Raw genomic sequence first — 56,149 nt, 5'->3', positions numbered from 1 at the left:
TGGCCGATCAACCTCTCAGTCCGGCTACCAATCGTCGCCTTGGTGGGCCGTTACCTCACCAACTAGCTAATTGGACGCGAGTCCATCCTCAAGCGAATAAATCCTTTTACCTCTGAGCCATGCGGCTCCGTGGTCTTATGCGGTATTAGCAGTCGTTTCCAACTGTTGTCCCCCACTCGAGGGCAGGTTACTCACGCGTTACTCACCCGTTCGCCACTAAGCATTAAAAAGCAAGCTTCTCAATGCTCCGTTCGACTTGCATGTGTTAGGCGCGCCGCCAGCGTTCGTCCTGAGCCAGGATCAAACTCTTTATAAATGGTATTTAATCACTTACAAAGTGTTAAATCTCTGTAATTTCTCAGACACAATCGCTTGCGTCCTGTCGAATTACTTGTTTTTGGAATTGTTTATCGTGTTCTTTCCAAACACGTTCAAGGTTCCACAAGTTTCAGTATTGTTCAATTTTCAAGGTCCTGTGCCGACCGTTTCTCGCGGGCAGCTTGTTTATTATATCTCATTCAGTTCCGTTTGTCAAGAACTTTTTTGAAGATTTTTTGAAGCCGCCCGGCCGTTCGGCCGGCGCTGCTTGAAGCGGCATTGCCTCATCAAAACAGCTTATTTATTTTACCTCATCCAAAGTCTTTTGTCAAGAACTTTTTTCGAGGTTTTTCGCTGTGCTTTCGGCGGCCTTCCGAAAGGGGTTTGCCGGGTAACTGAGCCTCCCGCAATCAGGAGCAAGTCTCGTTATCTCCGGTTTGTCGCCTTTTTTCAGGGCCTGTCGTTCGCGACAGCTTGACTATAATACATCTTCCCAGCTCAAATGTCAACACCTTTTTTGAGGTTTTTCGATAATTTTTTTGCTTCAGTTTTGGGCAGTCTGTATATGGTGGTCTGACAGGTTTTTCCACACAATTTGTACAGCCTTTGGATGCTTGTCCGGCGGGTACTGCATTCCGGTTTCTTTCCGCCGCCCCCTCTATATATACTTATCATATATAGAGAAGTCCCTCCACATAAAGAAAACCCCGGCGAAGGCCGAAGCCCTCGCCGGGGAATCCCGGATCATATTAGAATCCTGTAAAAGATGAAAGAGAAGACTCTGGATGTCGGTTCAGCGCCATTATGCCTTCTTGCGCTTGCGGGTAGCGGTGACCACGATCCAAGCGGCGCACAGCACCAGCAGCACACCGCTGCCGATGACAACGCCGTAGAGCAGCTGCTGCCACCAGGGCATGCTGGGCACGATCTCGGTGCCCACAGCAATGCCGTTCATGGCGTTGGAGTTAACGGTGGCGTAGCAGACGCGCTTGGCAGACTCACGCATCTGCCAGGCCATGGTGGCGTAGTCGCCGGTGCCGTCGCTGTCGGGACGGTAGGCGTCGAACTGGCCCTCATGGCCGCTGCCGTCGGGAATGTCGCAGCCGCCGGTGTAGATGCCGTAGGCCAGCTCAAAGTAGGGGGAGTTGTCCTGTGCGCCGTTCATGTCGGTGTACATGTCGGTGACGATAGCGCCCTTCATGCCGCACTCGCCGCGCAGGAAATCCTGGCCCAGGGTGCCGTCGGAGGGGCCGGCCATGGTGCCCAGACGGGCGAAGGAAGCCATGGTGCCGTAGGCGCCGCCCTCGGTGATGGGCAGCTCAAAGGCGCGCAGGTAGATCTCGCGCAGGGCCTGCTCGCTGATCCAGACGGCCACGCCGTGACGGGCGGTCTCCTGGTCGTTGACCACGCAGTGCTTGTTGTAAACGTGCACGCCCTTCTCCTCAATGCCCTGGCATTCGGCGGCGGCCATCATGCCGGTGAGGGTGCCGCATTCGCTGTAGTACTCAGCGGTACGGCCCAGGTAGGGGCTGCGGTGGATGTTGGCGCCGATGCCGTACAGACCTGCCATGCCGGACCAGATGCCGTCCTCGCCGATGATCTTGCCCACACGGTAGGCCAGGTCACGGTTGTAGGTGGCGGCAATGATGCCGTTGGCCGGGAAAGCGGTGGTCTTTTTGGAACCGTTGGGATCGGCGTTCTCAGTCAGGCTGCCGTCCGCGTTGACATTGCCCGCGGCGACTTCAGTGCGGTAGGCCAGGCCTTCCTTCTGGGTGTTGTAGGTCTGGTTGAAGCCGTTGGGGCCGTTTTCGTCACTGGTCTCGGGCTTGCCCACAGAGTCCACCATGGCGGTCATGTGGTAGCCGTTGGAGACCAGCTTGGCGGTCTCGTTCCAGGACAGCTGATCCATGAAGGCGTCCCACTGGGGATCGTCATAGTCCACGCCCATCATGTCGATGAGGGTCAGGCCGGAATCCATCTCGTAGGCGGGATAAGCGGTCTCAGCGGTATCCGCCGGGATGGCGATGCCGTACTCCACGGGGCACTGCTTGAGGATATCCTGAGCCATCTGCTCGGTGGCGGTGATGGTGGGACGGCCGTTCTCCCGGTCGAGGGAGACGGTGCCCGCCCAGTCGGCGCGGTCATAGTATTTGACGCTGTTGTCGCCGCGGCCTTCGTAGCGGTTGATGTCGGCGTAGTCGAAGAGGTTGGTGATCTCGTTGCCGGTGGCGTCGGAGACCGAGTAGGTCTCGGTATCCAGGGCCAGGGTGGTCTTCCAGGTCATGGCAGCATCGCCGGTGCCTACCATGCGGGCGGGATCGGCGCCCTTGGCGGCCAGGATGTTGTTGACGGCCTGGTGAGAGTTGGCGGCCACGGTCAGGTAGTAGTCGCCGGGCATGAGCACGTAGGTGCCTGCGCCGTAGACATCGTAGGAGGTGAAGTACTTTTCATCCACCTGGATGGTCAGGGTCTCGGTCTGGCCGGGGGCCAGGATCTGGGTCTTGCCGAAGTTGACCAGCTCCACGGAGGGAACCTGGATCTGGTTTTCCTTGGCGTAGTCGCCGTAGGGCTTGGAGACGTAGACCTGCACGCTCTCCTTGCCGGAGTACTGGCTGCCGGTGTTGGTAACATCGATGGATACGGTGTAGGTGCGGTCATCGGTCTTGGAGACGCTCAGGTTGGAGTAGGCGAAGGTGGTGTAGGACAGGCCGTAGCCAAAGGGGAATGCCACCACCTGGGAGTAGTTGTAATCGCCCACATTGGCAGCGCCCAGAACGGCGTCCTCATAGCGGGTCTCGGTGTAGCGGTAGCCCAGATACATGCCTTCCTGGTAGACGGTGTAGGCGTTGAGGGTGGGCTCGGGCACGAACATGTTGCCCGCCTTGCTGGTGATGCCGTAGGTGTCGGACTCCAGATACTCCTGGTAGCCGTAGTTGACGTTGACGGGGTTCATGTCATGGCTCATCCAGAAGGTATCGGTGGTCTTGCCGGAGGGCACATACTCGCCGGTGAGCAGCTTGCCCACAGCGGTGGCGCCGTTCTGGCCCAGAGTGCCCACCCACAGGCAGGCGTCGATGCCGTACTGCTCATCGGAGATGAAGTCGGCGGACAGCATGCTGGCGGAGTTGATGATCATGACGACCTTCTTGAAGACGCCCTGATCCTTGAGGGCTTTCAGGCCCTTGAGGGTATCCATTTCCTTCTGGGTCAGGTGGAGGAAGTCACCCTCGTAGCCGTCCACAGTGCTGTCCATATCCAGGTCGGAGCCTTCGCCGCCCACACGGCCGATGATGTAGATGGCGGCGTCGCCGTAACTGGCAAAGGTGTCACCCGCAGCGGAGGTGACCATATCCCATGGCACACCGCCGATGTAGATGCCGCCGCTGCCGGCCCAGCCGGCGGAGTAACGGCGGAAGTGGATGGTGGGATCGTAGGGCTCGGCGCCGTTGCCCATCCAGTCGCCGCCGGAGGGGGCCACGTACCAGGTCTCGCTGTAGTTCTGTTTCAGGGTGGGGTTCAGGGTCAGGCCGGCGGCCTCAAAGGCGGTGTAGTAGTCCACAGCCTTGGAGGTATCCACCGAGCCGGAACCGGTGCCGCCGTAGATGGGGTCGGCGCTGGTGATGCCGAACACGCTCACGTTGCTGCCCGAGGCGATGGGCAGGGCGTTGTTGTCGTTTTTGAGCAGGACGGCGCCTTCCGCCATGGCCTCCTCGGTCATCTTGGCGCCGGCGTCGATGAGGGACGCCAGGTCCTCATACTCGGACTTGAAGTATTCGCTGTCCTGGCTGGCCGCTTCCTCGCTGACGACGGTCTTGAAAGAAGAGGTGCCCAGGGCGCTGTTGATGGCGTCCACGTTCTGCATGGCGATGACGCTGCCGGTGTAGGAGAAGCCGAACACCAGCGTCAGGGCCACGGTGCAGATTTTCTGCACCAGATGAAGGGTCTTTGTCTTCATGGGCTCATTCCTCCTTTTCCTTGACCTGCTTCAGAAAGACGTTGACCACATTGACCACCAGCAGCGCCGCAAACAGCACCGTGCAGAGCTGGAACTGCCAGTTGAAGGTAGACGCCTGGATGCCGACCATAACGACCGACACATAGAAGTAGATGCCGTAGATGTAAAACAGCAGGCCGATGAAATCTGCCAGCGCCAGGACCGCGCAGGCCCACTTGGCCGCCTTGGTGAAGCACATGGCCAGCGCAACCACCGCGCCGCCCAGCAAAAAGCCGGTGGCCGGGGCCGAGAAATACCGCGAGCCGTTGTACAGCACCGTGTAGACAATGGCTGCGACCACCGTCACCGCAATCAGGGCCAGGGTGACGAAAAAGCCGTAGCTCTTGTCCTTGAAGAGACTGTTCTTCATTTCTGTTCCTCCTTGATTCTTTCCGCGCACTGCCCCGCCCGCAGGACCGCCCCAACAGGCGGACTTCCCTCCTTTCCGCCCCGGGCAGGGCCGTGCCGCTTTTTCGGTTAAACTGTACAAAAAAAATGCGGTTCCCTCAACAGAAACCGCATAGTTGGTATCTTTTCTATCACAGTTGACACATTTTTTACACAGAATGCTCACAGACAGGCCGTCATTGTTTCTTGCCGGGGTCAAACAGCAGAACATCCAGATAGAACATACCGTCCTTCTGCTTGACAGCCAGGGAGCCGCCGTACTTGGCTGCCGTGCGCTGCATGCTGCGCATGCCGAACCCCGCATACGCCCTGTCACGGGGATCCCGGGGCAGACCGTTTTCCAGCTCCACCACGTCGGGGGCAGGGTTTTCGATGTGAATGGCCGCCATATCCCCTTCCCGCCGGGCAGTAAAGGTGATAAAACGCTGTCCCTCCGGCATGCGGGCCGCTGCCCGGAGGGCGTTGTCCAGGGCGTCCCCCAGCAGGCTGTACAGGTCCAGACCGTCTACAAAGGCAAGGCCCGCGCCGTCGGCATAGCAGGTCAGCTGGATGTCTCGCAGACGGCAGCGTTCCCGCTTTTCTCCCAGCACCACGTCCAGCACCTCGCTGCCGGTATGGACCACATCCTCGTAGGTGCTGATGCTTTTTTCCAGGGCGTCCACCTGGTTTTCCGGCACCTTGCCCCGGAACTGGGCCAGCAGCTGCTTGAGGTCGTGGTATTTCTCATTGATCTGCCGCACCCGGTCCTTGCTGGCCTGATACTGGCTGTGCTGGCGGTGCACGATCTCCTGCATGGCCTCCACCCGTCCGGCCATCAGTGCCCGCTCCATGACACTGTACTGCACAATGAGGATAAGGGAGTCGGACAGCAGACGGTAGAGATAGAGGCTCAGATTCAGAGAAATGCTGTGCTGCTGTCCGTCCCGGGTGAGACGGGTCAGTCCCGCACAAAGGAAGAGCACTGCCACCGAGAACAGCGCCTTGTACTTGCTGTCCAGATCCCCCGGTCCCTGCCGGGTAAAGGGGCGGAAGAGAAAGTATCCCGCCAGATACAGCCCGCCGTAACAGACAAGGTCGAACAGCAGCACGCCGGGGGTGGTGGAGGCAAGGTCCCGGAAGAAGGAGAAGGGCATGGTGTATCGCAGCGCCGCCTTGATGTCGCTGGCCATGTCCTGCAGCACATAGCCCGACGCGGTGACAAACAGCACTGTCCAGACCGACTCGTTGTAGCAGAACCAGACCAGCAGGTTGAGCAGAAGATACAATATGGTGATGACCGTGAATTCGGCCATCATACCCCGGGCAAAAAGCAGCCGGGTGACGATTTCCACAAGGATCATGCCGGCAGCCAGTCCCAGCGTCAGCCGCAGAACAAAATGCCGGCGCCGTTCCAGAGAATAGCTGAAGACAAACACACCGCACATGGCCTGAAAAAGCAGCAGAGCCTGCCAGTGGGCATCATACCAGAGCGGCATCAGGGGGTCCCTCCTTTGTATTGAGCCAGAGCCTGCAGAAATTCCTTGCGGCGGGTGCGGGTGACGGTCAGGCTGTCCTGCCCCACCAGAACCCGGTCTTTTTGCACCGTCCGCACGTATTTCAGGTTGACCAGGCAGCTGGTACTGCACCGGGCAAAGTGAGCCCCCTGCAGCAGTTCCTCGTAACGGGAAAGGGTGCCCCACTGGCGGATGACCTCGGTGCCGGTGTGGAGAAAGACATCGTGGGCCTGCACCTCGATATAGAGGATGCTGCCCGCCGGGATGCGCCGCAAAAGGCCTTCCCGAGTTTTGATGTCCAGCACCGGGCCGTCCGCCCGGGCGGACAGCGCCCGCAGCGCCCGTTCCAGCTTGACCGAAAAGGCAAAGTAGTCCACCGGCTTGAGAATGTAGTCAAAGGCCTGGACCGAGTATCCCTCGATGGCATACTGTGCCAGGTTGGTCACAAAGACGATCATGACCCGGGCATCCTTTTCCCGGATGCGGCGGGCGGTCTCGATGCCCAGCTGGTCGGGCAGGCGAATGTCCAGAAACAGCAGGTCAGCATCTCCCCGGTAATCCTCCAGCAGGTCGAAAGCCCGGGCATAGCGTTCCAGCTCATAGCTGAAGTCGGCGTGCTCCCGATGGTATCGGTCCAGATACTGCGCCATCCGCTCCGCCTGTGCCTTGTCATCCTCCAGGATGCAGATTTTCATGATGCCGCCCTCCTATCTGCTGCCGCCGGATCGTTCCTGCCGCAGTCGCGGGTGTTTTTCATCCTATCACATTTGTGCCGGGCTGTCACGGGATCAGCGGCAGCCGTGGTTTTCCTGCCAGATCACAATGGTCTCGATGTTGCTCTGTTCCACATCGCTGACCGGCACCTCGCCGGTGTTGGACGCGGTGTTGCTGCCGCAGATGGCCGTGTACCAGTCCAGAGCGTTGAAATAATCGTAGGCCAGCTGGGCGCTTTCGCTCTTGTCCGGATGGAAGTTGTAGCCGTAGCGGGCATAGATCTCATTGATGGCGTGCTGGCTCAGCAGGGCTGCGTCGGTAGTCGCCATATCCCCGAAGGCCCTATCCAGGTCATCGTAGGTGAGCAATTCCGTGCTGCTGTAGGGGAAGAGGAAGTCCTCCACCGGGGCGGTTCCGCCGCCGGGCAGGGCAATGGTTTCCCCGTCATACTGGGGAAGGGCAGGCTCCGGCGTGGGGGTGGGTTCCGGCATGGGGGTGGGGACCTCTTCCTCCTCATCCTCCTCCGGCGCCGGGGAGGGCGTTTCTTCCGGCGCGGGCGTGGGCGAAGCAGCCGCGGTCACCGAACTGCTGCCGGAGGGATCCTCCCGCCGGGGATTTTCCTTCCCGGCCTGCTGGTTGAGCAGAACCATGGCCACCGCTGCCCCCACGGCCAGCACCACCACAGCCACGGCCAGCACCACCCATTTCACCCAGGCGTAGGGGGATTCATACCGTTCCCAGTTTTCCCGGCGTTTTGCGGGCCGGGCGGCAGAGGTGCGGGGAGACGGGGCGGAATTGCCGGAGGACGAAGTCTGTTCCAGAGGGCTGCCGCAGACCGGGCAGAATTTTGCCCGGGGATTGGTGATATTCTGTCCGCATTTTTTGCATTGCATGGCTGTGTATCTCCTTTTCAGGTCCGGTTTGGCCGTATACAGCAATTCCCCGGCGGCAGAACATGCCGCCGGGGAATTCTGTTGGATGGTTTGGTTCCCGTCAGGGAAGCTGTGCGTAGTTGCGGGCGTTGAAGTCGTCCTCGCTCAGGAATGCGATGCGGTTGACCTTCCAGACGCCGTCCTCCCACACCAGCTCAATGGTGCGGTGGTTTTCCACCTGCTTGCTGTCCCCGGTGGAACGGCGGGTGCAGGTGCTGCGGAAGTAGGCATTGTAGATGACCTTGCCGTCCTGATACAGGATGGATTCGGGATCGCACACCGCGGTAAAGTCGTCCACATCGTAGATGTTTTTGGAGTTTGCGTCGCTGAAAACGTTCTCGCTCTGGTCGGAGGTGTTGGTGGCGGTGGAGAAGGCCATATAGCTCAGCGTCTGATCGTTGATGCAGCGCAGGAAACCGTCATAGTAGGCCCAGGTCAGCACATCCACCACTTTTTCGGAAGGCTCCGCCTTGCCGTCGGCGTCGCAGGAGACATACTGGCCGTAATCGCCGGAATCTCCCATGGTCATATCGTTGCCGTACTTGTAGTTGTACCAGACGGCCGCCGTCTGCCAGCCGCCGCCGTCCACCGGAGCAATGACCCGCACCTGTGCCACATCGGGGATGTAGGAGCGCTGGACCACTGCGTCGTGGCCCACCATTTCATAATCCACCTCGGCGCCGTTCACCGTGATGACCGCGTCGTCGGGCACATTGCGCAGCACTACCTGGCTGTCGCTGGCCTGGGCGGGCTCCACATAGGCGTCCTCTTCTTCCTCTTCCTCATCGGGCCGTGCTGTGGCCAGAGAGGAGGAGTAGGACGAGGAAGGTGCATCATCTATCACCTGGGACTGGGTATGGCTGCCGGTGTCCTTGTCCTCCATGAAAAGGCTGAGGATACTCTCGCCGTTCAGGAAAGTCATGCCCCATATGACCAGTGCCGCCACCAGAACGACAACGATCACCACCACCGCGATGACCCACTTCATCCAGCGGTTGGGGTCCTGATAGGTATCCCATTCCGGCCGGGAGTTGCTGGGCCGGCGGGCTCTGGTCTGCCGCTGGTTCTGCGGAGCATTCTGGGGCTGCGGGCTGCTGTCCAGCGGTTTGCCGCACCCGGGACAGAATCTTGCTTTGGGATTGGTGATTTCTCTGCCGCAGTATTTGCAGGTCATGGTAGTCACATTCCTCTCTTGTCAGGACTGAAAGTTGGCATTGGCAAAATACCAGTCGCCGTCGATGTTGACGTAGCTGATCTCGCCGGTGGCGGACTGGCTGGCCGAGTCGTTTTCCAGCGTCAGGGTCACCACACCGGAAGCCCGGGTGCCGTCGTCGCTCACTTCCAGGCTTTCCAGCTCCAGGTCCAGCTCAGGGATCTGCATGGCGTCCCGCTGCTCCTCCGGCATAATGTCGAAGCAGACCTCCGCCAGGGCGTACATGGTCTCGGCATCCAGATCCAGGTCGATGTCTGCCGCCGCGCCCAGCAATCCCATGCTCAGGTCCAGCACTGCGTTGACCGTATCGGCCAGGCTGGGTTCCAGGCAGTCAATGACTCCGTCCATATCCAGATTGTTGTAGCTCCGGCAGAACCGCCGGTTGAGCTCGTCGATCTCCCGTTCCGGGTTGGACCCGCACGCCGTCAGGGAAAAAGCCATCAGTACGCATGCCAGAGCCGCCGCAATTCGTCTCTTATTCATGATACTCTCCTTCTTCGTTTCCGTCAATTCAAGGTACTGCTTCCAAAGTAATCGATACCGGTATCAAAGTAATCCTGTGCCGCGGCGTTGGCCTCGTACCGGGCGCCGTGCAGGTAGGCACGCTGCAGATAGGTCTCGCACTTGCCCTGGTCTTTGTCATGGTAGTACCAGGCCATCCACACCTCGGCGGGAGCATAGTTCAGGTCCGCCGCCTGATTCATGTAGTCCAGCTTTTTGGTATCGTCGCTCATATTGCCGGCGATAACGCAGCCCGCCTCGCCGTAGCCGCGGTTGTAGCATTCCGTGGCCATGGCCACCGCATTTTCCGTATCGCCGCGCACCGACAGGCAGAGCGCCAGCTCATACCGGCCGCGGTAGTTGCCCGCATCCGATGCCGCCTGGAAGTAGCTCTGGGCGGTATCCACATCCCGGGACGTACCGGTCAGCAGACTGTTGTAGTAGATTTCGCCCCAGTAGTAGTTGGCCCAGGAGCTGCCGGCCTCGGCAGCCTGGTTCAGCAGCGTGGTGCCGCTGCTGGAATCGCTGAACAGCCGCACATAGCCTTCCGCCGCCATAATGTCGGGGTCGTCCGGATCGCCGTAATCGTACAGGAAATCCAGCGCCGTCTGGGCGCCCTGCTCATACATCAGCACCTGGGCCATGTCGCACAGAGCGTCCACGCTGCCGGCCTCGGCAGCCTCCCGCAGCAGGCTGTCCGCCTGCTCGGTATCCACCTTGACGCCGATGCCCGAACGGGTCAGCAGCGACAGCTGATACTTGGCGTCGGGGGCATCGCTCTCCTGCAGGCCCTCGATGCAGTCGTTGAGGGCGGTCTGATCCGCCGTCTCAATATAGGTGTCGAAGTTCTTCATGGCCTGGTCATACACTGCATAGCCGGAGCCCTTTTCCAGAGCTTTGGCGAACAGTTCGTCGGCCATGGCTTCATCGGCGGAAACACCGTTGCCGCTGCGGTAGCACTCGCTGAGCAGATACAGCGCATCTGCGCTGCCCCAGTCGGAGGCCTTGGTCAGCGCCTCCACGGCCTGCTCGTACTGCTGGCTGCGCAGGGCGGTGCTGCCTTCCCGGAAGTACTTTTCGCTCTGCACCTTGAACAGCGTAAAGCCGCCCACACCCAGGGCCACCGCCAGGATGATGACGAGCAGCACCAGGGTGCGCATCATCGACCCCCGGGCCTCCATGCTCTTTTTCACCGAGTTGCGGCTCATGGCAATGCGGGTGCCGCAGCCGGAGCAGTTGGCAATGATGGAAATATCGTCGGCGGGCAGATCGTCCACCCCCATCATGCCGCCGTTGGGCCACAGGGTCACGCCGTCGATCTTCTGATTTTTTCCGCAGTGCGGGCACTTGATGGTGACCTTCTGCGGGAAACTCAGGAACACAGGCTCAAAATACTCTCCCGTATCCTGTGCGGACGCACTTCGGCGGTATTCGTCGATGGTGTCCAGAATATATGCTTTGTCCCGATTCACGCCTTTGTCTCCTCCCCAAACGTATCACTGAAACACAGCGGCCGAAATGGATGCTTTTTCCTGTTCCAGCGGATAGTATCTCGACTTGCTGCTGGCGGCCGCCCGCAGCATCAGTCCCAGGGCCTCCTGCTCTGTGGAAGAAAGCCCCGCACAGCGCAGGCCGAACTCACTGCCGTGCAGCCAGGCGCCGCAGTCCCGGGGCAGATCCAGCTGGCCGTCGTGCAGCAGAAGCGGGTAGATCCGCTTGAGATACCCTCTGCCGGCATCCCTGCCTTCCCGCGGGAAATGGGTCACGCCGCGGTCGGGGCAGATGTAGGAGATCTCCTCCCCCATCTGTTCCATGGCCGAAAGGTTGCCCATCACATCGGGGGACTCGGTCACGCCGATCAGATCAAATCCCTCCATCTGGTACAGCGTGCTCCAGTTCACCGCATAGCTCAAAAACGAGAAGTTCCGCCGCCGCTCCACCGGCAGGAGGGAATACATGGCCATGGCATAGACCAGGGTATCCCGCTCGGGGTGGGAGCTGACCAGCAGCAGCTTTTTGCTGCTCCAGCCCAGCTCGGCGGCCAGGTTCACATAGTTCCGGGGCGCCGAGGTGCTGATCTTGCACCGGGGCATGGTGTCGCCGCGGTATTCCCGGGTGGAACCGGGCTGATGACGGGTCCGCAGTTCCTGAATAAGCGGGCTGGGATTGAGTTCCAGCTGTTTTTCCTGCTCGTTCTGGGGCAGTACCACCGCAAAATCCACGCTGGTGCCGTAGCGTCCGCTGGCATCCTGCTTGACATCGGCAATGCCGTAGACCATGGTGCCGGGGCCGAAGCAGCCCCGCAGGCAGAAGATGCTTTCCGGCGCGCCGGGGTTATAGCCGTGGTCGCCGTAGATATTGGTGAACAGGTTCCACAAAAGACCGGCGCCCTTGCGGTTGTTGATGTCGGGGTCGATTTCCCGGGGCCACTTTGCGCCGAAAAAGCAGAAGCCGGACCGTGCATCGCGGCCGTAATGGTCATAGTAGAGTAACACCCTGCCGCCTCCTTACGTTGTCTGAGGATACAGTCCCTGGCGGGCAAAGCTCCACAAAAGCGGCAGATCGCAGCCGCGGGGGGCAAAGTTGCCGAACTCGTCAAAGGACTGTGCCATGAACAGGCGCACATTTTCCCGTCCCAGCATATCGCTGATGGCATTGTAGGTACCTTCCAGGCGGTAGTCCCGGGACGCCACAAACTTGAGCAGCTGTTCGCTGCTGGCGTCGATGCGGCGCATGTCGATGGGCTGATGGGGCTGGAAGGTCAGGGGCGTCATCGCCTTGGCAATGCCTTCCACCGCCTGCTCCAGCTGGTCGGCCTTGTAGAGCACCAGTGCCAGGTTCACGTCGTTCTGCTTCATCTTGGTGCCGAAGTTGCTGCTCAGGGCGGTGATCACGTCGGAGACGGTGCCGATATCAGCCAGGTCCACCAGGCACAGGCAAGTCCTGGCAGTGGCGATGTAGGGCGCCTTCTGGGAGATCATCTGGATATTGGTACGGAAATGCTCGCCGGGCAGGTCATAGAAGGCCAGTGCCAGAGGCTGGGCCTCCGCCCCCGGCGTGAGGGAAAAGATGTAGGGGCCGTGATAGTTTTCGGTAGCGCTCCAGCCGGAGGAGGCGCGGACGCGCTCCACCGGGCGGCCGTCCATGGTGCCGTTGGCGATGCGGTCGGGGTCGCCGCGCATCAAAATTTCAATGTTGCGCTCCACCACGTCGTCGATCTGCCCCTGTTCGTTCAGGGTATTGTTGATGCAGCCGATGCCGTCCCGCCGCAGCTGATAGATCATGGCCGCCTCAAAGGTCGTCTTGCCCGAATGGCTGGCGCCCACAATGGCCATCTGCTGCATGGGCATGCGCCCTGCGCTGGTGTAGAGCTTGTTGTGGCAGTAAGGGCAGACCCGGTCCTCCATCTGGTAGCCGTTGCGGTTGCGCAGACCCACCAGCAGACCGTCGCTGTAGACCTTGTCCTGTTCCGGGAAGTAGGCCGGATCGACCACCTTCATGCGGATGGCGGAACCTTTGGCAATGCCGTGGGTGGTGTAATAGGCCTGCAGGTAGCGGTCCTCGCCCCGGTAGCGGGCCAGGTCATTGCCCGTGGCGTCCAGATTGACCGCATTGTGCCGGAACACCACACTGTTGGCAGGGTAGCGTTTCATGCACAGCGGACAAACAATATCAAACAACATTCTTCCATCACCCCAACTCAATTACGCCCTTGCGGGTCACAATACCCCGGGCATCCATGGCCGCGCCCTCGACCCTGCGGATCTGCAGTCCGTCCAGACCGTCCAGCGTCTGGGGCGTGATCTCCGCCCCGCGGGCCACCACCCGGAATGCCTCCAGGATGAACTGCATGCTCTGCAGCTTGGCAATGCCCAGGTACTGCACGGCGTAGGGATTGGGATACAGCGCCACCGGACTGCCGCCCTTGACGCAGGTCAGATAGGGCGCATTGGGGTCCTTCTCCACTTGGATCACATGGTAGGCGGCGCGCTGCCCTGCCTGATAGGCATTGAGGCTGTTGGCAATGTCGATGGACGCGCCCAGATATTCCGGGTTGCCCAGCATGGCCTGGGTGGCTTTCTGGGCGCCGCCGGCCAGCAGGCTGTTATAGTAGGCGTTGCTCTTTTCCACCGGGTCCACCGGCGCCGCCGGGCGGTTCTGCTGGATGGGCGGCTGCACATTGCGGTGAGCAGCCGTCTGCGCGGCGGCTTCCCGCATCATGGCATTGCTCTGGGCCTCGGTCAGAACCGGGATCTGCTGGAAGGCGTATCTCAGCTTTTCCTCGGTGGTGGGCTCGCGGGTGCGGGCCTTCATGTCGGCGATCTCACGCTCCAGGGACGCTGCGCGCTCCTGGCTCTCGGTGAGTTCCCGGCGCTGCAGCAGGTTGGACACGATGCCCAGCACCGCGCCGGCCAGCAGCATGAGCATACCCAGAAGGGTCACCACCAGCTTGACGATATTGATGCCGCCCTCTTCCTGACGGTCTGTCCGGTCCGGGGCGGGCGCCTCGGGCTGTTCTTCCGGGGCAGCGTCGCCCTCGGGGGCGGGCTCGGTGTCACCCTCCTGGGCAGGCTCTCCTTCGGAGGAAGGCTCGGCGGCGTCATTGCCCGGCTCTTCCTCAGAGGGCTCCGCGGCGGAGCTGTCCGGCTCGCCTTCGCCGGAAGGCTCGCTGGGGGTAGTGTCCACCAGGCCCTCGTCCTCTCCGTCAGCGGCGGTGGAATCCTCCGCCGGTCCAAACTGAACGCTGGTCAGCGGGCGCACCTTACCGTGGGCCTGAGGCTGATCCCCGTCTCCCTCGTCAGCGGGCTGTGCATCGGTGGAAGCGGTATCCTGGCTGTCGGCGGAGTCATCGGCAGGCTGGCCGTCCTCCCCGTCGGCAGGCTGACTGCCATCCCCTTCTGCGGGCTGGCTTTCCTCGCCGTCTGCAGGCTGGCTGTCGTCTCCTTCCGCAGGTTCCGCGGACTGGTTTTCCTCACCGGCAGGGGTGGTATCCTTGGGTTCCTCCCCGTCGGTATCCTGACGGGAAATGCTCTGGGACGGGGTATCCGTCACGACCCGGGGCTCCGGATCCTTGAGCAGGAAAACGCCCACCACCAGCAGCAGGGTTCCCACCACAGCCAGTGCCCCCGCAATGATGGGCAGCAAAAGCCCGTTGAGGGGGGCGCCGCTTTCCGGTTCCCGGGCAGGGGCCGGGGCGGCCGGGCGTGCCGGCTTGGGCTGCTTGGCCTGCCGGGGCTGCGCGGCCCCCTTGCCCTGCCGCTGCGGGGCGGCCGGGGCCTGCTGCCGGTTGGCGCGGTAGACACCGTTCTGGTCCATCTGACCGCCCGTCACTTCGGATACCCGGGGGACGGAATCCACACGGCGCGGCTGCGCTGTCCCCTGGTTATAATTATTCCGCATTGTCTCGCACACCTTTCTGCAAGTTACTCAATACACAGACGCCTGCCGCAAAACGCGGCAGGCGTCCAACCGCGGCCAGCCGTCAGCTCAGCAGCTCCTCCGCCATCAGAACGGCGAAGATCGCCTCCCGGACGACAAGGGATACATCGTCGTCCAGATGCGTGTTCAGATCTGTCCACAAATTGTTGGCCGTGTTCATATAATGCTGATACGTCTGGTTCTGCTGCGCATCCCGATTGGATGCATCGTTGACCACCTGAAGCATGGGCAGCAGATCCTGCAGGTTGGGGTCGTCCTCAACCGCAATGCGGATGTAATCCTGATAGGCCTCACGCAGCTCGGATGCAGGGGGATTGGCCTCCTCATGCCGGATGCGCGGCACCAGGCCCCGGTCGGTCTTGCCGGCAAAATCATTCTCATAGCTCAGCATGCCGTCCACAACTTCGATCTTGTTGCCGTCGGCGGGCGGGATGATCTCAAAGCGCTGGCGCAGGCTCTCCACATCGTCGTAGATCTCGTCAAACTGCATGCCGGGCAGCTGGGCCAGCATGTCGAAGGCGTTCTCCTTGAAGGTGGTCTTGTTGGTCATGTTGTAGGCCTGAGCGCCGCCGCCCACCAGATAGATCTTGAAGGTACCGGTCTCGTTGTCGGGGTTGATGCCGGCGCATTCGCCCACCAGCAGGCCCAGGACAAACAGAATGCCCTTGAGCTTGAAGCTGATCATGTTGCGCAGTTCACGGCAGGCAGCACCGCCCCAGTAGGTCATGTCCACGCCGGGCTCTTCCAGCAGAGTGTTGAGCAGGGCGGTGAGGGCCGGGAAGCCCGGCGACTTGAGGGACTGGATGCTGGACAGAGAGGTCATGTAGCTCTTGACCGCCTCGATGGCCCGCTTTTTGCTGCCCATGGCGGTGGTGCTGCTCAGGTCGTTCTCGCTGAAGCCGAAGATCCGGGGGAAGACCTGATTCATGATGTTGGAATGGGACTTGAAGTAGACAAAGAAGGTATGGCTGAACAGCTGGTTGCCCGCATAGCGGAAGGACAGGTTGGCGCCCTGCACGGCGGGGAAGGTCTTTTCCTTCTTGAACTGCTGTGCCGCGCGCTTGATCATGGCCTCGTCCCCGCGGAAGATGGGGTCGTCGCCGCCCAGAGGCGCACGCCAGACCGTCATATCGCTGGTGCCGCCGCCGATGTCCACCACCGCAAAGCCGGGGCCCTTGGAGGCCATCATGGCGGCCTTTTCCATGTTGGTCTGAACATGGTAGGAGGATGCCATGCGTTCGGTCAGGCTGCCCGGGGTGTCGATGGCGGGGAAGATGTTCATGCGGTTGATGTAGTTGATGGCGCTGTCCCAGAAGCTGGTCAGGGTATTGCGGTACTGATCGTTGGGATAAGAGAAATAGTACTCAATACCGGATGCGCCCACGCACTTGGCCTCCAGCGCGCAGAGCAGCGCCAGATGCTTGATGAAGATCTCCTCCGCCTGGTTGACGGCAGCCAGCGGGGCGCGGACATCGCTCTTCAGATAGGAGAAGATGCCCACCATATCCAGGTTGGTGTTCTGCTTGGCAAAGTAGTCGATGACGCCGCTTTCCGCCAGCAGGATCTTGCCGCTGCGCAGAGGATCGGCGGCGCTGCCCTTGTACAGCTGGGCCACCGAGGGGAACTTGTAGGGGCGGGAGCTCTTGGACAGGCCGTAGTAGCGATGGAACTCGTTGATAGCGCTGTCGTTCTCATCGGAATTCTTGTTGAACTGGACCAGAGCGCAGACGCGGTCGCCGTTCATGACCTGATGGATAACGCCGCCGGCCTCCACCGCGCAGACCGAGTTGCTGGTGCCGAAGTCGATGCAGGCCTTGGCGATGAGCGCCGTGGCGGGAATGACCTGGTTGCCCGCCGGCGCGGCCAGCAGGCTGCCGCACTCCAGCACGTTGCCCAGGGCATCGGTGTAATGCAGGGGCACAAAGGAGGGGAAGTTCTCGCTGAAGCGCATCTGGATCTGGCGGTTGACATCATCCCGCGGCTCCACAATGGTGATGTCGTCGGGATCGGCCACATAGGACAGGCGGCTGTCCATGGCGTCGATGACCTCGCAGTTGGAAGGCTCAAAGGCCACCTGGTTGTGTGCCACCATGCTGACGGTGTACATGTTCCACTCGCCGCGCTTGAGGTTGACGTAGGGCCACATGGAGAAGTAGGGGAAGTTCTTGGCAAACACGATCTGGCGGCCGTTGTACTCCTGGGTGCGGGAGACGATGAGGCTGCCGTTGCGGTAGACCAGCTCCACCCGGATGCGGCTGTTGGCGATAAATTCGTCCTCCACCTTGATCTGCAGCAGCTCCAGGGGCTTGTAACCCTTGCTGTCGGGCTCGTCGTACTGTTCCAGCAGGTTGGCAAAGTCGGCCGTGATGGGAGGCAGCACCGACAGCATCTGCTGGTTGGCGTCCTTGACCACGCAGTTCCAGGGGGTGGTGGTGGACAGCTTGGCCACGTTGGTCAGCATGAGCCGGGGGGTGAACAGCTGGATGCCGTCCATGGAGATCTGATAGTCCGGCACACGGCAGAAGTCCTTCTGAGAGAAGGCGCCGAAGTCGATGGCGTCCATGGTGGGGGGCAGTCCCTGGCAGGGAATGGTGCCCTGACGGCCCTCCACAGGCAGGGGCGTGCCGTGGCGCAGCTCATCGCGCCAGGCGCTCAGGTTGGTGGCCAGGCCGGTCTTCATCTTGCCGGAGGCCACCGTGGCCTGACGTTCCAGCCAGAGGGCCAGCTGCAAATGCTCGGCCAGCATCTTGCGCTGGGCGTCCAGCGGCTTTTCGTCATAGCCGTCGGTCACTTCCCGCCAGGTGCCGGTATGGGCGTCATACCACGGCACACCCACCAGGGCGGCGGGGTCGATGTTCTTCAGGGGCACGATGAGGATGTTGGGGTCCACCACCGCCAGAGCCCGCTGCTTGGGCTGGCCGTTCTCCCACACCGTGCGGTAAAGCACATAGTAGGTGTTGTGGTCCAGCATCTGCAGGCGTTCCAGTTCCCGCTTGTAGATGGGGCCCGGGCTGATGTGTCCGCCCACATGGACGGGCGGCTGGGTCATGTCCACCAGTTGCAGCGACAGCTCAAAGCCGTACAGCTTGCTCAGGCCCACCATGGCCAGAACGCCGTGCCAGCACCGCACATAGCTGCTGCCGGCGCGGTTGTGCAGGATATCGGCGCGCAGATACTCAATGTATGCGCCGATGTTGGGGATGGAGTGGTCGCTGCCCTTCAGCTCCGGAGGCAGCGACGCCTTGATCTGATTGGCCAGGCCCGCCAGCTGGTATCCGGCGGTCAGTGGCGACATTCCATTGGGCACCGGCGTGACCGGTGCCGCGTTATCCGCAAAATTCAAAGGCAAAAATGCCGGCATTGTTACTTCCCCCTTATCTCACCCTCATGATGTCGTACACGGCGCGGTAAAGCGGCTGCAGATCCCGGTATCCGGTCTTGTCCACCCGGTATTTGCCCAGGCGGCTCCACAGAGCAACGGCATCCGGGATGGCAGTTCTGCGCCCGCCGATCAGGATGTTGTCAGGCTTGAAGTGCTCTCTGCGCAGCAGGTTGTAGTTGACGCGGAACCACTGGCGCTCCTGGATGTTGTCGTTGTTGTCCATGAGGAAGTCATGCTCCCAGCCCAGGAAGTCGGTGAACAGTTCCACGCTGTTGGCCGCCACCGTATAGTTGCGGTTGTGCAGCTCGATGAAGAAGCGCAGGTATTTCTCGCAGAAAGGCACGATGCGTTCCACTTCCTCGCCGAAATCCAGATCCGGCGGCAGGTTGGCGGGGCCCATGCCCAGGGCGCCGGTGCGGCCGTAGATGTTCTTGAGGAACTCATAGTCGGCCAGTTCCCGCTTGTTCTGGGTGAAGGCGGGATACAAAACCATCAGGAAGGCATAGCAGAAGCGGACCATCTGCTCAATGAGAGGCTGAGCCTCGGCATTGGGGACCTGGGGCCAGCCCACGCAGGGAGTGGGCATGTCGGCGGTGTACATGTGCGGGGTACCCTCGGGAACCTTGACGGTAGCCTGATTGAAGAACTCCACCGCGGACAGGGCCGCATAGAAGTCGGTGACGGTGAAGGTGTGGGTCTGGTTGGCGCCGCCCTCCGAGTACATGCGGCAGGTGGATTCCAGCGGTTTCTGGCCAAAGACAAAGACATCGTCAAAGATGGCCAGGCCGTGCTGGGGATCGTTGCGTTTTTTGTAGTCGGTGCTGATCAGGTAGGAGCTGGTCAGGGGCAGCTTGGCATTGGGGTCTGCAGACTGCAGCCGCTTGCGCAGATCCGCCTGAGCATTCTGCATCATGGTGTTGTTGCGGTCGTAGAAGCTCAGCGCCGTGGCGGTCTTTTCATCAAAGGTGGAAAAGTCCACCTTTGCGGTATCCACGCCCTTGGGCGGCTGGAACTTGAAGTAGGGCAGCATGAGGCAGGCAGCCTGACGGTAAAGCGGGCTGCGGCCGATCTCCTCGCACTCCTGCAGGGTCTGGGCCACGTTGGGCAGCAGGGAAGCGCCGGTGCCGCCGAACATGGACCCCACAAAGAAGGTGTTGACATTGCTGCCGGCCAGCTCGTTCTTGATGCTGTTGACCAGGGTGTTGGCCGCACTGTGGAAGGTGTCGGTCTCGGTGATGAGGCCGTACAGCGCGGCGCCCAGGGACGGATGGCCGTAAAAGCCCTTTTTCAGGTCCAGGTTCTGCTCTTCCTTGGAGTGCATCAGGTTGACCAGCAGCTCGTCGCCGGTGCCGGGGGTGCAGGCCACCTGGCGGAAGGTGGCGCTGCCGCCCTTTTCCAGGCTGGGGTCCAGCTCCACCATGGCGGTCTCGATGAGCCAGCTGCAGTGCTCGATCTCAGGCAGGTCCAGGCCGGTGCATTCCCGCATGGCCCGGTATTCGTCGATGGTCTTCATCAGGCGGGTGGTATTGCCGCAATCGATATCCTTATCCACCACGTAGATCAGCGTTTTTTCGTTTCCGTGGAGCAGGCCGGAAGCCGCCGCATACACATATGCTTCTGCCACGCGGGCGCCGGTGCCGCCGATGGCCACCATAACATTGATTGCCATGTATCTTCCTCCTCAAATCTGAGTTAAAGCCGGGAAAAGGTTCACAGGCTCAGTGCGCGTACGGCGGGCAGAAAATGAAGGCCAGCAGAGCGCACAGCAGCTCCAGGACCAGGCTGACCACATAGGCAACGATGCTGGCGTCGATGTAGCTGAAGCCCACCAGCAGCAGGCCCACAACACCCAGGGCGGCATCCAGCAGGACGGCCAGGATCAGGGCGCCGGCAAACTTGAAGGCGCGGCTGTCAATGAGCTGGGTGCGCTCCACATAGCCCTTGCGCTGGAAGAACCAGATCACGAAGGCGATGAGGCCGGGAATGGTGCAGAACAGGGGGATGGTCTGGCTGATGGGAGTCAGGCGGCTGCTGATGTAGACCACTTCACTGCTGAGGAGCAGGTTCCAGATGACGTAGGCGGCGCCCATGCCCGCCAGAAGAATGGCCATGCCGAGGACGAGTTTTCCCATAGATGCTTTCATGATTGAATTACTCCTTTTACTCTTTATTCTTTGTTATCTTACCGGCAGGCCCGTGACGCAGGTCGTAATGTCGGCAATTTTCACTTCGCGGAGAGCCTGATTGTACGCCTCGTCACCGATGACGTTCAGGCCGAACAGGGTGCGGAAGAAGTTTTCCAGGCCGAAGGTGTGGTAGATGTAATCCTGGGTACCGGCGGAATCCCAGGCGGTGATCCAGTCGGGCAGGTTTTCCACCGACTCCGCCATGGCGTAGACGGGGATGTTGAGCAGGATGGTATCGCCCATGCGCTCCTCCGGCTCGGTGCTGAACTCGATGGTGATGTGCAGCAGATCGCTTTCTGCCGCCAGGCCCATGTCGGTGCCCTCGTAGTAATCGCCGGGGTCACGGCCGTCCGGTTCCATGACCATATCGTAGACGGGGGTCCCCGCCTCAATGGTCTCCACCGAGATGGTCATGTCCTTGTCCCGGGTGATCTGGCGGACATCCTGCCAGCCTGCCAGGCCTTTCGCCTCGCCGTCCTCGTTGAGGATCTCCCAGGCATCGGTGACATTGGGGTTCTCGCTCTGCCAGCTTTCCAGAGAGTCGGCCTCCTCGGTGGTCACCAGCTCACTGTAGTGGACCTTGTCCTTGGTGTCGTACAGTTCCTGCAGCTGGCTGGTGGGCGCCTGCTCGTCGGTATCGTAGATCTTGATCTGAACCGGCAGATCCAGGCCGTCGGTACGGCCGATGGGCAAAAAGTAGTTCAGCGTGAGGCGTCCGGCGTTGATGCCGTTGGCGTCGATATTCTTTTCATAGGCGAACATGTCCAGATAGTGATCGGTCTGGATCAGGGTATCCAGATGGGAGGCGTCGATCTGGGACAGACCCAGGTTCTCGTTGATCAGAGCCGTCTCCCAGTCCTTCTTCTTCATGTTCTCCTGTTCCTGGGCAGGGCCCACGGTGATGATGTCGTCGTGGGTCAGGGCCCGGGCGCTGTTGCCCGCGTGGTAGCGGGCCACAAAGAAGTCGGTGTTTTCCACCAGCTCATAGTTCTGGAAGGAGGCGACCAGGTTGTCCACATAGATGTTGAGGGAGGCGTCGGGTCCCGTGATGAGGATGTAGATGGGCACCTTGCCGTTGACCTCCACGCCGTTCATCTGGTTGACGGCGTCGATGTCGCTGACATACTTGGTCCCGACGAAATCGCCCTGAATGCCGATGAGCGCTGCGGAATAGCCGTCCTGAGAGAGGATGTTCTCGTTGATCTTGGCGGCCAGGTCGCTGGTATCCACGTTCTGCTCGGCCAGGTCGGTGATGACAACATTGATGGCCGTGGGGTCGAGAGTGTTCTCATCGTAGTAGAGCATCTGCAGCGGACCGGTACCGGTCATAAAGCTGCCCTTGCCCACGGTGTAAAATCCCTCGTAGTCCACCATGGAGGTGTAGATATCCCCCGTAAAAGGCATCCACTGCAGATACCCGCCCGACGATCCGCCCAGCGTATAGGTGGTGGTGTTCTTGTACTGGTTGACCACATCGCGCAGGGCTGCCACGGCGCGGACCATGGTGCCGCCGGTGGCAAAGCCGTACATCGACTGGGTATTGTCGTAGTAGACATCCACCTTGGCGGTAGCCTCGACGGTTTCCACGTCGGTCTGTTCCGGCTCAACGATAGCCGATGCCCACTGGGGAAGCTGATAGGGCGGCTCGACCAGCTCGCTGCAGCTGACCAGCATCATGGCTGCCAGCGCCGCAGCGCCGGCGCGAATCCATCCTTTCTTTTTCATCATTGTTGTCACGTCCTCCTAGGTTTTTGGGATACGGGATGCCGAAAAAACAATTACACGTCCATGTTGCTGGCGTTGTAGGCCGCGCAGATGGCGTTGGTGTTCTTGAAGATGATGTGCATGGCCACAAAAGGTCCGATGCCGCACAGGAATGCGCCGAACAGCATCCACATCAGTACGGTGGTACCGTTTTCCGGGAACATCATGCCGTAGCGGGGCGCGTTCTGCTGCAGGCGGTTGCCCAGGCTGTAGTACCAGATATAGGTGTAAATGCCGCAGGTCACGATGGACAGCAGAATCAGTTTGATCAGGCCGGCGGTTTTCTGGCCGTCCCCGGCGCAGGCGATGTTCACATCCCGGACCAGCTGATAGATGAAGAACCAGCTGTAAATGCCGCAGGTCACAATGGAAAGCAGAATGTACATCAGCAGGCTGCGGTCGGTGCGCAGTCGGATGGGAGGCACCTGGCCCTGCTGATACTGGCCGTTGCCCGCCGCGGGGTTGGGCTGAGGCGCAGTCCGGGGCGGTGTCTGACCGCCGGGCTGTGCGCCGTTGCCGGCGTAGCGGGGACCGGCGCTGCCGGCCTGCTGGCTGTACTGCTGCTGGCGCCGGGCCTGCATGTCGGCGTTGCGCTGCTTCATATCGCCGGTGAACCGTCCGATGATCTCGCTCATCGCCTGGGGCAGGTTCTGGAGCTCGGCCAGGATCTGGTTGGGATCATAGCCCGCAAAGGGCGCGTCGCCGGACATCCACAAAGTGCAGAAGATGAGGGCCAGCACCACGATCAGTCCCAGCACACCCACCAGCGGTGCGGTGTAGAAGTAGAAATAGCCGTTAATGATCTGGTAGAGGAAGGTCAGCAGCAGATTGACCACGATAAAGGCTGCTCCCAGAACGCTGGTGGCGCACAGTCCCGCAAAAAGGGGATTGGTGGCTTCTTTTGCCTTGCGCAGGATAAAGAACACCAGGATCACGGCCGTTGCCAGATAAGCCACGCCGGTCAGGGACCGCAGCAGCCCCTCCAGCACAATGATAAAGTCGAAATAGTAAGAGAAGATGTTGAATACCGTCTGAATGCCGCCGAACAGATTGGCAAAGCCGCGAATGATCAGCACCAGGGCGCAGATACCTGCCGCGACCTTCATGATGATCTCGCCGCTGCCGCCCAGATCGGGAGGCGTGGGGCCGGCCGGCGGGACATTGCCCCGGTAACCGCCGTTGTTAGCCTGATAGCCGTTGTTGGGCTGGTAACCGTTGTTCGGCTGATAGCCGTTATTGGGCTGATAGCCATTGTTGGGCTGATAGCCGTTATTGGGCTGGTAGCCATTGTTGGGCTGGTAGCCATTGTTGGGCTGATAGCCGTTGTTCGGCTGGTAGCCGTTGTTCGGCTGGTAGCCGTTGTTCGGCTGGTAGCCGTTGTTCGGCTGGTAGCCGTTGTTCGGCTGGTAGCCGTTGTTCGGCTGATAGCCGTTGCTGGACGGATAGTCGTTGTCGGGCTGGTAGCTGTTCACACTCTCCACCGGTTCCGGAGCCGCAGCAGGCTCAGGCGCAGCGGGCTGGGGAGCGGGTTCCGGCTCAGGCTGAGCCACCGGTTCCGGCTGAGGTGCAGGCGCCGCTTCCCATCCGCTGCGGGGCGGGTTGTCCTCAAACAGGATGGTGGGAGCCTCATCCTCCGGCTGCACCGGGTCGTTCATGGGAGCAGCCGGGGTCTCGTCCATGGGAGGTTCCGGCTGCACCGGGGCAGGCTCAGGGTCCTGGCCGGCGAAGGACATTTCCTCGGCAGGAGCGGGCATCGGTTCTGCCTCTACAGGTTCACCGCAAACCTGGCAGAATCTGTCGCCGTCCGCAATGGGGGAGCCGCAGATTGTACAATACCTCATGTCACACATTCCTTTCTCTTGCCTACTGTAATATTGAATGGATCCGGCTTGCAAGCCGGGCTATTCCCCTGGCCGCCAGTCCGGTTTCCGGTGCAAAGGTGACCACCGGATTGTTGGGATCGAGCAGCCGGAACAGATACACCGCCAGAAACAGTGCTGCCGTCGCATAGGCAAAGGCGGTGCAGAATTTTTTGGGAAGCCGTGTCCGCAGCAGCCACACTGCAGCGGCTGCCGGGACCAGCGGCCAAAGGGGATGATAATAAAAAGCGCTTTGAAAATCGAGGGACAGAACACTGAGCCAGGCTCTTGTCATTCCGCATCCCGCGCAGGAGATACCGGTCAGGAACCGGATGGGGCAGCCCACGCCCAGCAGATGCAGTACCCAGTAAAGCAGCAGGATGCCTGCCGCCGCGGGCAGATCTTTGGTCCAGAATTGCCGGTTCAAATGTCTTTTCCGCAGAACGGGCAGAATTTCATGCCGGGTTCCACCTTTCCGCCGCAGTTGGGGCAGACATTTTCCGCAGGCCGCAGTTCTGCGCGGCACATGCAGCAGAACTTGGCCCCCGCAGGGTTTTTGGTTCCGCAGGCCGGGCAGAGGATTCCCTCCTCCTCCCGCGGGCGGGAAGCCGCTGCCCCGAATCCGCTCCGGCGCCCGAAAACGCCTGCGGATGTTCTGGGGGCAGATTCCTCAGTGGTCTGGTGTTTGCCCCAGCCCTGCCAGCTGCTGCTGGCGGTATGGCTTTCTCCGGCGCTGTGCCTGCCGAAGGTGTGCGCCGCGTGCTGTTCCTGGGCTTTGCGTGCCGCAGCCGCAAAACTGTGGCCGCCGGCGCCGGTTTCAAAGGGATTGCCCGACTTTTCCTCCGACGCCATCTTGCGGAAGGCGCTCCAGCCGCCGCTGGCGGCTCTTGCACTGGCGGAGCCCGCTCTGCCAAAGACGCTGCGATGCTGCAGGGGATTTTCTTCCTCTTCAGCAGCCGTCTCCACAAGCGGCTGAGGTTCTTCCTCAGGCTCGGGGCGGATTTTCTCAGCGGGCTGCTCGTTGTCCATCTGTTGTTTCATGGGGGGTTCCTCTGCCGGCTGCGCGGATTTTTTCTCCTCGGCGGGGGGTGCGGGCGGCTCGGATGCAGGCTGGGCGGCCGATGCAGCCGGTTCGTCATGGCTGCTGTTCCGGGCCGTCTTGCGCTTCCAGCCGCCGGAGTTCTCTGCAAAGATTGCTGCCGTCTCCTCGGCGCTCATCTCATCGTCGGAAGTGTCCACCGTGGGCTGCGCCGGGGCCTTGACCTCGGGTTCCGCCGCGGGTGCGGGGGCCTCCTCCTGCACCGGAGCCGCCGGGGCTTCCTCCGCCAGAGTGGGGGCGCTGTGCTGGCCCCAGGCTTTTTTCCGCTTCCAGCCGCTGGAGTTCTCGGCAAAGATCGCCGCCGTCTCCTCGGCGCTCATCTCATCGTCGGAGATATCTGCCGCAGGCTGCTCCGGGACCTTGACCTCAGGTTCCGCCGCGGGGACCTCTTCCTGCACCGGAGCCGCCGGGGCTTCCTCCGCCGGGGCGGGGGCGCTGGGCTGGCCCCAGGCTTTTTTCCGCTTCCAGCCGCTGGAGTTCTCGGCAAAGATCGCTGCCGTCTCCTCGGCGCTCATTTCATCGTCGGAGGTATCTGCCGCAGGCTGGGCCGGGGCGTTGACCTCAGGTTCCGCCGCGGGTGCGGGGGCCTCCTCCTGCACCGGAGCCGCCGGAGCTTCCTCCGCCGGGGCGGGGGCGCTGGGCTTGCCCCAGGTCTTTTTGCGGCCCCAGCCGCTGGAATTTTCGGCAAAGATCGCCGCCGTCTCCTCGGCGCTCATTTCATCGTCGGTGGCTTCCTCCGCAGGCTGCTCCGGGGATTTGACCTCAAGTTCCGCCACGGGGGCGGGGGCTTCTTCCTGCACCGGAGCCGCCGGGGCTTCCTCCGCCGGAGCGGGAGCGCTGGGCTGGCCCCAGGCTTTTTTCCGCTTCCAGCCGCTGGAGTTTTCGGCAAAGATCGCTGCCGTCTCCTCGGCGCTCATCTCATCGTCGGAGGTATCTGCCGCAGGCTGCTCCGGGGCTTTGACCTCAGGTTCCGCCACGGGGGCGGGGGCCTCCTCCTGCACCGGAGCCGCCGGGGCTTCTTCCGCCGGGGCGGGGGTGCTGGGCTTGCCCCAGGCTTTTTTCCGCTTCCAGCCGCTGGAGTTCTCGGCAAAGATCGCCGCCGTCTCCTCGGCGCTCATCTCATCGTCGGTGGCTTCCTCCGCAGGCTGCTCCGGGGATTTGACCTCAGGTTCCGCCACGGGGGCGGGGGCTTCTTCCTGCACCGGAGCTTCCTCCGCCGGAGCGGGGGTGCTGGGCTTGCCCCAGGCTTTTTTCCGCTTCCAGCCGCTGGAGTTCTCGGCAAAGATTGCTGCCGTCTCCTCGGCGCTCATTTCATCGTCGGAGGCTTCCTCCGCAGGCTGCTCCGGGGCCTTGACCTCAGGTTCCGCAGGCGCGGGGGCGGGGGCTTCTTGCTGCACCGGAGCCGCCGGGGATTCCTCCACCGGGGCGGGGGCGCTGGGCTTGCCCCAGGTCTTTTTGCGGCCCCAGCCGCTGGAATTTTCGGCAAAGATCGCCGCCGTCTCCTCGGCGCTCATTTCATCGTCGGAGGTATCTGCCGCAGGCTGCTTCGGGGCTTTGACCTCAGGTTCCTCCACGGGCGCGGGGGCCTCTTCCTGCACCGGAGCCGCCGGGGTTTCTTCCAGAGTTTTCTCCGCCGGGGCGGGGGCGCCGGGCTTGCCCCAGGTCTTTTTGCGGCCCCAGCCGCTGGAATTCTCGGCAAAGATCGCCGCCGTCTCCTCGGCGCTCATCTCATCGTCGGAGGCAGGTTCTTCCATGGGCTGTACCGGGAACGCCTCCCCGGAGGAAACAGCCGGTTCCGCCGGTACGGCGGGCTGCTGACTGTCGTTCCATGTCTGGCTGCCGCCCCAGCTGCCGGCAGTTCCGCCAAAGGCTGGGCCATCCTCAAACAGTCGGGTCTCATCCGGCTCATCCAGGCGAACCTCAAAGTTTGTCCGGGGGTCCGGGGGCGCAAACGAATTTTCCCGGGCCGGATACGGTTGTGCACCAAAGCCATATCCCGTGTCCGTATGTACGGAGAAGTCCTGCTCCGCCGATGCGTCAGAACCGCTCCGGGGTGCGGGCTCCGCCCCCCAGGCATCCGCCTGCGGCCAGCTTCCCGCTCCGGTATCGGCGCCCCAGGCGCCGGCATCCTGTGTATCGCTTCCCGGCCATGCGTTCTGCGGGGCCGCTTCCCCGCCGAACGGCGAATCAAATGTCTGTGCAAACCCATCGTCCAAACCGCTTTGGGAGGTGGGTTCAGCCCCCCAGGCAGGAAAGTCTCCTTCCCCGTGGGTGGCAACCGGCACTCCCCAGGGGGCGGGTTCCTGCCCGGACGTTCCCTCTGCCGGAAAAGCACCGGCCTGGTCCTGCTGTGGGGTGTCCGGCCAGTCGGGCACGATCTCCGTGGGCGTCAAATCAACGGAAAACCCATTCCCATCGTCAAACCCCTGTCCGTTTCCGCCAAAAGACGGAAACGCATCTCCGTGTCCCGGCGCCGATGGAAAGAATCCGCCTCGCTCATCCATTACTTCTCAACTCCTCATCGTCAAAAAGAAGTTTCCGCCCCAACAAAATTCAAGCTGCACGTCTTTTCCAACTCTCCGCAAAGGTTCGGGGCATACCCGTCAGGTTCCGCTCTGTGATCAGACATACAGTGATACATTTATATATACGTTAGTATTAAATCACATTATCCGTCAAAAGACAAGTTTTTTCTGGCCCCATTCCTCCCCTTTGACATGAGAAAATTTTCCAGTTTTCCGGGTTTATGCATAGTCTTTCCTGTGAAAAAAGCGCATTTTTATGACAGAAGTGACAATTTTCCTGTGATAAAAAGCTTGATTTATCGTATTCATTCCTGAATGTCCGCCTTTGCCGGCGTTTCGTTCTTTTTGTGGCGAAAGCGGACCCGCGCTGCTGTGCTGTGCCGAATTTTTATAAAGTTACATTCTCCCGCTGTTTTTTCACTTTTCTTTTTTGCCGGTCCCGGTCAGCGCGCTGCCCCGGAAATGTATCGGAATACTTCATTCAAGAATATTTTGTTGTATGGCGCAGTCCTGCTTACAGACCGTATTCTTTCAGGCAGCGGCGAATGCCCCGGGCGGTATCGTCAAAGGCGATGCCCGCCTGCCGGGCCCTGGCACAGTCCATGGCCAGGCTGCGCACCCGGTCCCCCCGCACCAGCCGCGGCAAAATGTCCATGACCCGGCAGAATTCCGCCGCCGTGTCGTACATGGTGAGGGGGTTCTCGCTGCCGAAGTTATAGCTTCCTCCCGGCAGGTCCATGGCGGGGAGCAGATTTTCAATGGCCTGCCGCACATAGGTGACGCCCCGGTATTCCCGGTCCGAGAACACCGCCTCCCGCCCGTGGAGGGCTGCGTCCAGCAGGTTGAGGGGCAGATTGCCCCGGATGGGCAGTCCCCGGCCGGGCAGATCGTACATCCAGGTGGCCCGCAGCATGACGGCGTCGGGCAGGAGATCCAGCACCCGCTGTTCCGCCTCCAGCTTGTGGCGGCCGTAGACGTTTGCGGGGGTGCGGACCTCATCCTCGGCAAAGGGGCCCTTTCCCGGCAGACCTGCGTAGACCTGGTCGGAGCTGAAGCAGACCAGCCTGGCCCCCGTCTCCCGGGCGGCCTGGGCCATCCAGAGGGTCAGTTCCACATTGGCGCGGCGGGACTCCTGAGGGTGGGCCTCGCTGTAGCCGGTGTCCGAGATGGCCGCTGTGTGCACAATGACCTCGGGCTCTGCCGCCCGCACAAAAGCCAGCAGTTCCTCCCGGCTTGCCCGGGCCGTCATGCCCCGGGGGAAGGCCTCCAGCTGCACTCTTCCGGCCAGCTGCTGCAGGGTGCGCGCCCCCACAAAGCCGCCTGCCCCCGATACCAGAACTTTTTTCATTTTTTCCCGCCTTTCCGCCCTTGCCGGGCCCTGTGTGTTTTATTATACACAATCCGCCCTTCATCCGCCCGGCAGCGTGGAAGGCTTCGGGAGGTAAATTCTCAAAGAGGGGACTGTTCAAAAGCCTATTCACAGTGTTACAATAGGAAAAAGAGCATGGCGTCCGGTGGGTGTATGCGGACGCCTTTTTGCCGCCCGGCAGGCGGCCGTGATATGGAAAAAGGAGTTCTGCCCATGAAGAATTTTCGCACTGTTTTGATCGACCAGATGTACAATATCGTTGCCGGGCTTCTGTACGCCGTCAGTATCTGCTACTTTGCGCAGAATGCCAATTTTGCTCCGGGCGGCCTGTCCGGTCTGGCGCTGATCGGCAACTATCTGTGGGATCTGCCCATCGGCATCACCACGCTGGTACTCAACATTCCTCTCATTCTGCTGAGCCTGAAATTCCTGGGCAAAACCTTCCTGGCCAAAACTCTCATCACCATGCTGTGGTGCACCTTTTTTCAGGATGTGGTTTTCACCCGCATTCCGGGCTACTCCGGCGACCCGCTGCTGGCGGCTGTGTTTTCGGGCATCACCCTGGGCGTGTCGCTGGCGCTCATGTATATGCGGGGCACCTCCAGCGGCGGCACCGACTTTCTCACCATGTCCATCAAGATGCTGCGGCCGCATCTGTCAGTGGGCGCAGTAACGGGTCTTATTGACCTGGTCATCATCCTGCTGGGCTGGCCGGTGTTCGGCTCGGTGGATGCGGTACTCTACGGCCTCATCACCACGGCGGCCACCTCCCTGGTCATCGACAAAGTCATGTACGGCAGCAGCTCCAGCAAAATGCTGACCATCGTCACCACCAAAGGCCAGGAGATCGCCGACTGCATTGCCCGGGATGCCGACCGCGGTTCCACCATGCTGCGGGCCCTGGGTACCTACACCGGCACCGAGCGCCAGATGCTGCTGTGCGTCTGTGCCCGGCCCCAGGTCTACACCATCCGTACCGCCGCTTACCGCATTGACCCCAGCTGCATGGTCATGATCTCGGACACCAGCGAGGTCTACGGCGAAGGCTTCATCGATCCGGAAAAGCCCAGTGCCTTTCTGTGATCTCTGCCTTTCCAAAAAGATCCGCCGCCCTGTGCGCTCCGGCGCCCGGGGCGGTTTTTGCCTCTGCCGGGAGGGCGGGCTGTAAAATTTTCGTTACCGCATGCCCCGGGATGTGCTATGATAAAAAAGACAGATTGTCCTTTTACTTTGCAAATGTAAGGAGATGCCCCGCAACATGCAGTCAAACCATGCCCCGGCCAGTCATTCCGGCCAGGTGGATTTTTCCACCGGCAGCGTCCGGCAGAATATTCTGGCCGTGGCCGCCCCCATGCTGGTGGCCCAGGTGCTGAATCTTTTGTACAACATCGTCGACCGCATCTACATCGGCAAGCTGCCCGGGGAGGGCGCTCTGGCTCTGGCAGGGCTGGGGGTCTGCTTTCCCATTGTGACGCTGGTGACGGCCTTTGCCAACCTGTTCGGAGTGGGCGGCTCGCCGCTGTGCTCCATCGCCCGGGGACAGAAAGACTTTGCCAAAGCCCGCAGGATCATGGCAAACGCCTACTTTATGCTGCTGGTGTGCGGCGTGGGGCTGACGGTGCTGGGCATGGCCTTTCACCGGCCCATCCTCTACCTGCTGGGCGCCAGCGACGAGACCTATCCCTACGCCTCCGCCTACCTCATGATCTATCTGCTGGGCACCGTCTTTGTCATGACTTCCCTGGGCCTGAACCCCTACATCAACAGCCAGGGCTTTGCCAAAACCGGCATGCTCACCGTGCTGCTGGGGGCTGCCGTCAATATTGTGCTGGACCCGGTGTTCATCTTTTTGCTGGGCATGGGCGTGCGGGGGGCCGCTGTCGCCACGGTGTTCTCCCAGTTTCTCTCGGCAGTATGGGTGGTGCGCTTCCTCACCGGGCCAAAGGCGGAACTGAAGCTGGAGTGGAAGGGCTTTCGCCCCGACTTTGCCTGCATCGGCCGCATTGCGGCCCTGGGCACCTCCAGCTTTGTCATGTCCTTCACCGACAGCCTGGTCCAGGTGGCCTGCAACGCCACTTTGCAGTCCTTCGGCGGCGACATCTACGTCAGCGTCATGACGGTCATCAACTCGGTGCGGCAGATCGCTCAGACCCCCGTCATGGCCCTCACCGACGGTGCGTCCCCCGTCATCAGCTACAACTACGGCGCCCGCAGCATTTCCCGGGTGCGGCAGGCCATCCGCTTCATGACCCAGCTGGGCTTCGGCTACACCCTGCTCATCTGGGGGCTCATCTCCGCCTTTCCCACCCTGTTCATCCGCATCTTCAACCAGGACCCTGCGCTGGTAGCGGCGGCGGTGCCCTCGCTGCACATTTACTTTTTCGGTTTTGTCATGATGGCCTTCCAGTTTGCAGGGCAAAGCGTGTTCAAGTCCCTGGGCAAAGCCAAAATAGCCATCTTCTTTTCCCTGCTGCGCAAAGCCGTCATTGTGGTTCCCCTCACTCTGATCCTGCCCCATGTGGCGGGGCTGGGGGTCAACGGCGTCTTTCTGGCCGAACCCATCTCCAACGTCATCGGCGGCCTGGCCTGCTACATCACCATGCGGCTGACCGTCATGCCCGAGCTTTCGGCTCTGGAACGGGAGAAAACTGCCGTCTGAGCGTTCTTCCCGTCACCCTCCGCAAACATACAAAACACCCGCCCCTTCGGCTGCCATGCCGGAGAGGCGGGTGTTTTTGTTGTGTGTTACAGGGTCTTTGTGATGAGCTGCATCAGGTGGACGCCCTTGGCCCCGCCCATGAGGGTACCTTTCAGGCAGGCGGTGCAGTAGGTCACCACGCGGCGGTCGCCGTACTGCTTGGCCCACTCCACCATGCGGGCTTTCTGCTCCTCCGGGGGAAGGAGCTCCACGTCGTTGTCCCGGATGTGGGTGAAGTACTCGGGGGCGATGTCCAGATTTTTCTGGACCACCGGGTTGTACAGCCAGACACCGTCAAAGCGGGTCTTTTCAAAGTTTTCCTCCAGCTCCACCGGGACGATGTTCATCCGCTTCATGCACTCCCGCACGGCCTTTTGCATGGCGGGCTTGTTGCGGGCGCGCCAGCAGTCCTGAATGACCATCTCCTCCCCGTGGTAGTCCGGCCAGGGGAAGCTGTCGTCGGTGAGCAGGTACTCCCACAGGCTTTCCTCCCCGGCCTGGGGGGAGACTTCATGGGTGATGGCAGAGCAGGTCAGGCAGATGGACAGCACCGTGTCCTCGGCGGTGAGGGTCTTCTGGGTGGGGCGGCAGCAGCCCGCCACCTTCACGTCCGGCTTTTGGGCCAGATACTCCTTCATCCATTTGCTGGCCTGGGGACAGGTTGCGGTAAAATTGCAGCTGGGCAGATAAACAAACATGGTCAAGGTTCTCCTTTCCGGGTTCAGTCCAGGTCCTCGCCGTTGGTGGCAATGACCTTTTTGTACCAGTAATAGCTGTCCTTTTTGCGGCGTTTCAGGGTGCCGCGGCCGTCGTCGTCCATGTCCACATGGATGAAGCCGTAGCGCTTGCTCATCTGGCCGGTGCTCAGGGCAATGAGGTCGATGGGGCCCCAGGCGGTGTAGCCCATGACGGGGACGCCGTCCAGCTCCACCGCCTTTTTCATCTCGGCAATGTGGGCGCGGAGGTAGTCGATGCGGTAGGGGTCGTGGATGGAGCCGTCCGGCTCCACGGTGTCCTGGGCTCCCAGGCCGTTTTCCACCACCATGACGGGCAGCTGATACCGGTCGTAGAGATAATTGAGGGAATAGCGCAGTCCCTGAGGGTCGATGCCCCATCCCCAGTCGCTTTTTGGGATGTAGGGGTTTTTATAGCCGGTGTCCAGACCGTTGAGACCCTTGAGGATGCCCCTGGTCTTTTTGCCGGTGACGTGGGTCAGGTAATAGCTGTAGGACACAAAGTCCACCGTGCCGCTGCGCAGGACCTCGTCGTCACCGGGCTGGACGGGCAGGGTGACGCCCTGGCGCTCCAGTTCCCGCAATTTGTAGGCGGGGTAGTAGCCCCGGCACTGCACGTCGCAGTAGAACATCATTTTATGCATGAAGTCCATGGTGCCGATGATGTCGTCGGGGTCGCAGCTGTTGGGGTAGGCGAAATGCCCCGCGTACATCATGCCCACCCGGTTTTCGGGGTCGATGGCATGGGCCAGGCGGACGGCCCTGGCGCTGGCCAAAAACTGATGGTAGGCCGCCGTCATGCGGACCTGCTCGTCCTCCGAGTCGATGCCCGCACTGACCCAGGGCTGGGTGGACATGCAGTTGATCTCGTTGAAGGTCAGCCACAGCCGGACCCTGCCCTTGAAATGGCGGAAGAGAACCTCGGCGTAGCGGGTATAGAAGTCCACCAGCCTGCGGTTCTCCCAGAAGCCGTACTGCTGCAGGGCCAGGGGGGTCTCGAAATGGGAGATGGTGACCAGCGGCTGCATGCCGTGGGCGATGACATCGTCGATAAGGGCGTCGTAGAAGGCCAGGCCCTCCGGGTTGGGCTGCGCCTCGTCCCCATTGGGAAAGATGCGGGGCCAGCTGATGGACAGGCGGTAGCAGTTCCAGCCCATGCCCGCAAAGAGCTCAATGTCCTCGTGATAATGGTGGTAGTGGTCGATGGCTACATGGCTGGGATAGTAGGTATCCGGCTCCAGAGGGATGGTCTTGCGGCGCTTGACCCCCTTGCCTCCCGCCGTCATGACATCGGCGGTGCTCAGGCCTTTGCCGCCCTCGCGGCAGCCGCCCTCGATCTGGTTGGCAGCGGTGGCGCCGCCCCAGAGGAAATCTTTGGGAAAAGGCATAACGGCCTCCTTATTCAATCAAAGGTTCATTTGTTTTCATCCACGCCCAGAACATAGGACACGGCGAAGGAGATGACGAAGGAGATCAGGCATCCCACCGCCGCCAGGTACATGTTGCGCAGGCCGTCGGGGCCGATGTAGCTGGGCAGGGCAAAGATGCTGGGCGCCACCTGGGCAAAGCGCCAGACGTGGAAGATGCCCATGAAGAATCCGCCCACCGCACCGCCGGTCATGGCCGCGATCAAAGGCCGCTTGAAGCGCAGGCTGATGCCGTACATGGCAGGTTCAGTGATGCCGCAGATAGCGGAGATGCCGCAGGAGGTGGCCAGGGACTTGATGTTTTCCTTTTTGGCGCGGACGGCCACGGCCAGGGATGCACCACCCTGGGCGATATTGGAGACCAACATGCCGGGGCCGGCGACGATGTCGGTGCCGGTGGTAGCCAGCATATTGATGCCAACGGGGATCAGGCCGTAGTGCATGCCGCACATGACCATGAGCGGGGTGAACGCGCCCACCAGGGTGGGAACCAGCCAGCTGGCGTAGCTATTGAGCAGAGAGACAAAGGCGCCGATGAGGTCGCCCACCCAGGTGCCGATGGGACCCAGGACGATAAGACCGATGGGAGCAACAACAAGCAGGGTGAACATGGGGGCAAAGATGGTGCGCACCGCCTTGGGAATGACCCGGTTGAAGAAGGGCTCCACATAGCTCATGAGCCAGATGGTGAGCAGGATGGGCACCACCGAGTTGGAGTAGGTGGCCTGGGTGACCGGGATGCCGAAGAAATGCACCGTGGTACCGGCTTCGCTGGCCGCGGAGAAGAGGGACGCCAGGGAGGGGCTGACGAAGATGCAGCCCAGGGTGGCGGCCAGATATTCATTGACGCGGAATTTGCGGGCGGAGGACACCGCCAGCAGCACCGGCATAAAGTAGTAGCCCGCGTCGGCAATGAGGTTGATGATCTGGTAGGTCTCGGTGGAGGAATCCACCAGTTGGAAGGCTACCAGCAAAGACAGCAGCGCCTTGACCATACCGGCGCCAACCAGAGCGGGGATGATGGGGAAAAAGCTGCCCGCAATGATGTCCAGCACCTTGGCCACGGGGCCTTTCTTTTCCTCGGGTTCGTCACCGCAGTCGCCGCAGTCGGCTTCCTCGGGGGTGGGGGCCACCCCCAGCTGGGCGGTGACCTCGGCGTAAACTTCGTTGACCTCGTTGCCGATGATGACCTGATACTGTCCGCCCTTGTTCACCACGCCGATGACACCGGCCGTGGCTTTCAGTTCGTCGGTCCTGGCCAGGCCCGCATCCTTCAGGCAGAAGCGCAGCCGCGTTGCGCAGTGACCCACATCGGTGATGTTTTCTTTTCCGCCAACCAGTCGGATGACCTCGGCGGCCAGCTTGGCATAGTCCATGATTTTCTCCTTTTCTGTTTCACATCATTCAGAACATTCGTTCCGTACCCGTCCCCGCCGTCGCGGGATTTTTTCGCTGCAAATCGATTTGTTTTGGTGATTTCAGTCTAGTCCCGGGGCATTGAAAAGGCAAGATTTCCGGGATGTGTTTCAACAGTGTTGCAACAATTGCAGAAAAAATGGCGGAGTTTGTGAAACACGCTGCCAAAACCTATGGCAGGCTGTCAGAATCTCGCCGGGCGGGATGGTGCAATCTGCCAAAGGGCAAAAAAGGGCCGGGCGTGCCTCCCCGTTGCTGCGGGGGCATGCCCGGCCTTGCTGCATATGACTTGCCGCGGGGTCATTCCTCCCGCAGCAGAGGATTGTCGCTGTGACGGTAGATCTCAAAATCCCGGACGTTTTTCACCCGGTCGTCGGCCACCTGGTCGTAGTTCTGGCTGAGCACCCCTGCATACAGCACGTCCAGCACGAACAGGGCGGTAAGGTGGGCACTGAAACTGCCCATATTGCTGACCAGCCGTTCCCGGGTGGAGACACAGAGCACGCAGTCAAACAGCGACGCCAGGGTGTTGCTGCCGTAGGAGGTCACCGCGATGGTGTTGACCCGGCGCTGTTTCAGTTTGCGGGCCACCCGCAGGGTCTGGGGCGTCTCCCCTGAGTAGGACAGCACGATGAAGCAGTCCTTCAGGTCGCAGTTGCAGGCGTGGAAATACATGAGATCGTTGCGCTGGGACAGCACCACCGGCTTGCCGATCTTGGCCATTTTTTCGGCAAAGGACTCGGCCAGGGCGCTCTGGGCGCCGCCCGCACAGATATAAATGTTCCGGGCCCGCCGGCAGTACCCCACCGCCCTGACCAGAGCGTCGGGGTCCAGCAGGGCCAGGGTGTCGTCGATGGTCTCCCGGTACAGGGCGCCCAGTTTGCGGGCAATGACGGTGATAGGGTCGCCGGGGTCAAAGGGATGGTTGGCGTCCAGATCCTGGAACCGGCTGGACAGATATTCCTGTTCCGCCAGCCAGGCATCCTGAAAGGCATGGTAGCCGTCGTAGCCCAGTTTCTGGCACAGGCGCACCACCGACGAGGGGGAGACGTAGGCCTCCGCCGCGATCTGCCGGGCGCTGAGCTGTTTGAGCCCAGCCCCCCGGGCCAGAATGAAATCGGCGATGCTGCGCTCCACGTCGGAGAAACCCGCCTGCTGTTTGAGCTGTTCCCGGATCAGCATGGTGTTCCGCCTCCTGTGCTTACTGGGGCGCGGCCAGCTGCCAGAAGGCCACCGCCCCGGCCGCCGCCACGTTGAGGGAATCCACTCCGTGGGCCATGGGGATGCGCACGGTGTAGTCACACCCCGCCACGGTACGGGGGGCCAGGCCGTCACCCTCGGTGCCCAGAACGATGGCCAGCTTTTCCTCCGCCGCCAAAGCCGGGTCCCGCAGGCTCACCGAGTCATCGGTCAGGGCCATGGCCGCCGTGGCAAAGCCCATGGCCTTCAGCCGGTCCAGGCCGGGGCGGGGCCACTGGGAGGGTGCGTCCCCGATGTAGGTCCAGGGCATCTGAAAGACGGTGCCCATGCTCACCCGGATGGCCCGGCGGCAGAGAGGGTCGCAGCAGGTGGGGGTGAGCAGCACCCCGTCCATGCCCAGGGCCGCGGCAGACCGGAAGATGGCCCCCACATTGGTGGAGTCCACCACCCCCTCCAGCACGGCGATGCGCCTGGCCCCGGCGCAGACGGTCTCCACGCTGGGCAGGGCGGCGCGGCGCATGGCGCACAGCACACCGCGGGTCAGGGCAAAGCCGGTGAGCTGGCGCAGCAGGTCCCGGCTGCCGGTGTAGACCGTCACATCCGGGCAGCGGGCCAGCAGGGGTGCGGCGTCCCCCTCTATATGGCGGTGCTCCATGAGAAAGGAGATGGGCTCATACCCCGCATTCAGCGCCGTGGTGATGACCTTGGGGCTTTCGGCAATGAAAATGCCCTTCTCCGGTTCCGCCCGGCTGCGCAGCCGGGTGTCGGTGAGCCGGGCATAAACGTCCAGCTCAGGGGCGGAAAAATCGGTCAGTTCCATGATCTGCGGCATAGGGTATGTTCCCCCTCCCTCTCACAACAAGTTCAGCGCAGCAGCTGCCGCGCGGCAAGATATTCTCTGTATCGCAGTCCCCGCTCCGGCGGGACCTGTATCCAGTGCTCCCCCACCGCCGGGGCCGACCCAAAGCAGTCCCGGTCATCCAGCACGGCGTAGCCCCGGCAGGGATGGGCTTGCAGCCAGGCGGCGATCTCCGCCCCCTTGCCGCCCTGCTCCAAAAGGGGCGTAACATCGGTGATGGGGGTATGATTCCGGGCCAGGGCGCGGTACAGGTTGTCAATGACCGCCCGGCAGACCGGCTCGTCCCGGTACAGTTCCTCCCGCCAGGAGGAGGACAGCACCACCGCCGCCCCGGTCGTTTTCACCAGCCGCCGCAGCCAGAAAAGGGCCGCCGGGTCAAACAGCTGGCGGTCCATGGGCAGGCGCAGCAGATTGCTGAGGGCCACGCTCAGCGGCGTGCAGAGAACGCCGTCCACGTCCAGAAAGATCACCTTCACGGCGCCCCGCCTCCCCCGCCCGGTTCTGCCCTCTATTATAAGCGGGACGGACGCCGGGGTGCAAGCAGGCAAACCAAAAGCCCGCGGCCGTCTTTTGCAAAAGGCGGCACGCGGGCTGGCGGTCTGTGTGGAAAGGCATTCAGGGTTTCAGGCGGACCTGTTCCAGGCGGCGGGCATCGGCGTGGACAAAGGCCGCATTCCGGTCATAATCCTGCTGGAAAATATGGGCAAACAGTACATCCAGCACCGCCTTTTCCGCCACGGCGGAGGCAAAGGTGGAGATCTTGTCGTCGTTGGATTCCAGGGGCGGCAGGGCCAGCACACAGTCTGCCTGCATGCCTGCAAAGCTTTCGGGCCGGGCGCTCACCGCGATCACCGGCGCCCCATGCTCCTTGGCCGCCCGCAGAGAGATGCGCAGCTGCTCATTGGAGCCGGAGTAGGAGACGATGAGCAGGCAATGGCGGCGGTCCATCTGCAGGGCGGAATAGCTCAGTTCCATGCGGTCGGAGATGAGATTGACCCGGTGCCCGAACTTCATCATGCGGAAAGCGAAATCCGCGCTCATGTGGCCGCTGGTGCCCAGGGCACACAGATCCACGCAGTCCGCCCCCAGCAACAGCGCCACCGCCCGCTTCACCTCCTGCCCGTCCAGAGAGATGCGCAGCCGGCGCAGGCTTTCCTGCTCGATCATAAGCACCGCATCGGTCACCTGGTCAAAGGGGGTATCGGCGGCAAAGGGATAGTTGCAGTCGGGCAGTTCGCCCTCCGGCTGCGGCCCGGACGTGCGAAACAGGTCTGCCTTGAAATCCTTGAGTCCCCTGTAGCCGAACTTCTGACAAAAGCGGATCACCGCCGACGGGCTGGTAAAGCTGGCCTGCGCCAGCTCCCGCACGTTCATTTGCGCGACCTTGTCGGGATAGCTGAGAATGTAATCCCGCAAATGGCGCTCGGTCTGGGTCAGGCCGGTGTGACGCTGCATGCGGCAGTTCAGATCCATGGTTTGTTGTTTCCTTCCCCGTTGAAAATATAAAAAATCACAATCCGGCCGTCTTTTTCCCCGGCAATTTCCCGTGCGGTCCGGCCCGGACTGTATTTTCTGTATTATATCCCCCCTGCCGAGAGCTCGTCAAACCGGGGCATCTGCTTTGTGCAACCCGCACAAAAGGCCGTCTTTATTTTTGGACGACTGACTGTTATGTTTCAGACAAACCGGCCGTTTCGGCATTTTCTGAAATATCGGTTTCTGTTTGGGGCAAAGTCCTTTTCTTTTCCCTGCTTGTATTTTATTCTGTAACCACTGCATGTTGTGCAGGATTTGACGCAGCATGACCAACTACCGAAAGTGAGGGACCACCATGAGAATGCCGGATGGATTTTTGTGGGGCGGCGCCACCGCCGCCAACCAGTGCGAGGGTGCCTACAACGTGGACGGCCGGGGCCTGTCCAGTGTGGACGTGGTGCCTTTCGGGCCCGACCGCATGAAGGTCGCCCGGGGCGAGATGAAGATGCTGGCGTGCGACGACGCCCACACCTACCCCGCCCACCAGGCCATCGACATGTACCACCATTACAAGGAGGACATCGCACTGATGGCGGGCATGGGCTTCAAGTGCTATCGCCTGTCCATCGCCTGGACCCGCATCCTCCCCAATGGCGACGACGACACCCCCAACGCGGCGGGCGTCGCCTTCTACCGCAGCCTGTTTGAGGAGTGTCACAAGTACGGCATCGAGCCGCTGGTGACCATCTGCCACTTCGACACCCCCATCGCCCTCATCAAAAAGTACGGCGGCTGGAAGGACCGGCGCATGATCGACGCCTTCCTGAAATACTGCCGGGTGCTGTTTGAGAACTACGGCGATCTGGTCAAGTACTGGCTGACCTTCAACGAGATCAACATGCTCTTGCACATGCCCTTCATGGGGGCGGGCCTGGTCTTTGAGGAAGGAGAAAACGTCCGCCAGGTCCAGTATCAGGCCGCCCATCACGAGCTCATCGCCAGCGCAAAGGCGGTGCAGCTGGCCCATGAGCTCATGCCCGGCTGCATGGTTGGCTGCATGCTGGCCGCTGGTCAGTATTACCCCTATACCTGCGACCCCGCCGATGTCTACAAGGCCATGGAGTGCGACCGGGACAACTACTTCTTCATCGACGTGCAGGTCCGGGGCGCCTACCCCGTGTGGGCCAAAAAGCGGATGGAGCAGGCCGGCGTGGTGCTGGATACCCGGCCCGGGGACGAGGAAATTCTGGCCAGGGGCACGGTGGACTTTGTCAGCTTCAGCTACTATTCCAGCCGGTGCATCTCCGCTGACCCCGAGGTGCTGAAAAACAAGGCCCGGGGCAACGCGGTGGTCAAGGCGGTGGTCAACCCCTACCTCAAGTCCAGCGAGTGGGGCTGGCAGATTGACCCCCAGGGCCTGCGCCTGACCCTGAACACCCTCTACGACCGCTACGGCAAGCCGTTGTTCATTGTGGAGAACGGCCTGGGGGCTCAGGATACGGTGGAGGCGGACGGCTCCATCCACGACCCCTACCGCATCGACTACATGCGCCAGCACATCAAGGCCATGCTGGAGGCGGTGAATCTGGACGGCATCCCCCTCATGGGCTACACCTGCTGGGGCTGCATCGACCTGGTGAGCGCCTCCACCGGCGAGATGAAAAAGCGCTACGGCATGATCTATGTGGACAAGCACAACGACGGTACCGGTACCCTGGCCCGCAGCAAAAAGGACAGCTACTACTGGTACAAAAAGGTCATTGAAACCAACGGCGAGGATCTGGCCTGACCTGCCCGCCGATTTGGATAAAAAGGAGGATTTCTATGGATTTCAAACAACTGGCATCCACCATCCTTGCCAACGTGGGCGGCAAGGAAAACGTGGACAAGGTGGTCCACTGCGCCACCCGACTGCGCTTTACCCTCAAGGATGAGAGCAAGGCCCAGACCGACGTGCTGAAAAAGACCAAGGGCGTCATGGCCGTGATCAATGCGGGCGGCCAGTACCAGGTGGTCATCGGACCGACGTTCCCGCCGTCTATCAGGAAGTCATCGCCCTGTGCGGCTTTGAATCCGCCGCCCCTGTGGAGGACCCCAAGGCTGCCAAGGAGGACAACCGCTCTCCCCTGAGCAAGGTGCTGGCGGCCATCGCGGGCATCTTCCAGCCCATCATTCCCGCCATCACCGGCGCCGGTCTGCTCAAGGCCTTCATGGCCCTGTTCGTCACCCTGGGCTGGCTGGACAACTCCACCCAGACTTACACCATCCTCAACGCCTTTGCGGACTCCGCCTTCTACTTCCTGCCCATCCTGCTGGGCGCCTCCGCGGCAAAGAGCTTCAAGTGCAACCAGTATGTGGCCATGGCTCTGGGCGGCATTCTGGTCTACCCCGCCTTCATCACTTTGATGAGCGGTGAGGAAGCCGTCCATCTCTTCGGCCTGCCCGTGACCCAGGCCAGCTACAGCTCCTCCGTGGTGCCCATTCTGCTGGGCGTCTGGTTCATGTCCATTGTGGAGCACTTTGTCCAGAAGATCTCCCCCCAGGCCATCAAGTTCTTCTCGGTGCCTCTGGCCAGCATTCTGGTGGCCGGCACCGTCACCGTCATCGTCCTGGGCCCCATCGGCACCTGGATCGGCGACCTCATCGCCGCCTTCTTCACCTGGCTGACCGCTACCGCCGGCTGGCTGGTCCCGACTCTCGTCGGCATCTTCAACCCGCTGCTGGTCATGACCGGCACCCACTACGGTCTCATCCCCATCGGCACCAACAACCTGGCCACTGCCGGCTTTGACACTGTGGTCGGCCCCGGCATGCTGACCTCCAACGTGGCCCAGGGCGCCGCCGGTCTGGCTGTGGCCATCCGCTCCCGCAACAAGGATACCAAGCAGCTGGCCGCCTCCGCCGGTCTGACCGGCGTGCTGGGCATCACCGAGCCGGTGCTGTACGGCGTCAACCTGAAGTTCATCTATCCCCTCATCGCTGCCATGGTGGGCGGCGGCGTGGGCGGCCTCTACCTGGGCATCACTGGTGTCGGCCGCTACGCTTCCGGCTCCCCCGGACTGCTGGTCCTGCCCGCTTACATCGGCGGCGACAGCATGACCAACTTCTTCAATGCCTGCATCGGCACCGTCATCGCCATGGTCGTCTCCTTCGTGGTCTGCTTCATCCTCTACTCTGTCTGGGAGAAGCGGGGCAAGCTGGACCCCTCCGAGACCGAAGGCAACTGATCCTTACCATCTCCGCATCTCGCGCTTACACAGAAAGCGGGGCTCCCTTCCGGGGAGCCCCGTTTTTCTGTCTTTTGCCGCCGGTTTGCCTTATTCTTTGCCGCCGCCGAACACCTCATCCAGAATGTCCACACAGGCAGAGGCCGTCTCCAGATCCACCCCCGAGAAGTCCTCCGTCACACCGGCATCTGCCAGCATTTCCCTGGTTTTTTCGGGGTCTTCGGTAATGCTCTTGGCCGTGTAGCAGATGTCCGGCCAGTTTTCGTCCAGAAGAGCCTTCTTGTCGGCGTCCAGACCATTCTTCCAGTTCTCGGCGTCGGCGCGGATCTCGGCGTCATGGCCCTTGCCGTACTGGGCGGTGTAGCGCACCACATCCGCCGCCGCAATGGCCGCCTTTAAGCTTCCCCCTGCCGTGCCCGACTCGTAGGAGACAAAGCCGTCCAGCACCCGGGTCAGACCCGCCGCCGTGTAACCCATATCCACCTCGGGAGTGGCCTCCGGTGCTGCCGAGGGTTCCGCCGTGGAGGGCGCCGTCTCAGGGGTGTGGGCCTCCTCGGTGGTGGCCTGGGACATGGGGGTGGGGGACGGCATCATGGAGGAGGACCCGTCCATGCTGCAGGCCGTCAGCATCCCCAGACACAGAGCGGCCGCCGCCGTGAAGGCCGCCAGTTTTTTCATAGCCATCTTGCTTCTTCCTTTCTGTATGCTGCGCCGGGTGGCCGGTGCAGGTGTGGTTTCCCTTATAGTATTCACCCGCCCCGGTGCCTGCCATACATGGGGCGCCGGTTACAATTCGGTGTCATCCCCGCTTGCCTCGCAATCCCCGCAGTCCGGGCAGTCCTCACAGGGTTCGGGACAGGCGCAGCCATAGCGGCGGATGTAGTTCTGGATGGCGTCGAACACCGGCATCAATGCCTCCCCGTGCTCGGTGAGGGAGTAGTCCACCCGGGGCGGCACCTCGGCGTAGTCGTGGCGGGCGATGAGGCCGTCGGCGGCCAGTTCCTTGAGCTGGGCGCTGAGCATCTTGTGGGTGATGTCCCCCAGCAGCCGCCGCAGCTCGCCGTAGCGCAGGGTGCCGTGGGCCCCCACCATAAACAGAATGCGCATCTTCCACTTGCCGCTGATCTTGTCCATCACCCACTCCATCTTGTCGCAGCCCACGTCGGCATAGCGGCAGTCACAATCGGGATTCGGTCTCATGGCTAGTCTCCCTTCCCCGCCGGAGAGCGGTATCCAAAAAGTGCGTACTTGTCAAAATGACCTGCATCCAATATAGTAAATTCACACCAAGGATGCAAGCCCCCGGGCGGCAGCTTTGCCAAAAAAAGCCGTCCCAAATTTTTCATAGGGGACCCGGTATCTCCCCTGTTCCCCGCTTTCGCCGTGGCATCGCTGTTTTGCGTTCCGGCTGCCGGTTTTGCCCCGCCGGGACACGGTTGCCCCCGCCTGCGGATTCGGGTACAATAGAAACTATCAAAATTTCCCGGGCGTCCCGGACAGCCGCCGGGCCAAGCCCCCTGCCCCCGCCCGGTCATACTTATATTGGAGAAAGAAGGTTTTCCCTTATCATGGAACCTGCACAGACCCTTGACCGCCTGTTTGACTTTCTGCGGGCAGGCGTGACCCCCTGGCACGCGGTGGCCCAGGCCGCCCGCTGGCTGGAAGAAGCCGGCTATACCAGACTGGAAGAATCCGACTACTGGAACCTGGCCCCCGGCGGCCGGTATTATGTCACCCGCAACGGGTCGTCCATCGTGGCCTGGCGGGTGCCGGAGCATGCCATTGGGGGATGGCGGATGACCATCTCCCACTCGGACAACCCGGGCTGGCGACTGAAGCCCGCCAAGTCCACCGCGGCCGGGTGCGAGCGCCTGCCGGTGGAAGGCTACGGCGGCATGATCATGCCCACCTGGCTGGACCGGCCTCTGGGCGTGGCGGGCCGGGTGCTGGTGCGCACCGAGGACGGCCTGGACACCCGCCTGGTGGACATTCACCGTCCCGTGGCGGTGATCCCCTCCCTGTGCATCCACTTTGACCGCAGCTGCAACTCCGGCCATACCTACAACGCCCAGGTGGATATGCAGCCCCTCTACGGCCCCGAGGGCTGCAAGCCCATCCGGACGCTGGTGGCCGAGGCCCTGGGCCTGCCCGAGGAGGACATGGTGGACAGCGAGCTGCTGCTCACCACCCTGCAGGAGCCGGTGCGCACCGGGCCCGACGGGGAATACTATCTCTCCCCCCGCATCGACGACCTGGGCTGCGCCGCCGCCACCCTGATGGGCTTTCTGGATGCCGACGCCGACTGTGACAGCGCCTGCGCTCCCGTGTGGGCCATGCTGGACAACGAGGAGGTGGGCAGCTCCACCCGTCAGGGTGCCCAGAGCAGCTTTGTGCGGGATCTGTTCGACCGCATTCTGGATGCCATCCCCCACAGCGGTCAGGGCATGGCCCGGGCGCTGGCCAACAGCTTCTGCCTGTCGGCGGACAACGCCCACGCCACCCATCCCAACTTCCCCGAGAAATCCGACCCCGCCAGCCCGGTGCGTCTGGGCGGCGGCGTAGTGGTCAAGTATAACGCCACTCAGAAATACTCCACCACCGCCTACTCGGGGGCGGTGTTCGGGGAGATCTGCCGCATGGCGGGGGTGCCCGTCCAGCGCTTTGCCAACCGGGCGGACGTGCCCGGGGGCAGCACCCTGGGCAACCTGCAGGCCAACACGGTACCGGTGCCCACGGTGGACATCGGCCTGCCCCAGCTGGCCATGCACTCGGCGGTGGAGACGGCAGCCTGTGCCGACGCCGACGCCATGCGCAAGGCGGTGGGAGCCTTCTACCGGGCTCACATCCGCACCCTGGGCGACGGCCGCTGCACCCTGGAGCAGACGGCCCGCACCGAATGAGTACCGTGGTGGGGCGGTATGCCCCCAGCCCCAGCGGGCGGATGCATCTGGGCAACCTGTGCTGCTGCCTGCTGGCCTGGCTGTCCGCCAAGAGCAAAGGGGGCAAAGTGGTGCTGCGGGTGGAGGACCTGGACGCCATGCGCTGCCCCCGCAGCTTCGCCGACCTGCTGGAGGAGGACCTGGCCTGGCTGGGGCTTTCCGCCGACGAAGGCGGCAGCAGGGGCGGCCCCCACGCCCCCTACTACCAGAGCGAGCGGTCCGCCCTCTACCAGCAATACTATGATAAACTGGAAGCCCTGGGACTGACCTATCCCTGCTTCTGCACCCGAAGCCAGCTCCACGCGGCCAGCGCCCCCCACCGCAGCGACGGTCAGGTGGTCTATCCCGGCACCTGCCGCAGCCTGACGCCGGAGGAGATCGCCGCCAAAAGTGCCATCCGTCCCCCGGCCTGGCGGGTACAGGTGCCCGACCGGGTGGTCTCCTTTACCGACGGCCACCTGGGCCGATATGCGGAAAATCTGGCCGCCGACTGCGGGGACTTCATTGTGCGGCGGGCGGACGGCGGCTTTGCCTATCAGCTGGCGGTGGTGGTGGACGACGCCCTCATGGGGGTGACCGAGGTGGTGCGGGGGGCGGACCTTTTGTCCAGCACGCCGCGGCAGCTGTGGCTGTATGAGGTGCTGGACCTGAAAGCCCCGGAATTTTACCACCTGCCCCTGCTGCTGGCCCCCGACGGCCGGCGGCTGTCCAAGCGGGACGGGGACCAGAGCCTGGAACATCTCCGGGACCGCTACACCCCCGAGGAGGTGGTGGGCCGCCTGGCCTATGCCTGCGGCCTGACCGACACCCCCGCGCCCCGCACCCCCGCCGACCTCATCGACGGCTTTGCCTGGGAGAAAGTGCCCAAAACCGACATTCTTCTGCCGGAAGGGCTGTTTTAATCAGAGAAGCAGCCCGCCAACACCGCTGCCAAATACCGCATTCTCCCCTGCTGCCTTCAACACTGCCCGGATTTTTGGGAAGGGCAGAAAGTTTTCAACAGATTTGTGGAAAACAAGGGAGGCGGAGGGCGGATTCAACGAGAAACGGGCGGAGAGGTGGGGAAAATCGGCAAGAGGGTTTTCCTTTTGGGCAGGTTTTCCCTATGACGGAAGGTTGGGGCATTGCGGGCATGAATATAGGGTGGAAATATCGGAAGGACGCTGTGAGGCGATAGTCCGTCAAGACCTGCTGCCCGAACACAAAATGCAAAGCCCCTCCATCCGATGGCAGCCTGCCGAAGTCTGGCTTTCAGACAGGAGATGCAACACTTCGCCATTGTGCGGCAGTCTGCAAGGACTGTTGCTTCGGAATGGAAACGGAAGCTTTTCCCCAGGCGTCAGCTTGGGAGAATCTCGTCCCCAAAATAAAAACGACTGCCTTTCCCCCAGGCGGCGGTCTGCGGGAGCGGGCCGCCGCACAAATATGGGAGGCCGGGTGACCGTTTATCTTGTGATGCACGGGGCACGACCCATAGACCGTGTATCTCAAGTTGCAGGAGGCAATTCTCGGCACGACCCACCTCTTGCTCCGGGGTTTCTCAAGGGGCCCGCAGGCCCCTTGAGCCGTGCCCCCCGCCTCGGAACTTTTGCGCGGTTCCATAAGAAAACAAAGTGGCAAAACTCTGTCTGCAAGGCGGCATCTGCCGCGTTATCGGGCTTTGCATTCCACAAAGGAGTGCTGCAGCCCTCTGCCTTGCATCTGCCGCCTTGCAGCGGTTTTGCCATGCTTCGCAGTTCTTGCAGAACCTTCGTTTTCTTATGTCACTCGCGCTGGAGGCGGGTTTTTCCGCCGCTTTTTGACCGGTCAAAAAGCGGCAGTCTGCCGATAGGAAATGTTTTCCCGAAGCGTCGTACCAAAACTACGCAACAGGTTACCCAATAAAAATTTCAAATAAACCGGGCCTGCAAAAAACCGCCCGTTTTCCCTCATCAGCCGGGCCTAAAAATAACCGCCCGTCTCCCCCATCCAATCATCTTTCCCAAACACATAGATTCACCCCATATGCAAAAAATAAAGGAGGTTTTTCCATGCAGCGATTTGAGATCACCGGCATGAGCTGCGCCGCCTGCAGCGCCCATGTGGAAAAGGCAGTCGCCGCGGTGCCGGGCGTCAGCGCGGTGGCCGTGAGCCTGCTGACTAACAGCATGCAGGTGGAGTACGCCGCTCCCGCCGATGAAGCCGCCATCTGCAAGGCGGTGGAGGACGCCGGCTACGGGGCCAAACCTGCCGCCGACGATGCCGCCAGCGAGGAAGCCGCTCTCGAAGATACCGAGACGCCCCGCCTGCGCCGCCGCCTCATCACCAGCCTGTGCTTTCTGGTCCCCCTCATGTACATCAGCATGGGCCATATGATCGGCCTGCCCCTGCCTCCCTTCCTGGAAGGCGACGGCACCGGGGCGCTGTGGTTCGCCCTGGTTCAGCTGGCCCTCACCCTGCCCGTCTGCTGGATCAACCGCGCCTTCTTCATCAGCGGCTTCAAGGGGCTGAAAAACCTGGCCCCCGGCATGGACGCTCTGGTGGCCCTGGGCGCCGGTGCCGCCCTGGCCTACGGCGTGTTCGCCCTGGTCATGATCTCCATCGGCCTGGCCTCCGGCAACACCGCCCAGGTCATGGAATACCGCCACGACCTCTACTTTGAGTCGGCGGCCATGATTCTGACCCTCATCACGGTGGGCAAAATGCTGGAAGCCTACTCCAAGGGCCGCACCACCGACGCCCTCAAGAGCCTGATGCGCCTGGCTCCCCAGACCGCCCGCATCGTGCGGGACGGCAAACCCGTCACCGTGCCCGTGGCCGAGGTCAAGCCCGACGATATCTTCCTGGTCCGCCCCGGGGAGAGCATCCCGGTGGACGGCGTGGTGCTGGAAGGCAACTCCAGCATCAACGAGGCCGCCCTCACCGGTGAGAGCCTGCCGGTGGACAAACACCCCGGCGACCCGGTCAGCGCCGCCACCATCAACCAGAACGGCGCTCTGGCCTGCAAAGCCACCCGGGTGGGCCAGGATACCACCCTGTCCCAGGTCATCCGCCTGGTGCGGGATGCCGCCGCCACCAAGGCTCCCCTGGCCAAGACCGCCGATAAAGTCTCGGGCATCTTTGTGCCCGCCGTCATCTGCATCGCCCTGCTGACCTTTGTCATCTGGATGATTGCGGGGCAGACCTTCCCCTTCGCCCTGGCCCGGGCCATCTCGGTGCTGGTCATCAGCTGCCCCTGCGCCCTGGGTCTGGCCACCCCCGTGGCCATCATGGTGGGCAGCGGCGTGGGTGCCAAGAACGGCATCCTCTTCAAAACCGCCGCCAGCCTGGAAACCACCGGCTACACCGACACCGTCATTCTGGACAAGACCGGCACCATTACCACCGGCGAGCCCAACGTGGTGGAGATCGTGGGCACCCGCAAGGTGCCTGCCAAGTTCCTGCTGGGCCTGGCCGCCGGACTGGAAGCCCGCAGCGAGCATCCCCTCTCCCGGGCCATCCTGAAAAAGGCCGACGCCGACGGGGTCAAGTACCGTCCCGCCGCCGACTTTGAGGCAGTGCCCGGCCAGGGCCTGCTGGGCAAGGTAGCCGGCAAGGTCATGGCCGGCGGCAACGAGAACTTCATCCGCACCCAGTGCGACCTGCCCGACGACCTGGCCCAGGCGGGAGCCAAACTCTCCGCCCAGGGCGCCACGCCCCTCTACTTCTCGCTGGACGGCCATGCCGCCGGTGTCATCGGGGTGGCGGACGTGGTCAAGTCCACCAGCCGAGATGCCATCGCCCAGATGCATGCTCTGGGCATGGATGTGGTGCTGCTCACCGGTGACAACGCCGGAGCCGCCGCCCATATTGCCTCCCAGGTGGGCCTGGCCCCCGACAAGGTGGTGGCAGGCGTCCTGCCCGCCGGCAAGGAGGCGGAGGTCCGCCGCCTGCAGAAAAACGCCCGCACCGCCATGGTGGGCGACGGCATCAACGACGCCCCTGCCCTGACTCGGGCGGACACCGGCATTGCCATTGGTGCCGGTGCCGACGTGGCTCTGGACGCCGCCGACGTGGTTCTGGTGCGCAGCGACCTGGCTGATGTGGCCGCCGCCGTCCGCCTGTCCCGCCGTGTGGTGACCAACATCCACGAAAACCTGTTCTGGGCCTTCTTCTATAACGCCGTCTGCATCCCGCTGGCGGCTGGCGCCCTGTACCCGGCTTTTAACATCCTGCTCAACCCCATGATCGCCTCGGCGGCCATGAGCCTGTCCAGCGTCTGCGTGGTCACCAACGCCCTGCGCCTGAATACCGTCAAGCCCAGGGACGCCTCCCATGACCACGCCCCCCGCCGCCGGGCTCCCCTGCCCCGGCGCCCTGAACCCGCTGCCTGCCCCACCGGCGCCTGCCCTGTGCAGACTGCCCCGGCGAAGGCTGTCTCTCAAACCACTGAATCCCAAAAGGAGGAACAATCCATGAAGAAAACCATTCATATCACCGGCATGATGTGTGCCCACTGCGAAGCCACCGTCAAGAAGGCGCTGGAAGCCATTCCCGGCGTCAGCGTCGAGAAGGTCAGCCATGAGGAGGGCGTAGCCGAGGTGCTGTGCGCCGACGCCGTCGACCCCGCCGCCCTCAAGAAGGCCGTGGAGGACAAGGACTACACGGTCACCGCCATCGACTGATGGAGCGGCGGCAGTACCGCTTTTTCGGGCGGGTGCAGGGGGTAGGGTTCCGCTACCGGGCCTACTACACTGCCTCCCGGCTGGGCCTTACCGGCTGGGTTCAGAACGAACCCGACGGCAGCGTTCTGCTGGAAGCCCAGGGAAAGCCTGAGGACCTGGAACGGCTGGTCAACGATCTGCGCACCACCAGCCGCTGGATCATGATCGAGGACTTCACCAGCCGTGCCCGCCCTCTGGACCCGGAGGAACGCAGCTTCCGCGTCCGGGACGGCTACGATTTCTGACCGTTTTCCCACCCATTTCATCCCAAAAAAGGGCCGTGCGCCCGGGAGGCTTTTCCCGGCGGGCACGGCCCTTTTTCGGCCTTTTTGCGACGGATTCCCGGTTGGAAACGCAAGGTTTTTTCAAGGTTCCTGTAACAAATTGGATACATCTGTCGTTATAATAGTTAATATGCGGCTTTGTTGTCCGTCCCCCACGGGCCGCCGCATATGGGTGAAAATGAAAGAGGAATGAGGCGAATACACCCCTATGGCAAGCATATTGATTGCGGAAGACGCCCCGGCCATCAACAACCTGATGGCCGCCAATCTGCGTCTGGTCGGGCACAGCTGCGACCAGGCCTTTACCGGAGATCAGGCGCTGGAAATGGCAGCGCAGAAAACCTATGATCTGGTCCTGCTGGATGTCATGCTGCCCGGCACCGACGGTTTTGCCGTCAAGAGCCGCCTGCAGCCCGACCAGCCGGTGATTTTTGTGACGGCCAAGACCTCCCTGGACGATAAGCTCCACGGGCTGGGTCTGGGGGCCGAGGATTACATCGTCAAACCCTTTGAGGTGCTGGAACTGCTGGCCCGGGTGGACACGGTACTGCGCCGCACCAGCCGCAACGCCACCTGCTTTGAATTCCGGGACCTGAAGGTGGACCTGAGTGCCCGTCAGGTATTGCGGGCAGGCATCCCCGTCACCCTGACGCCCCAGGAGTTTGCCCTGCTGGAAGCGCTGGTGGTCAACCGCAACCTGGCCCTCAGCCGGGAAAAGCTGCTGGCCCTGGCCTGGGGCTACGACTATGAGGGGGAGACCCGCACCGTGGATGTGCACATCCAGCGCCTGCGCAAAAAGCTGGGGCTGGAAAAGGAGATCCAGACGGTATTCAAGGTAGGCTACCGGCTGAACACCCGGGGCTGACCATCACGACCATACACAAAGGAGGGGACCGGAATGCAGAAACTGCGGACCCCCCATTTCTGGCAGGCCATCTATCTGGCTACCCTGGCCCTGTTTCTGGTCTGCCTGTTCGGCGGGGTGCTGGGGGTGGCCACCATCAGCTGCCGGTTGAGCTTTGACGCCCGCTGCGACGAGTTTCTCGCCCGGCAGCGTGCTTTTGTCCAGCGCCTGTCCCAGGACGTGCCCGCCGTGGCAGGAAACCGTCCGGCGGCGCTGGATTCTTTGTATGTCTACCACGCCATGCAGGCCAACAGCGACGGCATGCGGGTGAGCATCCGCTTGAACGGCCAGACCTGCTACTCCGACCTGCCGGTGGACGACGACTTTCTGCCCGAACTGACCCTTCTGGAGCCGGGGCAGCGCAGCTGGCAGGTGCGGGAGATCATGGGGTGGCATCTGATCTTTGCCACCACCTCCATGAGCGGTTCCATGGACGGCTATGTCATCACCGCCTGCGCCGACATGGAGGAGTTTTTCCGGGACTGGCAGCGGACGGCGCTGCTCTTCACCCTGCTGTGCGCGGCGGTGAGCGTGCTGTTCGCGGCGGGGCTGTACGGGGTGCTGCGCCGGATGAACCGCCCGCTCCAAAGCCTGACCGAGACCGCCCGCCGGGTGGCGGCAGGGGATTACTCTGCCCGCACGCCGGTGGCGGATACCCGCCGGGACGAGCTGGGGGAGTTGGGCCGCACCCTCAACGACATGACCGCCCGGGTGCAGGACCAGCTGGCCCAGCTGGCCGCCGAGGCCGACGGCAAACAGGCCCTGGTGGACGACCTCTCCCACGAGATGCGCACCCCGCTCACCGCCATCGGGGGATATGCCCAGACCATCCGCCTGGCCGATCTGCGGGGGGAGGAGCTCATGCAGGCCGCCGAGTCCATCGAGTTTGAGAGCCGCCGCCTGCTCAATCTGTCGGAACAGCTTTTGCGGCTGTCGGTACTCAACCACGAGGCCCCGGAGTTTCACGATATTTCCGCCGGGGCCCTCATGGGCCGGGTGCTGAATGCCGTAGGCCCCAAGGCCGCCGCCCGGGGGGTGAGGCTGGAGGCCACCCCCGCCCCCGAGACGGTGGATACCCCCGTCTCCTGCCAGCCCGACCTCATGGAGAGCCTGCTGGTCAACCTGTGCGACAACGGCGTCAAGGCCTGCGCTCCCGGGGGCCGGGTGCTCTTGGCCTTTGCCGTGACCGGGGCGCAGGCCGCCTTTGTGGTAAGGGACAACGGCCGGGGTATGGATGCCGAAACCCTGGCCCGCATCGGCCGGCCCTTCTACCGCGCCGACAAGGCCCGCAGCCGGGCGGAGGGCGGCGCCGGGCTGGGGGTGTCCATCTGCTACGCCATCGCCAGGGCCCACGGGGCAGAGCTGACCTATGAAAGCAAGCCGGGGCAGGGGACCACCGCCACCCTGCGGCTGGCGCCCCGCACCGCCAACCCTGACGCCCCCGCCGGCGGACCCGGGCATTCCGGGGATTCCGGGGCAGGGGCAGGGGAGGACCCCGCCTTTTTACAACCCTGCAACACCTCCGAAACAGCCCGATGACTCCCCCGTGTTAGGATGAAGTCATCAAACTGAGGAAGGAGCATTCGCCGTGCTGCATTGCAAAACATTCTGCCGCCGGGGGGCCGGGCTGGTCCTGGCAGCGGCCCTGGCCCTCTCCGGCTGCACCGCCGGGCTGGGCAGCGAACCCACCGTAGAGACCGACCCCGCCGCCACCCCCGAGGCCGCCCCGGTGCTGGTGCCGGAAAATCAGGAGGACGTGGCCTATACCTGGATGGGGGACATGACGGAGGAGGACGGCCTCTCGGAGGACACGGCCAGCGCCGTTCTGGAACCCACCGGTCCCCAGATGGACAAGCAGACCGCCGCCAACAACGCCGCCTCCCTGCTGGCCAGCGCCGGCTATTCCCCCGAGGAGCTGGGCGACCCCGATGCCCAGCTGGTGCTGGGGCTGTTCTCCCGGCAGTATTATGGCGGCACAATGGAGCCCTTCAGTGTGGATCAGCTGTGGCCGGATGTGGACGCCCTCTATATGGCCACCTACGTGGTAGACGGCGGGCCCTACTCGGTGGGGTGCCTGTTCGACGCCATCACCGGCAAGGCCTACCTGATCACCTGCAACCTGTTCACCGGCCTGTCCAACAATCCCTTCTATCCCCACGACACCCAGCTGGAGGACATCGCCGCCCAGAAGCCCAACCTGAGCCAGGAGACGCTGGACCTGGTGGAGCCCACCTATGAGGCGGCGGTGGCCGCCGCCAACGCCATCGACCCCGCCGCCTTTGTGGAGCAGCTCATGCCCCAGCTGGGCTGGCAGGTGGAGACGATGGATTCCTGCACCGGTTCCCCCTGGCCGGACACCTTTTCCGAATACTGGCGGCAGAGCATGGGCGCCCGGCAGAACTGGCAGTGGCTGGACGATCTGCGCTTCACTACCCAGGACGGCAGCCGCTGGGTGGCCTACTATGACACAGCCTGCGACCGGCTGCTGGAGCTGGTCTGCCTGGGACAGGAAGGGTCTGTCCCGGAGGGCCTTGTCCGGGACCGGTATCTCACCTGGTATCTGCTCCAGGAAGGTACCCCCGTCCCTGATCTCTCCTTTGACAATTACCTGCTCCAGGGGTCCGACGGCCTGTGGTACGCCGTGACTTTCCTGAACGGGGACGACTACGATGCCTTTTTGCAGGACACTGACTTTCACGCCGCCAATTATCTGGAAACCATGAGCTGGCTGGCCCCCGGGGAGGAGTATTATTCCTACATTCCTCTGTCCGACGGCTTCCCTCTGGCCTCCGGCGAAACCACCGAGGCCGCCGGGTAAAGCCGGTCGAACCCCGCAGCCATCCGAACACAAGATCACAGCATCATCAACAGCGCTCCGTCCCTTTTTCGGGCGGGGCGCTTTTTGCGGGCAAAGGGGAAAGGGAAGGCCCGGCGGGCAGGGAAGGGCTTCCACGGACAGCCCCGGAGGCAGACAGGGGAGAAGGGCCGCGCCGGGGAGGGGAGCGGGGAAGATATCGGGGAAATACCGGGGACATTTTAGGGGTGCGGGGCGGTTGCTTTTTTAGGCCGGGACGGGTATCATTAGTCTTAGCAAATTCGCCGCTGTTCACGGCGGGAAAAATTCTGCGGCAGATGCCGTTTTACAGTCACCATGTTGCGGCCCGGCCCATTCCTGATTTTTCGGCCGGCCGCGGAGAAAGGAGCGTTGTCCGACTTGCGCAAGATCATCCTGGTACCCGATTCCTTCAAGGGATCGCTGACCGCCGCTGAGGTGTGTGACATTCTGGGGGAGGTATTCTCCCGGCATTTTCCCGAGGCCGAGCTGGTGCGGGTGCCCCTGGCCGACGGGGGCGAGGGCAGCACAGCGGCCTTTCTGTCCGCGGTAGGAGGGGAGCGCCGGGTGGTGCGGGTGCAGGGGCCCTTCGGGGAGGAAGTCCGTGCCCCCTACGCCATATTGCCCGGGAAACACACCGCCGTCATTGAGATGGCGGCCTGTGCGGGGCTGCCTCTGGCCCAGGCGGCGGGGCGGCTGGACCCGGGCCGGGCCACCACCTACGGCGTGGGCCAGATGATCCTGGACGCCCTGCAGATCGGCTGCCGGGAGATCTTGCTCTGTCTGGGGGGCAGCGCCACCAACGACGGCGGCGCAGGCTGTGCGGCGGCTCTGGGGGTGCGCTTCCTGGATTCCAGCGGCCGCAGCTTTGTGCCGGTGGGGGACACCCTGCAAAACATCGCCCACATTGACCTGCTGGGCCGGGCTCCGGTGTTGGCCGGGGCCACCCTCAAGGTGCTGTGTGACATCAAGAACCCCCTCTGTGGGCCCAGAGGCGCTGCGGCGGTCTTTGCCCCCCAGAAGGGCGCCTCCCCCGACGAGGTGCTGCGGCTGGACGCTGGTCTGGCCCATCTGGCCGCTGTGGCCGAGGCTGACCTGGGGGTCTCGGTCATCAACCTGCCGGGCGCCGGGGCTGCGGGAGGCATGGGCGCCGGGGCGGTGGCCTTTCTGGGTGCCACCCTCTGCCCGGGCATTGATCTGCTCCTCGACCTGGTGGGCTTCGACGGCCTGCTGAAAGATGCCTCCCTGGTGCTGACGGGGGAGGGCTGCATCGACGGCCAGACCGCTCAGGGCAAGGTCATTGCCGGGGTGGCCCGCCGGGCCCGGGTTGCCGGGGTGCCGGTGATCGCCTTTGGGGGCGTCATCGGGGAGGGGGCATGGGCCCTCTACGACATGGGGGTCACCGCCATGGTGGCCGCCGACCGGGCCGCCCTGCCCTTTGAACAGGCTGCTCCCCGTGCCGCTGCCGATCTGCGCCGCGCTGCCGAGGATGCCTGCCGCCTCATGACCCTGAACGCCCGGTAAGGCATTCTGCCGCCGGGTATGCCCGGAATCCTTTGCAAAAATTTCCTTCCGGGGGATGGTTGCATCCCTTTGGGACGGGTGCTATACTGTTTGCGCCGAGCCTGCGGGGACCATCCTGTCCCGGCAGGCTCTTTTTGCGGCAGCGCAGGGGAGAGGGCAGCCCTCCCGCCCGCCGCGTTTTATACAATTTGTATATTTCACTATACGTACAGTATAAAAGGAGTTTTGGCCATGAAAAGCAGCCGGCAGGATCTGGGTAAGGGGTCGGTACCTAAATTGGTGCTGGGTCTGGCGGTGCCCGCCATGATCGCCCAGTTCGTCAACGTGCTCTACAGCCTCATTGACCGCGTCTACATCGGCAATATTCCCGGGGTGGGGGACCTGGCCCTGGCAGGCGTGGGGGTCTGCGGGCCCATCGTCACCCTGCTCAGCAGCTTCGGCACCCTGGTGGGACTGGGCGGCTCCATCCTCATGGCCATCCGCATGGGAGAGGGCAACAACGCCACCGCCCGCAAGGTGCTGGCCAACTGCTTTCTTATGCTGGTGGGGCTGTCCGCTCTGCTCACCGCCGGGTTCCTGATCTGCCGGGAACCGCTGCTGCGCTGCTTCGGCGCCAGCGACGCCACCTTTCCTTATGCCGACACCTATCTGACCATCTACACCGCCGGCACCTTCTTTGCCCTCATGGCGGTGGGCCTCAACTACTTCATCACCTGTCAGGGCTACAGCACCGTGGGCATGGCCGCCGTC

General features: G+C 62.3%; 42 protein-coding genes and 1 rRNA gene (1 of these 43 running past the window's edge). 14 read left to right on the top strand and 29 right to left on the bottom strand.

What is annotated here, in order from left to right:
* The 20 genes from INF35_RS09210 to INF35_RS09115 all read right to left on the bottom strand — a co-directional run.
* A 16S ribosomal RNA gene (locus INF35_RS09210) occupies positions 1-316 on the bottom strand; the annotation flags it as partial.
* Positions 317-1,120: 804 nt separating this feature from the next.
* Positions 1,121-4,273, bottom strand: coding sequence for a beta-glucosidase (locus INF35_RS09205; RefSeq protein ID WP_193501713.1), 3,153 nt, complete (start codon positions 4,271-4,273; stop codon positions 1,121-1,123).
* Between the two features lie 4 nt (positions 4,274-4,277).
* Positions 4,278-4,682 (bottom strand): hypothetical protein, encoded by a 405-nt coding sequence (locus INF35_RS09200; protein WP_193501711.1) that lies wholly within the window; start codon positions 4,680-4,682, stop codon positions 4,278-4,280.
* Between the two features lie 214 nt (positions 4,683-4,896).
* Complete coding sequence (locus tag INF35_RS09195; RefSeq protein ID WP_193501709.1) at positions 4,897-6,195, bottom strand: ATP-binding protein; 1,299 nt, start codon at positions 6,193-6,195, stop codon at positions 4,897-4,899.
* Positions 6,195-6,908, bottom strand: a complete 714-nt coding sequence (locus INF35_RS09190; RefSeq protein ID WP_193501707.1) for a LytR/AlgR family response regulator transcription factor — start codon at positions 6,906-6,908, stop codon at positions 6,195-6,197. Before INF35_RS09190 ends, INF35_RS09195 begins: the two co-directional genes overlap by 1 nt.
* 93 nt (positions 6,909-7,001) lie before the next feature.
* The gene (locus INF35_RS09185) at positions 7,002-7,820 is read right to left on the bottom strand and encodes a hypothetical protein (RefSeq protein ID WP_193501705.1); all 819 of its coding nucleotides are present in this window, start codon (positions 7,818-7,820) and stop codon (positions 7,002-7,004) included.
* Between the two features lie 100 nt (positions 7,821-7,920).
* Complete coding sequence (locus tag INF35_RS09180) at positions 7,921-9,042, bottom strand: zinc ribbon domain-containing protein (RefSeq protein WP_193501703.1); 1,122 nt, start codon at positions 9,040-9,042, stop codon at positions 7,921-7,923.
* Between the two features lie 12 nt (positions 9,043-9,054).
* Entirely contained in the window at positions 9,055-9,555 is a 501-nt protein-coding gene (locus INF35_RS09175; protein ID WP_193501701.1) for a hypothetical protein, read from the bottom strand.
* Between the two features lie 23 nt (positions 9,556-9,578).
* Positions 9,579-11,045: a tetratricopeptide repeat protein gene (locus INF35_RS09170; RefSeq protein WP_193501699.1), complete on the bottom strand. Its 1,467-nt coding sequence runs from the start codon at positions 11,043-11,045 to the stop codon at positions 9,579-9,581.
* Positions 11,046-11,069: 24 nt separating this feature from the next.
* Complete coding sequence (locus tag INF35_RS09165) at positions 11,070-12,068, bottom strand: hypothetical protein (RefSeq protein WP_193501697.1); 999 nt, start codon at positions 12,066-12,068, stop codon at positions 11,070-11,072.
* Between the two features lie 12 nt (positions 12,069-12,080).
* Positions 12,081-13,256: a hypothetical protein gene (locus tag INF35_RS09160; RefSeq protein WP_193501695.1), complete on the bottom strand. Its 1,176-nt coding sequence runs from the start codon at positions 13,254-13,256 to the stop codon at positions 12,081-12,083.
* Between the two features lie 7 nt (positions 13,257-13,263).
* Complete coding sequence (locus INF35_RS14165) at positions 13,264-14,973, bottom strand: ICP22 family protein (protein ID WP_235983171.1); 1,710 nt, start codon at positions 14,971-14,973, stop codon at positions 13,264-13,266.
* Positions 14,974-15,055: 82 nt separating this feature from the next.
* A complete protein-coding gene (locus tag INF35_RS09150; RefSeq protein WP_193501693.1) occupies positions 15,056-18,373 on the bottom strand; it encodes a hypothetical protein in 3,318 nt (1,105 codons plus the stop codon).
* Positions 18,374-18,386: 13 nt separating this feature from the next.
* On the bottom strand, positions 18,387-20,063 hold the full coding sequence (locus INF35_RS09145) for a hypothetical protein (RefSeq protein ID WP_193501691.1): 1,677 nt from the start codon (positions 20,061-20,063) through the stop codon (positions 18,387-18,389).
* A 49-nt stretch (positions 20,064-20,112) separates the two neighbouring features.
* Entirely contained in the window at positions 20,113-20,538 is a 426-nt protein-coding gene (locus INF35_RS09140; protein WP_193501689.1) for a hypothetical protein, read from the bottom strand.
* A 33-nt stretch (positions 20,539-20,571) separates the two neighbouring features.
* Positions 20,572-22,308, bottom strand: a complete 1,737-nt coding sequence (locus INF35_RS09135; protein WP_193501687.1) for a hypothetical protein — start codon at positions 22,306-22,308, stop codon at positions 20,572-20,574.
* Positions 22,309-22,358: 50 nt separating this feature from the next.
* Positions 22,359-24,185, bottom strand: a complete 1,827-nt coding sequence (locus INF35_RS09130; protein WP_193501685.1) for a DUF4234 domain-containing protein — start codon at positions 24,183-24,185, stop codon at positions 22,359-22,361.
* Positions 24,186-24,207: 22 nt separating this feature from the next.
* On the bottom strand, positions 24,208-24,630 hold the full coding sequence (locus INF35_RS09125; RefSeq protein WP_235983170.1) for a DUF2752 domain-containing protein: 423 nt from the start codon (positions 24,628-24,630) through the stop codon (positions 24,208-24,210).
* The gene (locus tag INF35_RS09120; protein WP_193501683.1) at positions 24,627-27,695 is read right to left on the bottom strand and encodes a zinc ribbon domain-containing protein; all 3,069 of its coding nucleotides are present in this window, start codon (positions 27,693-27,695) and stop codon (positions 24,627-24,629) included. The genes INF35_RS09125 and INF35_RS09120 overlap by 4 nt, the downstream gene beginning before the upstream one ends.
* Positions 27,696-28,341: 646 nt before the next feature.
* Positions 28,342-29,175, bottom strand: coding sequence for an SDR family oxidoreductase (locus tag INF35_RS09115; protein WP_193501681.1), 834 nt, complete (start codon positions 29,173-29,175; stop codon positions 28,342-28,344).
* A 234-nt stretch (positions 29,176-29,409) separates the two neighbouring features.
* Between INF35_RS09115 and INF35_RS09110 the strand changes: the two genes are divergently transcribed.
* Positions 29,410-30,279: a YitT family protein gene (locus INF35_RS09110; RefSeq protein WP_193501679.1), complete on the top strand. Its 870-nt coding sequence runs from the start codon at positions 29,410-29,412 to the stop codon at positions 30,277-30,279.
* Between the two features lie 175 nt (positions 30,280-30,454).
* Positions 30,455-31,855: an MATE family efflux transporter gene (locus INF35_RS09105; RefSeq protein ID WP_235983169.1), complete on the top strand. Its 1,401-nt coding sequence runs from the start codon at positions 30,455-30,457 to the stop codon at positions 31,853-31,855.
* 86 nt (positions 31,856-31,941) lie between these two features.
* On the opposite strand, the gene INF35_RS09100 is transcribed toward INF35_RS09105, so the two are convergent.
* The 7 genes from INF35_RS09100 to INF35_RS09070 form a co-directional block, all read right to left on the bottom strand.
* Positions 31,942-32,592 (bottom strand): hypothetical protein, encoded by a 651-nt coding sequence (locus tag INF35_RS09100; protein ID WP_193501675.1) that lies wholly within the window; start codon positions 32,590-32,592, stop codon positions 31,942-31,944.
* 23 nt (positions 32,593-32,615) lie between these two features.
* Positions 32,616-34,016, bottom strand: coding sequence for a glycoside hydrolase family 1 protein (locus tag INF35_RS09095; RefSeq protein ID WP_193501673.1), 1,401 nt, complete (start codon positions 34,014-34,016; stop codon positions 32,616-32,618).
* A 26-nt stretch (positions 34,017-34,042) separates the two neighbouring features.
* On the bottom strand, positions 34,043-35,431 hold the full coding sequence (locus tag INF35_RS09090; RefSeq protein ID WP_193501671.1) for a PTS transporter subunit EIIC: 1,389 nt from the start codon (positions 35,429-35,431) through the stop codon (positions 34,043-34,045).
* A gap of 340 nt (positions 35,432-35,771) precedes the next feature.
* Positions 35,772-36,653 (bottom strand): MurR/RpiR family transcriptional regulator, encoded by an 882-nt coding sequence (locus tag INF35_RS09085; RefSeq protein WP_193501669.1) that lies wholly within the window; start codon positions 36,651-36,653, stop codon positions 35,772-35,774.
* A 19-nt stretch (positions 36,654-36,672) separates the two neighbouring features.
* Positions 36,673-37,503 (bottom strand): TrmH family RNA methyltransferase, encoded by an 831-nt coding sequence (locus INF35_RS09080; protein ID WP_193501667.1) that lies wholly within the window; start codon positions 37,501-37,503, stop codon positions 36,673-36,675.
* A 32-nt stretch (positions 37,504-37,535) separates the two neighbouring features.
* On the bottom strand, positions 37,536-38,006 hold the full coding sequence (locus INF35_RS09075) for an HAD domain-containing protein (RefSeq protein ID WP_193501665.1): 471 nt from the start codon (positions 38,004-38,006) through the stop codon (positions 37,536-37,538).
* A gap of 139 nt (positions 38,007-38,145) precedes the next feature.
* The gene (locus INF35_RS09070) at positions 38,146-39,003 is read right to left on the bottom strand and encodes a MurR/RpiR family transcriptional regulator (RefSeq protein ID WP_193501663.1); all 858 of its coding nucleotides are present in this window, start codon (positions 39,001-39,003) and stop codon (positions 38,146-38,148) included.
* Between the two features lie 358 nt (positions 39,004-39,361).
* Here INF35_RS09070 and INF35_RS09065 point away from each other — a divergent pair, with 358 nt between their 5' ends.
* From INF35_RS09065 to INF35_RS09055, 3 genes are read left to right on the top strand one after another with little or no spacing between them, the layout of a single operon-like run.
* Entirely contained in the window at positions 39,362-40,795 is a 1,434-nt protein-coding gene (locus tag INF35_RS09065; RefSeq protein WP_193501661.1) for a 6-phospho-beta-glucosidase, read from the top strand.
* Positions 40,796-40,830: 35 nt separating this feature from the next.
* The gene (locus tag INF35_RS09060) at positions 40,831-41,136 is read left to right on the top strand and encodes a PTS glucose/sucrose transporter subunit IIB (RefSeq protein ID WP_193501659.1); all 306 of its coding nucleotides are present in this window, start codon (positions 40,831-40,833) and stop codon (positions 41,134-41,136) included.
* Positions 41,091-42,233 carry a PTS transporter subunit EIIC gene (locus INF35_RS09055; protein ID WP_193501657.1) on the top strand — a complete coding sequence of 381 codons (1,143 nt, stop codon included), beginning with the start codon at positions 41,091-41,093 and terminating at the stop codon, positions 42,231-42,233. Before INF35_RS09060 ends, INF35_RS09055 begins: the two co-directional genes overlap by 46 nt.
* A 90-nt stretch (positions 42,234-42,323) precedes the next feature.
* Here INF35_RS09055 and INF35_RS09050 read toward each other — a convergent pair whose 3' ends face one another.
* Positions 42,324-42,917 carry a hypothetical protein gene (locus tag INF35_RS09050; protein ID WP_193501655.1) on the bottom strand — a complete coding sequence of 198 codons (594 nt, stop codon included), beginning with the start codon at positions 42,915-42,917 and terminating at the stop codon, positions 42,324-42,326.
* A gap of 102 nt (positions 42,918-43,019) precedes the next feature.
* The gene (locus INF35_RS14065) at positions 43,020-43,433 is read right to left on the bottom strand and encodes a winged helix-turn-helix transcriptional regulator (protein WP_328740647.1); all 414 of its coding nucleotides are present in this window, start codon (positions 43,431-43,433) and stop codon (positions 43,020-43,022) included.
* Between the two features lie 368 nt (positions 43,434-43,801).
* Here INF35_RS14065 and INF35_RS09040 point away from each other — a divergent pair, with 368 nt between their 5' ends.
* From INF35_RS09040 to INF35_RS09000, 9 genes are all read left to right on the top strand, one after another.
* Positions 43,802-45,133 carry a M18 family aminopeptidase gene (locus INF35_RS09040; RefSeq protein ID WP_193501653.1) on the top strand — a complete coding sequence of 444 codons (1,332 nt, stop codon included), beginning with the start codon at positions 43,802-43,804 and terminating at the stop codon, positions 45,131-45,133.
* Entirely contained in the window at positions 45,130-46,074 is a 945-nt protein-coding gene (gene gluQRS / locus INF35_RS09035; protein ID WP_193501651.1) for a tRNA glutamyl-Q(34) synthetase GluQRS, read from the top strand. Before INF35_RS09040 ends, gluQRS begins: the two co-directional genes overlap by 4 nt.
* 1,128 nt (positions 46,075-47,202) lie before the next feature.
* On the top strand, positions 47,203-49,815 hold the full coding sequence (locus INF35_RS09030) for a heavy metal translocating P-type ATPase (protein ID WP_193501649.1): 2,613 nt from the start codon (positions 47,203-47,205) through the stop codon (positions 49,813-49,815).
* On the top strand, positions 49,815-50,099 hold the full coding sequence (locus INF35_RS09025) for an acylphosphatase (protein WP_193501647.1): 285 nt from the start codon (positions 49,815-49,817) through the stop codon (positions 50,097-50,099). The genes INF35_RS09030 and INF35_RS09025 overlap by 1 nt, the downstream gene beginning before the upstream one ends.
* Positions 50,100-50,346: 247 nt before the next feature.
* Positions 50,347-51,003, top strand: a complete 657-nt coding sequence (locus INF35_RS09020; RefSeq protein ID WP_193501645.1) for a response regulator transcription factor — start codon at positions 50,347-50,349, stop codon at positions 51,001-51,003.
* 33 nt (positions 51,004-51,036) lie between these two features.
* A complete protein-coding gene (locus tag INF35_RS09015) occupies positions 51,037-52,581 on the top strand; it encodes a sensor histidine kinase (protein ID WP_193501643.1) in 1,545 nt (514 codons plus the stop codon).
* A 49-nt stretch (positions 52,582-52,630) separates the two neighbouring features.
* Entirely contained in the window at positions 52,631-53,860 is a 1,230-nt protein-coding gene (locus INF35_RS09010) for a hypothetical protein (RefSeq protein WP_193501641.1), read from the top strand.
* A gap of 396 nt (positions 53,861-54,256) precedes the next feature.
* Positions 54,257-55,399 carry a glycerate kinase family protein gene (locus INF35_RS09005; protein WP_193501638.1) on the top strand — a complete coding sequence of 381 codons (1,143 nt, stop codon included), beginning with the start codon at positions 54,257-54,259 and terminating at the stop codon, positions 55,397-55,399.
* Between the two features lie 231 nt (positions 55,400-55,630).
* On the top strand, positions 55,631-56,149 hold the start of the coding sequence (locus INF35_RS09000; RefSeq protein ID WP_193501637.1) for an MATE family efflux transporter. The gene runs 867 nt beyond the window's last position; 519 of the gene's 1,386 nt are visible here — the first part of the coding sequence; the start codon lies at positions 55,631-55,633; its stop codon lies off the right edge, out of view.

Source organism: Gemmiger gallinarum (assembly GCF_014982805.1).
Lineage (GTDB): Bacteria > Bacillota > Clostridia > Oscillospirales > Ruminococcaceae > Gemmiger > Gemmiger gallinarum.
The sequence above is the reverse complement of the archived record's forward strand: the minus strand, read 5'-3'. Positions and strand labels throughout refer to the sequence as shown.

Bases quoted from the DNA above. Each gene is read 5' to 3' on its own strand.
- INF35_RS09205 (WP_193501713.1), bottom strand. From the start codon at position 4,273: ATGAAGACAAAGACCCTTCATCTGGTGCAGAAAATCTGCACCGTGGCC.
- INF35_RS09200 (WP_193501711.1), bottom strand. From the start codon at position 4,682: ATGAAGAACAGTCTCTTCAAGGACAAGAGCTACGGCTTTTTCGTCACC.
- INF35_RS09195 (WP_193501709.1), bottom strand. From the start codon at position 6,195: ATGCCGCTCTGGTATGATGCCCACTGGCAGGCTCTGCTGCTTTTTCAG.
- INF35_RS09190 (WP_193501707.1), bottom strand. From the start codon at position 6,908: ATGAAAATCTGCATCCTGGAGGATGACAAGGCACAGGCGGAGCGGATG.
- INF35_RS09185 (WP_193501705.1), bottom strand. From the start codon at position 7,820: ATGCAATGCAAAAAATGCGGACAGAATATCACCAATCCCCGGGCAAAA.
- INF35_RS09175 (WP_193501701.1), bottom strand. From the start codon at position 9,555: ATGAATAAGAGACGAATTGCGGCGGCTCTGGCATGCGTACTGATGGCT.
- INF35_RS09160 (WP_193501695.1), bottom strand. From the start codon at position 13,256: ATGTTGTTTGATATTGTTTGTCCGCTGTGCATGAAACGCTACCCTGCC.
- INF35_RS14165 (WP_235983171.1), bottom strand. From the start codon at position 14,973: ATGCGGAATAATTATAACCAGGGGACAGCGCAGCCGCGCCGTGTGGAT.
- INF35_RS09150 (WP_193501693.1), bottom strand. From the start codon at position 18,373: ATGCCGGCATTTTTGCCTTTGAATTTTGCGGATAACGCGGCACCGGTC.
- INF35_RS09145 (WP_193501691.1), bottom strand. From the start codon at position 20,063: ATGGCAATCAATGTTATGGTGGCCATCGGCGGCACCGGCGCCCGCGTG.
- INF35_RS09140 (WP_193501689.1), bottom strand. From the start codon at position 20,538: ATGAAAGCATCTATGGGAAAACTCGTCCTCGGCATGGCCATTCTTCTG.
- INF35_RS09135 (WP_193501687.1), bottom strand. From the start codon at position 22,308: ATGATGAAAAAGAAAGGATGGATTCGCGCCGGCGCTGCGGCGCTGGCA.
- INF35_RS09130 (WP_193501685.1), bottom strand. From the start codon at position 24,185: ATGAGGTATTGTACAATCTGCGGCTCCCCCATTGCGGACGGCGACAGA.
- INF35_RS09115 (WP_193501681.1), bottom strand. From the start codon at position 29,175: ATGAAAAAAGTTCTGGTATCGGGGGCAGGCGGCTTTGTGGGGGCGCGC.
- INF35_RS09110 (WP_193501679.1), top strand. From the start codon at position 29,410: ATGAAGAATTTTCGCACTGTTTTGATCGACCAGATGTACAATATCGTT.
- INF35_RS09105 (WP_235983169.1), top strand. From the start codon at position 30,455: ATGCAGTCAAACCATGCCCCGGCCAGTCATTCCGGCCAGGTGGATTTT.
- INF35_RS09100 (WP_193501675.1), bottom strand. From the start codon at position 32,592: ATGTTTGTTTATCTGCCCAGCTGCAATTTTACCGCAACCTGTCCCCAG.
- INF35_RS09095 (WP_193501673.1), bottom strand. From the start codon at position 34,016: ATGCCTTTTCCCAAAGATTTCCTCTGGGGCGGCGCCACCGCTGCCAAC.
- INF35_RS09090 (WP_193501671.1), bottom strand. From the start codon at position 35,431: ATGGACTATGCCAAGCTGGCCGCCGAGGTCATCCGACTGGTTGGCGGA.
- INF35_RS09085 (WP_193501669.1), bottom strand. From the start codon at position 36,653: ATGCTGATCCGGGAACAGCTCAAACAGCAGGCGGGTTTCTCCGACGTG.
- INF35_RS09080 (WP_193501667.1), bottom strand. From the start codon at position 37,503: ATGCCGCAGATCATGGAACTGACCGATTTTTCCGCCCCTGAGCTGGAC.
- INF35_RS09070 (WP_193501663.1), bottom strand. From the start codon at position 39,003: ATGGATCTGAACTGCCGCATGCAGCGTCACACCGGCCTGACCCAGACC.
- INF35_RS09065 (WP_193501661.1), top strand. From the start codon at position 39,362: ATGAGAATGCCGGATGGATTTTTGTGGGGCGGCGCCACCGCCGCCAAC.
- INF35_RS09060 (WP_193501659.1), top strand. From the start codon at position 40,831: ATGGATTTCAAACAACTGGCATCCACCATCCTTGCCAACGTGGGCGGC.
- INF35_RS09050 (WP_193501655.1), bottom strand. From the start codon at position 42,917: ATGGCTATGAAAAAACTGGCGGCCTTCACGGCGGCGGCCGCTCTGTGT.
- INF35_RS14065 (WP_328740647.1), bottom strand. From the start codon at position 43,433: ATGAGACCGAATCCCGATTGTGACTGCCGCTATGCCGACGTGGGCTGC.
- INF35_RS09040 (WP_193501653.1), top strand. From the start codon at position 43,802: ATGGAACCTGCACAGACCCTTGACCGCCTGTTTGACTTTCTGCGGGCA.
- gluQRS (WP_193501651.1), top strand. From the start codon at position 45,130: ATGAGTACCGTGGTGGGGCGGTATGCCCCCAGCCCCAGCGGGCGGATG.
- INF35_RS09030 (WP_193501649.1), top strand. From the start codon at position 47,203: ATGCAGCGATTTGAGATCACCGGCATGAGCTGCGCCGCCTGCAGCGCC.
- INF35_RS09025 (WP_193501647.1), top strand. From the start codon at position 49,815: ATGGAGCGGCGGCAGTACCGCTTTTTCGGGCGGGTGCAGGGGGTAGGG.
- INF35_RS09020 (WP_193501645.1), top strand. From the start codon at position 50,347: ATGGCAAGCATATTGATTGCGGAAGACGCCCCGGCCATCAACAACCTG.
- INF35_RS09015 (WP_193501643.1), top strand. From the start codon at position 51,037: ATGCAGAAACTGCGGACCCCCCATTTCTGGCAGGCCATCTATCTGGCT.